The sequence below is a fragment of the Streptomyces sp. NPDC041940 genome, assembly GCF_055589465.1.
Window position 1 is genome coordinate 245,910 of record NZ_JBVJBP010000003.1, and the last position, 57,671, is coordinate 303,580.

General features: G+C 71.9%; 45 protein-coding genes and 2 pseudogenes. 20 read left to right on the top strand and 27 right to left on the bottom strand.

Annotation, left to right across the window (positions count from 1 at the left end; all coding sequences use genetic code 11):
• Window positions 1-519 precede the first annotated feature (519 nt).
• The 3 genes from ACZ6I3_RS08435 to ACZ6I3_RS08445 all read right to left on the bottom strand — a co-directional run bounded on the left by ACZ6I3_RS08435 (window position 520) and on the right by ACZ6I3_RS08445 (window position 1,988).
• Complete coding sequence (locus tag ACZ6I3_RS08435; protein ID WP_469412839.1) at window positions 520-1,299, bottom strand: alpha/beta hydrolase; 780 nt, start codon at window positions 1,297-1,299, stop codon at window positions 520-522.
• A gap of 242 nt (window positions 1,300-1,541) precedes the next feature.
• Window positions 1,542-1,820, bottom strand: a complete 279-nt coding sequence (locus tag ACZ6I3_RS08440) for an aldo/keto reductase (RefSeq protein ID WP_469412840.1) — start codon at window positions 1,818-1,820, stop codon at window positions 1,542-1,544.
• Window positions 1,821-1,841: 21 nt separating this feature from the next.
• A complete protein-coding gene (locus tag ACZ6I3_RS08445) occupies window positions 1,842-1,988 on the bottom strand; it encodes a hypothetical protein (protein ID WP_469412841.1) in 147 nt (48 codons plus the stop codon).
• A 128-nt stretch (window positions 1,989-2,116) separates the two neighbouring features.
• On the opposite strand from ACZ6I3_RS08445, the gene ACZ6I3_RS08450 reads away from it, so the two are divergent.
• From ACZ6I3_RS08450 to ACZ6I3_RS08475, 6 genes are all read left to right on the top strand, one after another.
• Window positions 2,117-2,995 carry a helix-turn-helix transcriptional regulator gene (locus ACZ6I3_RS08450; protein WP_469412843.1) on the top strand — a complete coding sequence of 293 codons (879 nt, stop codon included), beginning with the start codon at window positions 2,117-2,119 and terminating at the stop codon, window positions 2,993-2,995.
• Between the two features lie 419 nt (window positions 2,996-3,414).
• Window positions 3,415-4,602, top strand: coding sequence for an MFS transporter (locus tag ACZ6I3_RS08455; protein WP_469412844.1), 1,188 nt, complete (start codon window positions 3,415-3,417; stop codon window positions 4,600-4,602).
• Window positions 4,603-4,827: 225 nt separating this feature from the next.
• On the top strand, window positions 4,828-5,709 hold the full coding sequence (locus ACZ6I3_RS08460; RefSeq protein ID WP_469412845.1) for an aldo/keto reductase: 882 nt from the start codon (window positions 4,828-4,830) through the stop codon (window positions 5,707-5,709).
• Window positions 5,710-5,792: 83 nt separating this feature from the next.
• Window positions 5,793-6,800 (top strand): SMP-30/gluconolactonase/LRE family protein, encoded by a 1,008-nt coding sequence (locus ACZ6I3_RS08465; RefSeq protein ID WP_469412846.1) that lies wholly within the window; start codon window positions 5,793-5,795, stop codon window positions 6,798-6,800.
• Window positions 6,801-7,572: 772 nt separating this feature from the next.
• A complete protein-coding gene (locus ACZ6I3_RS08470; protein ID WP_469412848.1) occupies window positions 7,573-8,685 on the top strand; it encodes a LacI family DNA-binding transcriptional regulator in 1,113 nt (370 codons plus the stop codon).
• A gap of 244 nt (window positions 8,686-8,929) precedes the next feature.
• On the top strand, window positions 8,930-10,795 hold the full coding sequence (locus ACZ6I3_RS08475) for an RICIN domain-containing protein (protein ID WP_469412850.1): 1,866 nt from the start codon (window positions 8,930-8,932) through the stop codon (window positions 10,793-10,795).
• A gap of 451 nt (window positions 10,796-11,246) precedes the next feature.
• Here the strand turns inward: ACZ6I3_RS08475 and ACZ6I3_RS08480 are convergent, their stop codons facing one another.
• Window positions 11,247-12,008, bottom strand: coding sequence for a DeoR/GlpR family DNA-binding transcription regulator (locus ACZ6I3_RS08480; protein ID WP_469412852.1), 762 nt, complete (start codon window positions 12,006-12,008; stop codon window positions 11,247-11,249).
• 90 nt (window positions 12,009-12,098) lie between these two features.
• On the opposite strand from ACZ6I3_RS08480, the gene ACZ6I3_RS08485 reads away from it, so the two are divergent.
• The 3 genes from ACZ6I3_RS08485 to ACZ6I3_RS08495 all read left to right on the top strand — a co-directional run bounded on the left by ACZ6I3_RS08485 (window position 12,099) and on the right by ACZ6I3_RS08495 (window position 15,065).
• Window positions 12,099-13,307 (top strand): MFS transporter, encoded by a 1,209-nt coding sequence (locus ACZ6I3_RS08485; RefSeq protein WP_469412854.1) that lies wholly within the window; start codon window positions 12,099-12,101, stop codon window positions 13,305-13,307.
• Between the two features lie 98 nt (window positions 13,308-13,405).
• On the top strand, window positions 13,406-14,398 hold the full coding sequence (locus ACZ6I3_RS08490) for an LLM class flavin-dependent oxidoreductase (protein WP_469412856.1): 993 nt from the start codon (window positions 13,406-13,408) through the stop codon (window positions 14,396-14,398).
• A 37-nt stretch (window positions 14,399-14,435) separates the two neighbouring features.
• The gene (locus ACZ6I3_RS08495; RefSeq protein WP_469412858.1) at window positions 14,436-15,065 is read left to right on the top strand and encodes an HAD family hydrolase; all 630 of its coding nucleotides are present in this window, start codon (window positions 14,436-14,438) and stop codon (window positions 15,063-15,065) included.
• Between the two features lie 216 nt (window positions 15,066-15,281).
• On the opposite strand, the gene ACZ6I3_RS08500 is transcribed toward ACZ6I3_RS08495, so the two are convergent.
• The 3 genes from ACZ6I3_RS08500 to ACZ6I3_RS08510 all read right to left on the bottom strand — a co-directional run bounded on the left by ACZ6I3_RS08500 (window position 15,282) and on the right by ACZ6I3_RS08510 (window position 19,451).
• Window positions 15,282-15,959: a response regulator gene (locus ACZ6I3_RS08500; RefSeq protein WP_469412859.1), complete on the bottom strand. Its 678-nt coding sequence runs from the start codon at window positions 15,957-15,959 to the stop codon at window positions 15,282-15,284.
• Between the two features lie 24 nt (window positions 15,960-15,983).
• On the bottom strand, window positions 15,984-17,165 hold the full coding sequence (locus ACZ6I3_RS08505; RefSeq protein WP_469412861.1) for a sensor histidine kinase: 1,182 nt from the start codon (window positions 17,163-17,165) through the stop codon (window positions 15,984-15,986).
• A 90-nt stretch (window positions 17,166-17,255) separates the two neighbouring features.
• Entirely contained in the window at window positions 17,256-19,451 is a 2,196-nt protein-coding gene (locus ACZ6I3_RS08510; protein ID WP_469412863.1) for an MMPL family transporter, read from the bottom strand.
• A 564-nt stretch (window positions 19,452-20,015) separates the two neighbouring features.
• On the opposite strand from ACZ6I3_RS08510, the gene ACZ6I3_RS08515 reads away from it, so the two are divergent.
• The 7 genes and pseudogenes from ACZ6I3_RS08515 to ACZ6I3_RS08545 all read left to right on the top strand — a co-directional run.
• The gene (locus tag ACZ6I3_RS08515; protein ID WP_469412865.1) at window positions 20,016-23,243 is read left to right on the top strand and encodes an ATP-binding SpoIIE family protein phosphatase; all 3,228 of its coding nucleotides are present in this window, start codon (window positions 20,016-20,018) and stop codon (window positions 23,241-23,243) included.
• Window positions 23,244-23,345: 102 nt separating this feature from the next.
• Window positions 23,346-24,911, top strand: a complete 1,566-nt coding sequence (locus tag ACZ6I3_RS08520) for a sugar ABC transporter ATP-binding protein (RefSeq protein WP_469412866.1) — start codon at window positions 23,346-23,348, stop codon at window positions 24,909-24,911.
• On the top strand, window positions 24,908-25,981 hold the full coding sequence (locus ACZ6I3_RS08525; protein WP_469412868.1) for an ABC transporter permease: 1,074 nt from the start codon (window positions 24,908-24,910) through the stop codon (window positions 25,979-25,981). The genes ACZ6I3_RS08520 and ACZ6I3_RS08525 overlap by 4 nt, the downstream gene beginning before the upstream one ends.
• Window positions 25,982-26,024: 43 nt before the next feature.
• On the top strand, window positions 26,025-27,188 hold the full coding sequence (locus ACZ6I3_RS08530; RefSeq protein WP_469412870.1) for a substrate-binding domain-containing protein: 1,164 nt from the start codon (window positions 26,025-26,027) through the stop codon (window positions 27,186-27,188).
• Between the two features lie 118 nt (window positions 27,189-27,306).
• Window positions 27,307-28,412 (top strand): annotated as a pseudogene (locus ACZ6I3_RS08535) (FAD-dependent oxidoreductase).
• 133 nt (window positions 28,413-28,545) lie between these two features.
• Entirely contained in the window at window positions 28,546-29,946 is a 1,401-nt protein-coding gene (locus ACZ6I3_RS08540) for a cytochrome P450 (protein ID WP_469412872.1), read from the top strand.
• Window positions 29,947-29,971: 25 nt separating this feature from the next.
• Window positions 29,972-30,151, top strand: a pseudogene (locus tag ACZ6I3_RS08545) (alpha-L-rhamnosidase C-terminal domain-containing protein); the annotation flags it as partial.
• Window positions 30,152-30,246: 95 nt separating this feature from the next.
• Here the strand turns inward: ACZ6I3_RS08545 and ACZ6I3_RS08550 are convergent.
• From ACZ6I3_RS08550 to ACZ6I3_RS08575, 6 genes are read right to left on the bottom strand one after another with little or no spacing between them, the layout of a single operon-like run.
• A complete protein-coding gene (locus ACZ6I3_RS08550) occupies window positions 30,247-31,065 on the bottom strand; it encodes an ABC transporter ATP-binding protein (protein WP_469412873.1) in 819 nt (272 codons plus the stop codon).
• Window positions 31,062-32,027 (bottom strand): ABC transporter ATP-binding protein, encoded by a 966-nt coding sequence (locus ACZ6I3_RS08555; protein WP_469412875.1) that lies wholly within the window; start codon window positions 32,025-32,027, stop codon window positions 31,062-31,064. The genes ACZ6I3_RS08550 and ACZ6I3_RS08555 overlap by 4 nt, the downstream gene beginning before the upstream one ends.
• Window positions 32,027-32,869, bottom strand: coding sequence for an ABC transporter permease (locus ACZ6I3_RS08560; RefSeq protein WP_469412877.1), 843 nt, complete (start codon window positions 32,867-32,869; stop codon window positions 32,027-32,029). Before ACZ6I3_RS08560 ends, ACZ6I3_RS08555 begins: the two co-directional genes overlap by 1 nt.
• Entirely contained in the window at window positions 32,866-33,819 is a 954-nt protein-coding gene (locus ACZ6I3_RS08565) for an ABC transporter permease (RefSeq protein ID WP_399015959.1), read from the bottom strand. The genes ACZ6I3_RS08560 and ACZ6I3_RS08565 overlap by 4 nt, the downstream gene beginning before the upstream one ends.
• A 5-nt stretch (window positions 33,820-33,824) precedes the next feature.
• Window positions 33,825-35,471, bottom strand: coding sequence for an ABC transporter substrate-binding protein (locus ACZ6I3_RS08570; protein ID WP_469412879.1), 1,647 nt, complete (start codon window positions 35,469-35,471; stop codon window positions 33,825-33,827).
• 13 nt (window positions 35,472-35,484) lie between these two features.
• Entirely contained in the window at window positions 35,485-36,678 is a 1,194-nt protein-coding gene (locus tag ACZ6I3_RS08575) for a C45 family autoproteolytic acyltransferase/hydolase (RefSeq protein ID WP_469412880.1), read from the bottom strand.
• Window positions 36,679-36,795: 117 nt separating this feature from the next.
• Here ACZ6I3_RS08575 and ACZ6I3_RS08580 point away from each other — a divergent pair, with 117 nt between their 5' ends.
• Both ACZ6I3_RS08580 and ACZ6I3_RS08585 read left to right on the top strand, forming a co-directional pair.
• Window positions 36,796-37,710: a MurR/RpiR family transcriptional regulator gene (locus tag ACZ6I3_RS08580; protein ID WP_469412881.1), complete on the top strand. Its 915-nt coding sequence runs from the start codon at window positions 36,796-36,798 to the stop codon at window positions 37,708-37,710.
• 127 nt (window positions 37,711-37,837) lie between these two features.
• Window positions 37,838-39,319, top strand: coding sequence for an MFS transporter (locus ACZ6I3_RS08585; RefSeq protein WP_469413124.1), 1,482 nt, complete (start codon window positions 37,838-37,840; stop codon window positions 39,317-39,319).
• A gap of 15 nt (window positions 39,320-39,334) precedes the next feature.
• Here ACZ6I3_RS08585 and ACZ6I3_RS08590 read toward each other — a convergent pair whose 3' ends face one another.
• The 5 genes from ACZ6I3_RS08590 to ACZ6I3_RS08610 form a co-directional block, all read right to left on the bottom strand.
• Window positions 39,335-42,244, bottom strand: a complete 2,910-nt coding sequence (locus ACZ6I3_RS08590; RefSeq protein WP_469412883.1) for an ATP-binding protein — start codon at window positions 42,242-42,244, stop codon at window positions 39,335-39,337.
• A gap of 207 nt (window positions 42,245-42,451) precedes the next feature.
• Window positions 42,452-43,459: a (-)-alpha-amorphene synthase gene (locus ACZ6I3_RS08595; protein ID WP_469412885.1), complete on the bottom strand. Its 1,008-nt coding sequence runs from the start codon at window positions 43,457-43,459 to the stop codon at window positions 42,452-42,454.
• Complete coding sequence (locus ACZ6I3_RS08600) at window positions 43,443-45,062, bottom strand: cytochrome P450 (protein ID WP_469412887.1); 1,620 nt, start codon at window positions 45,060-45,062, stop codon at window positions 43,443-43,445. Before ACZ6I3_RS08600 ends, ACZ6I3_RS08595 begins: the two co-directional genes overlap by 17 nt.
• Before the next feature lie 108 nt (window positions 45,063-45,170).
• On the bottom strand, window positions 45,171-45,644 hold the full coding sequence (locus tag ACZ6I3_RS08605; protein WP_469412889.1) for an SRPBCC domain-containing protein: 474 nt from the start codon (window positions 45,642-45,644) through the stop codon (window positions 45,171-45,173).
• A gap of 35 nt (window positions 45,645-45,679) precedes the next feature.
• Window positions 45,680-46,099, bottom strand: coding sequence for a DUF779 domain-containing protein (locus tag ACZ6I3_RS08610; protein ID WP_469412891.1), 420 nt, complete (start codon window positions 46,097-46,099; stop codon window positions 45,680-45,682).
• Window positions 46,100-46,201: 102 nt separating this feature from the next.
• Between ACZ6I3_RS08610 and ACZ6I3_RS08615 the strand changes: the two genes are divergently transcribed.
• The gene (locus tag ACZ6I3_RS08615; protein WP_469412893.1) at window positions 46,202-46,957 is read left to right on the top strand and encodes a thioesterase II family protein; all 756 of its coding nucleotides are present in this window, start codon (window positions 46,202-46,204) and stop codon (window positions 46,955-46,957) included.
• A 1-nt stretch (window position 46,958) separates the two neighbouring features.
• Here the strand turns inward: ACZ6I3_RS08615 and ACZ6I3_RS08620 are convergent, their stop codons facing one another.
• From ACZ6I3_RS08620 to ACZ6I3_RS08655, 8 genes are all read right to left on the bottom strand, one after another.
• The gene (locus ACZ6I3_RS08620) at window positions 46,959-47,603 is read right to left on the bottom strand and encodes a response regulator (RefSeq protein WP_469412894.1); all 645 of its coding nucleotides are present in this window, start codon (window positions 47,601-47,603) and stop codon (window positions 46,959-46,961) included.
• Window positions 47,591-48,793, bottom strand: coding sequence for a sensor histidine kinase (locus ACZ6I3_RS08625; RefSeq protein WP_469412896.1), 1,203 nt, complete (start codon window positions 48,791-48,793; stop codon window positions 47,591-47,593). The genes ACZ6I3_RS08620 and ACZ6I3_RS08625 overlap by 13 nt, the downstream gene beginning before the upstream one ends.
• Window positions 48,790-49,632, bottom strand: a complete 843-nt coding sequence (locus tag ACZ6I3_RS08630) for an SDR family oxidoreductase (protein ID WP_469412898.1) — start codon at window positions 49,630-49,632, stop codon at window positions 48,790-48,792. Before ACZ6I3_RS08630 ends, ACZ6I3_RS08625 begins: the two co-directional genes overlap by 4 nt.
• A 72-nt stretch (window positions 49,633-49,704) precedes the next feature.
• Complete coding sequence (locus ACZ6I3_RS08635) at window positions 49,705-50,892, bottom strand: NAD(P)/FAD-dependent oxidoreductase (RefSeq protein ID WP_469412899.1); 1,188 nt, start codon at window positions 50,890-50,892, stop codon at window positions 49,705-49,707.
• On the bottom strand, window positions 50,889-51,086 hold the full coding sequence (locus tag ACZ6I3_RS08640) for a ferredoxin (protein WP_184599145.1): 198 nt from the start codon (window positions 51,084-51,086) through the stop codon (window positions 50,889-50,891). Before ACZ6I3_RS08640 ends, ACZ6I3_RS08635 begins: the two co-directional genes overlap by 4 nt.
• Before the next feature lie 41 nt (window positions 51,087-51,127).
• Window positions 51,128-52,369 (bottom strand): cytochrome P450, encoded by a 1,242-nt coding sequence (locus tag ACZ6I3_RS08645; RefSeq protein WP_469412900.1) that lies wholly within the window; start codon window positions 52,367-52,369, stop codon window positions 51,128-51,130.
• A gap of 141 nt (window positions 52,370-52,510) precedes the next feature.
• Window positions 52,511-52,888, bottom strand: coding sequence for a hypothetical protein (locus tag ACZ6I3_RS08650; protein WP_469412902.1), 378 nt, complete (start codon window positions 52,886-52,888; stop codon window positions 52,511-52,513).
• A gap of 173 nt (window positions 52,889-53,061) precedes the next feature.
• Window positions 53,062-54,546, bottom strand: a complete 1,485-nt coding sequence (locus ACZ6I3_RS08655; protein WP_469412903.1) for an MFS transporter — start codon at window positions 54,544-54,546, stop codon at window positions 53,062-53,064.
• Between the two features lie 118 nt (window positions 54,547-54,664).
• On the opposite strand from ACZ6I3_RS08655, the gene ACZ6I3_RS08660 reads away from it, so the two are divergent.
• Window positions 54,665-55,192 (top strand): MarR family winged helix-turn-helix transcriptional regulator, encoded by a 528-nt coding sequence (locus ACZ6I3_RS08660; protein WP_469412905.1) that lies wholly within the window; start codon window positions 54,665-54,667, stop codon window positions 55,190-55,192.
• Between the two features lie 34 nt (window positions 55,193-55,226).
• On the opposite strand, the gene ACZ6I3_RS08665 is transcribed toward ACZ6I3_RS08660, so the two are convergent.
• Window positions 55,227-57,635, bottom strand: a complete 2,409-nt coding sequence (locus ACZ6I3_RS08665; RefSeq protein WP_469412907.1) for a SpoIIE family protein phosphatase — start codon at window positions 57,633-57,635, stop codon at window positions 55,227-55,229.
• Window positions 57,636-57,671 lie beyond the last annotated feature (36 nt).

Genomic DNA, 57,671 nt, shown 5'->3' on the forward strand with positions numbered 1-57,671 from the left:
GCGCCCGATACCGACCCTCTGCCGCGCGTGATCACCATTGACTCCTGGACTGCTTCAAGCTCCGCCAACTGGCGGGGACTTCGTGTCCAGATCTACGGGTGGGGCGAGCACGTTGATGAAGGATCGAACGCCTCGTCAGGCTCTCGTAAGAAATCGCGGTACAGGGCTCTTGCCCTCGCCTCTGCTGCTGGCTGGAGGCGCGCGTCGGTGATTCCCAACCGTGCTCCGGAGCGGGAACGTTCTGGCAGCGCTTCTGTACGCCGGACTTGCCAGGGATGGACGGGTGCACCTGCCACTGCCTCCCACCGCCTACCCGGCGCTGTCCGGAGCTGTCCCGCGACCGCGGTTCGAACTGCGGTACGCAGCCGGTTGCCGAGAACCTGCCGCTGAAAGCCGCTGAGATGCCCTGGCTACCTGCCGTCCATGTGAACGGTCTTGCCCGGACGCAGACCTTCGGGGCTTGCTTGGATGGCAACCGGCGCAGAGCGCGGCGCACCGGGTGTGCAAGCTGACCGGCTTCTACCAGGTTTGGCTGTCGAGCCAGGTGTCGATGCGCTGAGCCGTCTCGAGCCAGCCGGGTTCGAGGAGCACGTTGTGGGTCTTACCGGGAAGGAACAGGTAGTCGGAGCCGAAGTGGGCAGCGCTTCGGCGGACCGCTTCCGCGGGCACGACGACGTCGTGTTCTGCCGCGATCACCAGTGACGGTCCGCTGATGCGTGTGCGGTCCACGCTGAGGGAGCTGGAGATGGTTTCCTCGATAGCGACAGCTGATTCCCTCGACAGCAGGGAGTGATAGCGGCGGGCGTCATCTTCTGAACAGCCCTCGAATACCCGAGGCCATTCGGTTTCGAAAGAGGCAGGTTCGACCGGCGTCGAGAGATCGATCTCGGTCTTGGGATGGAGGCCCACCTCGGCACAGATGGCGGGGGTGATGTGTACCTGCGCGACAACGGGGTGCTTCTCGGCGTACCTCTGCCCAACCAGTGACCCCATGCTGTGGGTCACCAGTACCGGTACCTGCCCGATGTGATTGACCACGGTCTCCAGCTCTTCCACGGTGTCGGCCATAGAACGTGCCGCGAACTGATCGTCCGGCAACTCACGGGACCCGTGGTGGTTGAACCAGCTGAACGCATAGCAGTCCCGGCCGGTCGCAGCGAAGTAGGGGAGGTAGTTCTCCCATGCCCAGCTGCCCTGCAGACCGCCGTGAACGAAGACGATGGGCGGACCGGAGGGACTGCCTTCTGACGGCGTGTGCTCGATGAAGACACCATCAACCGTCTTGCGTTCGACCTTCACAGTGATTCCTTTCCTAGGGACGTGAGGGCGGTGAGGAGGGCCAGAACCCCCGGCCGCCTTCCGGGGCGGGCAGGGCGTTCAGCGCGTCTAGGTCGGCCTCGCTCAGCCGGATGCCGGTGGCACCGGCGTTGTCGCGCAGATACTTCGGAGTCTTGGTGCCGGGGATCGGGATGACGTACTCGCCCCGGGCCAGGGCGAGGTGAACGGGTGTACCGACCGGGCGCGCCTGATCTGCTCGACGGTCACCTCGGACAGGCCGATGGCGCGGGCCTTGCCCGCCACAACCGCTGGGCCAGCGTGCCGACACTCTCCTCGATCGGCACGTGGTCGGTGCCCAGGCGCCGCAGGTTCTCGTCGATCGAGCGGCGGATGTGCTCCGGACGGCCGTTCTCGGCACGGATCGGGTGGCCCTCGGCATCCCGGGACAGTGCGCCGACCTTCGTGGCCAGAACCGCCTGGTCGCGGTAGCCGCCGGACAGCGACCGACCGACCAGTTCCTCGTTGGTGAACGGTCCGTACACATCCGCAGTGTCGATCAGGGTCTACCCAGATCCAGGGCCCTGCGGATCACCGAGAGCGCCGTCCTCATCGCGAGCCGCCGCCATGTCGTAGGCGTAGCTCATGCCCATGCGCCCCAGGCCGAGCACGCCCACCTCGGGACCGTCGAGCCTCAAGGTCGTCGTACGCATGCGATTCCTTTCTGAGTGAGGCAGCACAGCGTCAGGCAACCGGCTCTGGCCCGGTCGAGGGAGTCTGTGCTGTGAGGGGTAATGACAGGGACCCCCAGCGGCGGCGGGGTCTTTCCTACGCTGGAGCCATGGACAATCGGGCCGAAGTCAGTGCATTCCTCAAGTCCCGCCGTGGCAAGATCACGCCTGAGCAGGCGGGTCTGCCGGTGTACGGGCAGCGGCGGGTGCCCGGGCTGCGCCGAAACGAGGTCGCGATGCTCGCCGGGGTGAGCGTCGAGTACTACACGCGCCTGGAGCGCGGCAACCTCGGCGGGGTCTCCGACAGCGTCCTGGACGCCCTCGCCCAGGCCCTGCGGCTCAGCGACATCGAGCGTGATCACCTGTACGCGCTGGCACGCGCGGCAGGCACCAGCCCGGCCCGCGTCCGGCGCCGCCCGAAGAAGGCTGTGGTGCGGCCGAGTGTGCTGCGCCTTATCGAGGGCCTGCACGATCAGCCGGCGTATCTGCGTAACAACCGCATGGACATCCTGGCGGCCAATCCGCTCGCCCGCGCCCTGCACTGTGAGGTGTTCCAGGTGGAGCCGGTCAACACGATGCGGTTCGCCTTCCTCGACCCGCGGGCCACCCGGCTGTATCCCGACTGGGAACGCGTGGCCCACGACGGAGTGGGCGCGCTGCGGGTCGAGGTCGCCAAGAACCCCTACGACCGAGACCTGCAAAACCTGATCGGTGAGCTGTCAGCCCGCAGTGACGCCTTCCGCACCATGTGGGGCGCGCGCGACGTACACGTCTACACCGACGGAACGAAGCGGTTCCACCATCCGGCGGTGGGCGAGCTCGAACTGGTCCACGAGATGCTGGACCTGCCCGGTGAGGACGGGCTGTCCATCACCGTCTACAGCGCAGATCCCGGCACACCGGCCGCGGACGCCCTGAAGCTCCTGGCCGCCTGGGCAGCCACCCAGCACCAGGACCAGGCCGCCGCGCAGGCCGACGGCGAGCGCTGAGGCCGGCTCCGGCTGACTCCACGCGCGCCGGTCAGCCTGCCGACGCCCTCTCTGTGACCGCGTTTGCGGCACGCTCCTGCCCGCCGCCGTACGTCTTCGTGCGGCGGCGGGCTTCCGTCTTCCCCGCTGTCGACCCCGCACACTCGGCTTCCCGGGCACGAGGGGGTCCCTGCCATTACCCCTCACGAGCGTGACTGTTTGCCGTCGGCGGCGGCTGGTTTCGTGGATCGCGTCGGAGTCCGAACGGCTCCGCTCGCACGTCCCCTCGGCGCGTTCCCCATCCCCCGGCTGACCGTCGTCTCCGGGCAGCCGTGGCATGCGCCGCACGCTCGAAAGGACCTTTGGTGAATCCCCCCGCCTCCCCGTCATCCACCCAACCGGATACCTCGGTCACCGGATCGCCCGGGCGACACCGCGGTATGGCCGGTGCCGCCGGGAAGACCAAGCTGCCACCGGTGGTGTGGCTGCTGGGCGCCGTCGCGTTCATCATGGGCACCAGTGAGCTGATCGTCGCCGGTCTGCTGCCGGAGATCTCCGGTGCCCTGAACGTGAGCGTGTCCAGCGCGGGGCTGCTGATCACCGTCTTCGCCATCGGCATGATGGTCGGCGCGCCCGCGATGTCCATCGCGACCCTGCGCCTGCCGCGCCGCTCGGCGATGATCGCCGCGCTGATCGTCTTCGCCGCCGGCCACGTCATCGGCGCGCTCAGCTCCGACCTGGCCCTTGCGCTCGTCGGCCGGTTCGCCGCGGCGCTGGGCAACGGCACGTTCTGGGCCGTTGGCGCGGCGGTGGCGACCGCCGCTGCCGGGCCGGCCGCCAGCACCCGCGCCATGGGTGTGATGGTCGGCGGCGTGACCGTCGCCAACATCGTCGGCGTCCCCCTCGGTACGGCAGCCGGGCAACTGTCCGGCTGGCAAGGCCCCTTCTGGGTGCTCGCCGTGCTCGCCCTGGCCGCCGCCGCGGTGATCGCCCGCCGGCTGCCCGCCGACACCGGCGGCGGCGACAGCTCCCTGCGCGGCGAGTTGGGCGCGCTCAAGCAGCCCCGCCTGTGGCTCGTCTATCTGGCCATCGCTCTGGTGCAGGCCGGCATGCTGGCGGTATACAGCTACGTCGCCCCGTTGCTGACCGAGCGGGCCCACCTCGCCGAGGCCGTCGTCCCGCTGGTGCTGCTCGGCTACGGCGTCGGCGCTCTGGCCGGAACCACGGTCGGCGGGCGTCTCGGTGACCGCAGGCCCTATGCCACCCTCATCCCGGCCACCGCCCTCATGGCCGTGATCCTGGCCGCCATCACCCTGTGGGCGACCAACAGCGTCGTGGCCGTGGCCCTCGTGGTGCTGCTCGGCGCGGCCGGCTTCTCCACCAACCCGATCGTGGTCGGCCAGGTCGTCCGCATCGCCGGAGCCGGGCGGTCCCTGCCCATGGCCTTCGCCAACTCCGCGTTCCAGGTCGGGATCGCCGCGGGCTCCTGGCTCGGCGGCATGGCCATCATCTCCAGCCCGGGTCTGAAGGGCCCGTCGCTGACCGGCCTGGCGTTCGCCCTGGCAGCCCTGCTGCCCCTCGGCCTCCTGGCCGCCTCAGAGCGCACGGCCGCATCAGCGCAGAACTGAGCCGCACCGTGTCCAGCTCCGCAGCGCGGGGACTTTTGCGATCACGACACGTCCCGCGCCCAGCCACTGCGCGACGGGAGATGGCTGGGGCCCTGCTGGTACCCCTCACCGCGAAGACTCCCACGTCGGACGCGCTTTCGTTTGCATCGATGAGTGCCCCGACGCGGGGGCGGCCGGGTGCCGCTGCCCGGCATCGAACGGTCTCCTGAAATGAAAGGACCACCAATGACTGGCAAGAGCCCGATGATCACGCTGAACAACGGCATCGACATGCCCGCGCTCGGCCTCGGCGTCTTCCAGAGCACGCCCGAGGAGACCACCCCCGCGGTGGTGAGCGCGTTGCGGCAGGGTTACCGCCTGATCGACACCGCTGCCGCCTACGGTAACGAGAGGGAAGTCGGCGAGGGCATCGCCGCTTCCGGCATCGCGCGCAGCGAGGTCTTCGTCACCACCAAGCTGTGGCTGGACGACTACGGATACGACTCCGCGCTGCGCGCCTTCGACACCAGCCTGGGCAAGCTCGGTCTGGACTACCTGGACCTGTATCTCCTGCACTGGCCGGTTCCCTCCGCATTCGATGCCACGGTCGCCTCCTACAAGGCCGTCGAGAAGCTCCTGACAGAGGGTCGCGTGCGGGCCATCGGCGTGTGCAACCACGCCCCCGCCCACCTGCGCAGCCTGATCGAGCGCACGGACGCGGCACCGTCGGTGAACCAGGTGGAGCTGCACCCGTACTTCATTCAGCGCGAGGTGCGGGCGGCCGATGCCGAACACGGCGTTGTCACCCAGTCCTGGTCGCCGCTCGGCGGGGTGAACGTCTACTGGGAAGGCGGCCGGAACAAGGCCAGGAACCCCCTCGAGCACCCGGCCATCACCGAGCTCGCCGCCCGGCACGGCAAGACTCCGGCCCAGGTCATCCTGCGCTGGCACCTCGAACACGGCCTGTCCGCCATCCCGAAGTCCGTCAAGGCGCACCGCATCGCGGAGAACTTCGACGTCTTCGACTTCCAGCTATCGGCCGACGAGGTCACCGCGATCGACGCAATCGACAGCGGGGAACGCGGCGGTCCCGACCCCGACTTCCGCCTCAGCGGCTCGGACAGCTGAGCGCAGACCCCCGCCTGCTCCCGAGCCGGACCGACACCTACGACTTGGCACCCGGCAAAAGCCCCTGACCAGGAGTTACTTCCATGAACAAGCGGTTCACCACCTATGCCGTAGCGGTCGCCGTGACGGCGGCCACCCTCATTTCGGTCCCGTCCGCATCCGCCACCACCGGCCACGCACCGACACAGCCGGTCGTCACCCATGTGAAGACGGTGTCCGCGTTCGACTACGCCTCCGGCGACGCGCCCGAGAACATCACCGCCAACCCGGACAACACCGTGACGCTCTCCATGCTGGGATCCGTGGCAAACAAGGCGCCGACCCTGGTGAAGCTCACGCCGTCCGGACACCGCACCACGCTCGCCACCGGCCATGCAGGCGATCGCATCACCGGCAACACACGCGGCAGCGACGGCACCGCCTACTACAACGTGCAGTCCGAGAACGCCTCCCGCTCCGGCGTGTGGAGGCTTCCCGCGGGCGGCAGCCCCCAGCGACTGGCCGCACTGCCCACTGACGGGCTCCCCAACGGCCTGGCCCTCGACGCGGCCGGCCGGACCCTGTACGCCGCCGACAGCCTCAGCAAGACCATCTGGGCCGTGCCCGCCTCCGGCGGCCGGGCCACCGTGTGGCTGAACGACCCGGCCCTCGACTCCGACGCGGACGCCACCCTCAAGCTGGGCGTGAACGGCGTGCGCTTCCACAACGGCGCGGTCTGGGTCACCAACTTCAACAAGGCAACGCTGTTGAGGATCCCGGTCACCGCCGACGGCACCCCCGGCCGGATCCACACCATGACTCACGCTCTCGCCAACGTCGACGACTTCAGCTTCCTCAACGAGCACTCCGACGTGGTATTCGCCGCGCAGAACGACCCGGCAGACAAGATCACCGTGGTCTACCCCAACGGCACCACCAAGACCGTTCTGACCGTCTCGAACGGCCTGGCCTCGCCCACCTCCACCGCGGTGCGCGGGAAGCAGCTCTACGTCACCAACGCCGGCCTCAACCCGCCCCACGATGCGAAGCTCCAGCGCGCGACGATCAACCTGGGCCGCCTGCTTACGCATCAGACTCCTGGGCACTGCTGATCCGCAACCACCTGCATGATGGTTGGCCTGGCTTCGATGCACAGCGCCTGCTGGCTCGCCCGGCGCGCGAACCAGGTCACCACCGGGCGTGCAGTACGCCGTCGCTGTCCGGGAGGGCAGCACAGAGCAGCGGGTGGCGTTCGGCGAGGGACCGGGGCACCATGCGCCGAAGCGTCCGCTCGCTGATCGACTCCAGCCCCAGCTGCTTCGCCTCCTTCGGACCCAGCTCTCGAAGCTCCCGGACCTTCGCCAGGGCGCCGCTCGGTCAACGTGGTCTGCGTGGGATCGAACGCGGTACGCGGCTCGTCCGGCCGGGCCCAGAACGGGCTTCCGCTCCGGTAGCCGGTCTTCACCTCCTTGATCGACCATCGCCTGGAGCGCATGCGGCGGTTCTGGGACCCGGACAAGCACGTCGGACGGCGCGCGCGATCGGTATCGGCCGTCCCTTCCGCGTTGGTCGCCCAGAGTGCAGTTCCAGCTCAATCCCCATGACCCTCCTCCGGCCTCGGACACCGTGCAAGATCGTCCTGAGCGTGGCTGCTGATTCTCCCTACCTTGCGTGTTGTCTGACGCCCAAACCGCCCAGCGGTCTGCTGCACTCCACTGCCTCCATGGGGCGCGAAGAAGCCGGCCTCGCGCGAAGTCTTGACGCGGTGCGCTCGACTGCGTAGATATGTCTGCGCAGTCATGACAGCGCAGTCACCCGGCGAACCGGCGGGCGACCGAGGCCGTCCCCACGATCCGATCCGTCCACCGCACACCGGGAGACGCCATGACGCGAGCAAGGGGGCGGGACGGCGGTCCCGCCGCGCCGCGAGGCGTCGACGTGGCCAGAGCTGCGGGCGTCTCCCAGAAGACGGTGTCACGGGTCCTCAACGGCGAGCGATACGTCTCGGTGGACGTGCAACGCCGTGTGCTGGAGGCGGCCGACCGTCTCGGCTACCGGCTGAACAACGCGGCGCGGGCCCTCGCCTCGGGGCGGTCCCGGACCATCGGCGTGGTGGCGTTGGGAACCGCCCTGTACGGTCCCGCCTCGTTGCTCCTCGGTGTCGAGCGGGCGGCGCGGGACGCCGGATACGCGTTGAGCGTGGTCAATACCCTCGAAGGTGATCAGGGCGGCGTCGGTGGCGCCGTGCAGTCACTCTTGGAGCGAGGTGTGGACGGCATCGTCGTGTCGGAGCCCATCGACGAGGGTGCCGAGCCGCTCGCGTCGGAGGTTCCGCTGCTCGTCCTCGGGGCGCCGGCCGGTGCCCGCACGGGGGAGCGGACCATCGCCGCGGGGGTCGACTCCGAGGCGCTGGCCAGAGCCGCCACCGATCACTTGCTGGACCTGGGACACCAGACGGTCCATCACCTCGCGGGCCCCGAGCGGTGGTTCGCCGCCCGGGACCGGCTGGCGGGCTGGCGGCAGGCGCTCGCGGCGCGTGGCCGTGAGCAGCCCCCGGTGGCCAAGGGCGACTGGTCCGCCGCGTCCGGGTACGCGGCGGGACGTGGACTGGCAGCCAGGGACTACCTCACTGCGGTTTTCGCCGCCAATGACGACATGGCCGTCGGCCTGATCAGCGCCCTCACCGAGGCCGGATTGCGGGTGCCCCAGGACGTCAGCGTGGTGGGCTTCGACGACATCCCGCTGGCCGCCTACGTCCGACCGCCCCTGACGACGGTGCGCCAGCCGTTCGACGCGGTGGCCGACGAGGGCCTGCGGCTGCTCGTCCACGCCATCGAGAATCCGGAGGCGGCGCTGCCGATGGCACAAGGGCAACCCGTCGACCTCGTCGTCCGTTCCTCCACCGCGCCGCCACCGGCCCGGGCCGGGTCGGGCCCGGCGGTGCACCATACCGAGCACCCCCCGACCGGCGAGGCGCACGCCCCTCCGGCTGCCTGAGGGCGAGGCCACGCGCCCGTTTCCCGGCTCGGTCACCCTGACGTCCGCGGTCACCGGTCCCCACGCTTCGTTCTGTTCGCGTTTCCCCCGGCATGCCGCTGCCGGCCTCTGCCTCCCCTCGTCCTTCGCCTGGGCGGGAGTCCAGCAGGTCCAGAACCTTCCCGGCCGGTGCGTCCGTTCAACTCGGCGCGTGGGACGTGCGCGTCTTCGTCGCAGCAACCGATGAGAAGGAGGCACACCACCGATGAACCGAGCCGCACCGTGGTCGTCCCCGAAAGGGGTCACCAGAAGAACCAGGACGGCCAGAGCCCTGGGGACCTTCGCCGCGGCCTCCGCGCTGTTGGCGATACCCGCCGGAAGCGCGCAGGCGTACAACCCGACGGGCGGGACCCTTTACCAGCTCGGCAGCGAGCCGTGCCTGAAGAGCCGGGGCAACTGCGCGGTCTACCCGAAGACGGCACAGCTGCCCGGCGGGCGTCTGGTCGCCTCGTTCGAGAAATCCACCGTGGTGCCCGAGTCGGGGAGCGCGGACGGCCAGACCCTGCCCGTCTACAAGAGCGACGACCACGGTACGAGCTGGCAGACGCTGTCCGAGGTCAAGGCACCCGCGTACCTGTCGAAGGACCCCAAGTACGCCAAGTACACGAGCAACTGGACGAACCCGTACCTCTACGCGCTTCCGCAGAAGGTCGGAAAGCTCAAGTCGGGCACCCTGCTCCTGGCGAGCGTCGTGTCAGGAGATGACGCCTACTACACGGAGCACAAGGCGGCCGACCCCGGCTGGGCGCCGAACAACGACGGTGACCGCAGTGACATGGCGATCGCCCTGTACTCCAGCACCGACGAGGGCAGGACCTGGAAGGTCCTCAACATCGTCGCGACGGGCGGCTGGCAGGGCGGCAGCGCGGGTGCCATCGGCCGGAACATCGCCGACGCGAACAAGGCCAAGCAGGTCGATCCTCTTTGGGAGCCGTACCTGATGCTCCACAAGGGCAAGCTGGTCTGCTACTACTCCGACGAGAACGACTACGTCGGCTTCAACCGGAACACCGGCGTCCCGAAGCCGGACCCCGCGAACGGCACCGCCACCGACTCGCACGGCCAGATCCTCGCGCACCGCACGTGGGACGGCAGCGCCGCGAAGTGGAGCGACGCCGTCGTCGACGTCGCCGGATCGGTCCAGGACATGGGAGACGGCAAGACGGAGATCGGCGGCGGCCGGCCCGGCATGACCAACGTCGTCCGCACGACCGACGGCAAGTGGATGCTCACGTTCGAGTACTGGGGCGGCGGGGCCAACACCAGGTACGTGATCGCCGACGACCCGCTGAAGTTCTTCCGCGGCACCCAGACCGGCATGTCCGTCGGCTCACTGCCCGTCACGGCCGGTTCCCGTCCGCTCTCGGGCGGCGGCAGCCCGGTCCTCATCCGACTGCCCGACGGACGCCTGGTCTACAACGCGGCGAACAGCGGCAACGTCTGGGTCAACGAGAGCGGACGCAGCGACGGCGTGTGGACGGAGTACCAGACGACCTCGCAGCCCGGCTACAGCCGCAACCTCCAGTACGTCGAGGGCACCGGCCGCGTCGCGATCCTCAACAACCATGGCACGTCCCAGATCGCCTACGCCGAGGTCGACCGCGGCGACTCGGACGGCGCCTACTACCGGCTGGTGAACCGCAAGTCCGGCCAGGTGATCGGCACCGGCAACAGGACCAACGACGCGAACATCGGCAACGGGAACGTCCCCGACGTGGTCCTGGAGGACACCGGCGCCGCGGCGAACCCGGACACCCAGTACTGGCACGTGGTGACCGAGCCGAAGGGCGGTACGACGCTGATCAACAAGTCGGGCGGACGCGCGGCGGCCATCTGGACGGGCAGCGCCACCGCCGGCCAGCGGATCGGTCAGTGGGTCGACGACAGCCCCACGGGCAGCTGGAACCTCGTCAAGAACGCCGACGGCTCCTACAAGCTCCAGTCGGTCAAGAACACCGGTCTGTATCTCACCGGCGCGACCGCGGGAGGGCCGCTGACCCTCCAGAGCGCGGCCGGAGACGGCTCGCAGGACTGGCGACTCGTCCGGGACACCCCGCACCGCGGCTCGTGATGCCTGCCCCAGCGGCTCGTTGACACGCTCGGACGCGGCGCCTACGTCCCGCCGGGGCACCGCGTCCCTGCTGTCGAGCAAGTTGGCGTGCGGTCTCCAGCCCGTGCACACAGCCGCACCGAGCCGCGGCTCGCGGGCCGTGCGACGTAAGGACGAACGACATTCCGGGCTCGAGCGGCGCGGCCAGACCCTCGTCACGGACGATGCCCAGTGCGGCATGGACCTGGATGTCCGGGGCGGGGACGTCATCGCTGGAGCTGAAGAAGCTGATGAAGCACCCGGTGTGGTCCTGCATGTTCCTGCCGAGGTCCGGCAGGTCGTGCAAGGGGGTGACCCCTCCCGCGGTCAGTTCGTCGGTCGGTCCGACGCCGGACTGGAGGAGCAGGTGGGGTGAGCTTCCCGATCCCCGCGTACATCACGGACGAGCGAGAGGACGAGTACCACCGGTCTGTCAGACGGTCTGGACGATGGTGCCGCCGTCTTGGAGTGCGGTGACTTCCCCGGCGGCGGCGGTGATATCCGTGACCAGGGTGTGCAGGAGGGCGGCGGGGCCGACGTAGGCGTAGGCGGTGTGGCCGAGTTTGCTTCCGTCGGCGGCGGCGATGACGCGGCGGGCGGAGGCGATGCCCGCCTTCTTCACCGCGGCGTCGTCGAGGTCGTAGGCGGTCAGCCCGTCGGCCGCGGTCAGCCCGCAGCAGCCGATGACGGCGGTGTCGAAGCGCAGGGCGGCCAGGGAGGCGAGGGTGAGGGGGCCGGTGAGGGCTCCTTCGGCGGCGCGGGGCTGTCCGCCGGGCACGACCAGGGTGGCCGGGCCGGGAGTCTCGCCGAGCAGACGGACGGCCTGCAGCGACAGGGGCATCACGGTGACGGGCCGCTCGCGCAGGAGGCGGGCTACCTCCAGGCACGTGGTGCCGCTGTCCAGCAGGACGCACTCGCCGTCGGTGATGAGTGCGGAGATCGCGGCGGCGATCCGGCGTTTGGCGTCGACACCCTCACGGGCGCGCAGCGCGAAGGGGGGCTCCTCACCCCGCAGCAGCAGGGTGCGTGCCCCTCCGCGGACGCGTTCGAGGACGCCCTGGGCGGCGAGGGTGTCGAGGTCGCGCCGGATGGTCATCTCCGAGGCGCCGGTCAGTTCCGCGAGTTCCTGGACCGTGGCACCTCCGGAGTCCCTGACGGCCTTCGCGATCAGCCCGTGCCGGTCTGCGTTGCTCATACCGCGATTGAACACCACCGGAAAATGAACAGCAAAGCTGTCCGTTATCCCGGTTTTCGAACATGAAAAATGTTCGTTAGGCTGGTCGGCATGGACCATCCCCTGCGATCCGCCCGTGTGGCGACCTATGTCTACTTCATCCTGTACGGCACCTTGCTGGGCACCTGGGTGGTGCACATCCCCGCGATCCAGGAACGCGTGGGCATCAGCCACGCCGCGCTCGGCGGCCTGCTGGTGGTGCTCGGGCTCGGGGCCTTCACAGGCATGCGGGTAGCGGGGCCTCTGACCGACCGCCTCGGCACCCGAGTCGTGGTACCCGTCGGCGGAGTACTCTGCGGCGCCACGCTGTTCCTGCCCGGTCTCGCACACGATCCGTGGACGCTGGCCGGCGCGCTGCTGGTCTTCGGGCTCTGCAACGGCTGCCTGGACGTGAGCATGAACGCCCACGCCGTGCATGTGGAGAAGGCGTACGGCCGGCCCGTCATGTCCGGCTTCCACGCCACGTTCTCCGTGGGCGGTGTCCTCGCCGCGCTCGCCGGAGCGGGCGCGGCGAGCGTCGGGCTGAACCCGGCGGCGGCCATGGCCGCGATGGGTGCCGTGGGCGTCGTGATCGCCCTGGCCTCGGCGCGTGCCCTGCTGCCTGCCGCTCCCGCCGTCGAGAGCCCGGGCTCCGCGCCGGAGACCGGGACGTCATCGGCCGTCGAGCCCGGCGACACCACGGGCCGGGTCTGGCTGCTGGCCGTCCTGGCGCTGATGGCCATGCTGTGCGAAGGCGCCGCCCACGACTGGAGCGTCCTGCACATGAAGGACGTCCTGGGTGCGCCCGCCGGCACGGCGGTCTTCGCGTACGGCACCTTCGCCGCGACCATGACCATCGGCCGGCTGCTCGCCGACCGCTGCGTCACCCGGTTCGGTTCCCTGGCGATCCTGCGCTACGGCGCGGCCATGGCCGCCGTCGGCATCACACTCGTGGCCCTCGGCCCGTGGATGTGGGCCGCGTTCACCGGCTGGGCACTGTTCGGCCTGGGCCTGTCCGGCTGCGTCCCGCAGCTGTTCAGTGCGGCCGGGCACGTGGACCCCTCCGCTGCCGGCGCCAACGTCTCCCGCGTCGCAGGACTCGGCTACGTCGGCATGCTCGCCGGCCCCGCCGTGATCGGCTGGCTGACCCGACTCGTCGCCCTCAACCACGCCTTCGTGCTGTTGACCCTGCTGTGCGTGACGACCGCCGTGGGCGCCCGCGTCCTGCGCACGGAATCCGATCGCGCCCGCCGGCGCGAGATGGCTGCCGGCGTTCACTGACCGCTTGTGCGGCACGGTCCCTGACAACCGTGCCGCACAAGCTCCTTGCTCCCCGGTCGTCATGGCCGGGGGCCCTCAGCCGACCGAAGGAGCCCCCGATGTCCGAGTCCCACACGCACCCCGCCCGCGGCCGTGTCGGTGTCATGCTGCCCCGCGATCTCTCCGTCCGCGAGGTGCTGCCCTTTGCCCGGCGGGCCGAGGAGTTGGGGTTCGACCAGGTCTGGGTGGTGGAGGACCTCGGCTGGCGCGGTGGTGTCGCCCAGGCTGCCACCGTCCTGGCCTCCACCACGAACCTCACCGTCGGGATCGGCATCATGCCCGCCGGCGCCCGCAACGTTGGTTTCGCCGCGATGGAACTGGCCACCCTCGCCCAGCTCCACCCCGGCCGACTCATCGCGGGCATCGGCCACGGCATGCCGGGCTGGATGCGCCAGGCCGGATCCTGGCCCGCCAGCCCTCTGACGCTGATCAAGGAGTACGCGACCGCGCTGCGCCTGCTCATCGCCGGTGAGCCCGGCCCCGAGAACGGCCGGTACGTGCGCTGCGAAGGCGTCGTCCTCACCGAGACCCCTGACACCGTGCCCCCGGTCGTCCTCGGTGTCCGCGGCCCCAAGTCGCAGGAAGCCGCGGGCGAGGTCGCCGACGGACTCCTCCTGGCCGAGCCCGCCGCGCCCGCCTACATCACCGCTTCCCTGCGCAACCTGGGCCCCGCCGCCTCCGCGAACCCCCGGGAGATCGTCGTCTACGATGCCGCCGCCGTGGACGACGACGAGGAAGCCGCCCTCGCCCGCGTCCGCGCCGCCCTGGAGTCGGTCGGCGAGCCGGAATGGGCCGCGCACATCGTTCCCCTGTCCTTCGTCGACGAACTGCGCGCACACCGTGACGCCAGCTCCGACGCCCGGCAGTTCGCCAGGACGATGCCCGCCGAGTGGGTCCGTGAGCTGACCGTCGCCGGTACCCCGGCCCAGGCTCGCGCGGCGATCGACGCCCGCCACGCGGCGGGCGCGACCAGCGTCGTCCTCGCCCCGGCGGGTCCCGACGCCCTGGCCGCACTCGACTCACTCGCCCGCGCCCTGCCCCACCGGCACTGAACCGAACGCCCTCGAGACCCCCAGGGATCCGCCCCTCATGTCCACCGACAGCCGCCGCATCGTGCTCTTCGACCTCTTCGGGGTCATCGCCCGCCACCAACGCCCGGGCGCCCTGGAGAAGATGGCCGCTCGCTGCCATACCTCCCTCGACGCCTTCACCACGGCCTATTGGACCCATCGCCCGCCCTACGACGCCGGCCGGCACACCGCGTCCGCGTACTGGACCGACGTACTGCAAGCGCTGTCCCACTCCGCCGACGCCGACACGATCGAAGAGCTACGGCTCACCGACATCGACAGCTGGTCCCGCGTCGACGAACGCATGGTCACCTACGTGCAGAACCTGCGAGACCGCGCCCGGGTCGCCCTGCTGTCCAACATCCCCGCGGACCACGCGGACGTCTTCCTCGCCGCCCAGTCCTGGCTGCACGACCTCGACCATGTCGCCTTCTCCGGCAAGATCGGTGCGGCCAAGCCCGACCCGGCCGCCTTCCGACGCTGCGTCACCGCCCTGCACGCCGAACCCGCCGACTTCCTCTTCATCGACGACCGCGAGGAGAACGTCCGCGCGGCGCAAGCCGTCGGCATGAACGGGCACATCTTCAACGGCCAAGAGGAACTCGCGGGCGTCATCGACGTGTGGCTGCCCGGGTTCGCCGGCGAATGACTCGGTTGCCTGTCGACGGACGGCACGTCTCACGAGCACTCTGGTCCATGATCTTCCTGATGGATCGATGCCAAGCCTCACTCGCGCGGAGCGCTTGCGCTGGTGAGTCGGGGCGGGGTTGTCCTTGCGGAGGTTGGCGGACACCGATAAGGACAATCCCAACCGTCAGGTTCGACTGAGTTTCCTGGGCTGAGCAAGATCGTCCTGGGCGGTGCCTCAGCTGTGCCGTTCCCCCGTGCGCACCAGGCCGGTCTCGTAGGCGATGACGACCAGCTGGGCCCGGTCGCGGGCGCCGAGTTTGGCCATGGCGCGGTTGGCGTGGGTCTTGACGGTGACGGGCGTGACGAAGAGGCGTTCGGCGATCTCGTCGTTGGCGAGGCCGGAGCCCACCAGTGTCAGCACCTCCCGTTCCCGGGGGGTCAGGGTGGCCAGCCGCGTGGCGTCGACGAGGTCGCCGGGGGAGGGCTGGGCGAGGACACGGGAGATGAGGCCCTTGGTGGCCGTCGGGGAGAGCAGCGCCTCTCCGGCGGCCACCAGGCGGACGGCGTCGAGCAGTTGTGCCGGTTCGACTCCCTTGCCCAGGAATCCGCTCGCCCCGGCCCGCAGGGCCTCGATGACGAGGTCGTCCTCCTCGAAGGTGGTCAGGACGAGGACCTTGACCCCGGCCAGGTCCTCGTCCTGGGCGATCAGCCGGGTCGCCTCGATGCCGTCGACCTCGGGCATCCGGATGTCCATCACCACGACGTCGGCGCGCTCGGACCGGGCCAGCCGGGCCGCCTCCCGCCCGTTGGAGGCCTCCGCGACGACGTCCATGTCGGGCTGTGCGTCGATGAGCAGCCGGAAGGTGCCGCGGAGCAGGGCCTGGTCGTCGGCGAGCAGGATGCGAACGGTCATGTGCGGTGGTTCCTCACGGGGGTGTCAGGCGGTTGCGGGGGAGAGCGAGAGCGGCAGCTCGGCGATGACCTGGAAGCCGCCTCGGGGACGCGGGCCGGCGGTGACGGTACCGCCGATGGCGACGGCCCGTTCGCGCATACCGATCAGACCGTGGCCGGTGCCCGCGCCCTTGGTGGCGCCGGGGCGTCCGTCGTCCGTCACGGTGACCCGGAGCGCGTGCGCGCCGTAGTCGAGGACGACTTCGGTCCGGGTCGCCGAGGCGTGCTTGTGGGTGTTGGTGAGCGCTTCCTGGATGATCCGGTAGGCGGTCAGCTCGGTGGCCGGCGCCAGTGCGCAGGGATCTCCGGTCCGCGTCACGCACACGGAAAGCCCGCTCGCCTCGAACCCGCCGACGAGGGCGTCGAGATCGACCAGGCGCGGAATGGGGGCCCGCGAGCCCGGCGCGTCATCAGGCTGACGCAACAGGCCGACGGTGGCGCGCAGTTCGTCGAGCGCGGCGCGGCTGTTGTCCTTGATGTGGGCCAGCGCCTCGTACGCCTGCTCGGGGTTGGCGCGCATCAGATGGTGCGCCACGCCGGCCTGGGCGTTGACGAGGGTGATGTGGTGGGCGACGACGTCGTGCAGATCGCGCGCGATGCGCACGCGTTCCTCGGTGACCCGGCGCCTGGCCTCCACTTCCTGCATGCGCTCGGCGCGCTCCACGCGTGCCCTGGCCGCCGTGAGGTTCTCACGGCGGCTGCGCACGGCACGGCCCAGCGTGGTGGCCGCGATCGCGAAGTCCAGCCGCAGCAGACTGGCCCCCGCCACCACGGACTCCGCGTGAGTGGCGGCGTAGACACCGGTGATGGCCACGGCCGCAGCCACCCCGACAGTCCACGCGGTGCGTCGGCTGCCGAGGAGGGCGAGGGTGTACAGGGCGATCAGGCTCGCCGCCGGGGTCGGCGCGATGTGCGAGGCGACGGCCATCAGCGTGAGGTCGCCCGCCACCGTGAACAGGGCGATCCCCAGTGGCCAGCGGCTCCGGAACGCCAGCGGAACACAGGACAGCGCCGTCCACACCACTTCGTCCCAACGCGGCTCGTGCCAGGAGGACTTGCCGACAGCGGTGGCCGCCGCGGCGATCACGACCAGAGGCACCGCGGGCAGCGCGTCTCGGATCCGGTCATGACGGGCCAGCCACTGTTGCCACACCATGGGCAGTTCCATCCCCTCACTCTAAGCAGCGGCGGCCGGTGGAAGGCGAGGTCACCCGCCTTCCACCGGCCCGCGTGCGATGTCGGTCCGTCGTGCTGACGGTCAGCGGGCCAGGCCGGAGGTCTCCGGCTCCCGCACGGTGTGCGGCGGGGGCACGGGCTCGTCGGCGGGGCCTTCCACGGACACGTTGGGCAGCGCCCGGTCCAGGCGGCGGGGCAGCCACCAGTTGGCGCGCCCGCACAGGTGCATCAGCGCCGGCACCACGACCATGCGGATCAGCAGGGCGTCCACGGCGACGGCGACGGCGAGGCTGACGCCGAACTCGGAGATGACCCGCATGCCGCCGAACACGAAGGAACCGAAGACACAGACCATGATGGTGGCGGCGACGACGATCACCTTGCCCGTCTCGGCCTGCCCGACCCGGACCGCGCGGTGGCTGTCGCCGGTGTGCGCCCACTCCTCGCGCATCCGGCTGACCAGGAAGACCTGGTAGTCCATGGACAGGCCGAACATGATGCCGACGACCAGGATCGGCACGAACGACTCGATCGGTCCGGCTGCGCCGAGCCCGAGCAGTCCGGCGCCGAAGCCGTACTGGAAGACGACGACGATCGCGCCGAAGGCCACGCCGATGCTGAGGATGTTCAGCAGCGCGCCGACCGCCGGGATGAGCAGACTGCGGAAGGCGACGGTCAGCAGCAGGAATCCGAGGGCGGCGATCACCAGCACGAAGATCGGGAGCTTGCCCATCAGGACCGAGGCGAAGTCGTCGTTGCTCGCGGTGACACCACCCACGTAGACCTTCATCGACGTGCTCTGTACCGCTGCGGGGATCACGTCGTCACGCAGGTGGTGGATCAGGTCGGAGGTGGCCTCCGACTGCGGCGAGGTGGTCGGGACGACCTGGATCACACCGACGGTCTGCCCCTCCTTCATGGGCGCGGCTCCGGCACTGGCGACGCCGTCGACCTGCTGGAGAGCGGTGACCAGTTTCGCCTCGGCGGCCTTGTCGGCGGCGGTGGGCGCCTGGACGGCGAGGACGAGGGGGCCGTTGAAGCCGGGTCCGAACCCGTCCGCGATCATGTCGTAGGCCTGGCGGTTCGTCGAGGTCGTCGGCAGGTTGCCGTCGTCGGACGCGCCCAGACGCAGCGACAGCGTCGGCAGCGCGAGCGCCGCGAGCACGGCCAGCGCGATGACACCCACGGTCTTGGGCCGAGCCTGGACGCGCTCGGCCCACCGGGGCCACAGCCCCGTATGCCCGGAGGACGGGCGGCGCGCCTGCCCGGTCATGTCGTGGCGCTCCTTCTTGCTGAGGACGCGCGGGCCGATCATGCCCAGCAGCGCGGGCAGCAGGGTGATGGCGGCCAGCACGGTCAGGACGACGGTGACGGCCGCGCCGATCGCCATGCCGTTGATGATGCCGACGTTCAGGGTGAGCATGCCCAGCAGCGCGACCACGACGGTCAGTCCGGCGAACACCACGGCCCGGCCCGAGGTGTTGAGGGCCTTCGCGACCGACTCGGTGACACCCATGCCCGCCATGAGGTTGGCGCGGTGCCGGTTGACGATGAACAGGGCGTAGTCGATGCCCACGCCCAGACCGATCAGCGAACCCAGTGTCAGCGTGGTGTCGGAGAGCGTGATGACGTGGCTGAGCAGCATCACCGCGACCGCGGAGGTGCCGACGCCGACGATGGCCGTGATGATGGGCAGCGCCGCCACCCAGACCGCCCGGAAGACGAACAGCAGCACGATGAAGGCGAGCACGATGCCCATGGCGTCGGCGACCGCGTTCGGCTCCGGGTTGACGGTGAAGGCCTGCCCGTTCAGTGCGATGTGCAGGGCCTCCGACTCCGGGTCGGTGGCGAGTTCCTTCACGTGGTCGACCTGGGCGTCCTCCACATCCTGGTCGAACGCGACCGAGGCGTAGGCCGTCCGGCCGTCCTTGCTGATCTGCCCCTTGCCGACCGGCGTGTAGGGGCTGGTCACCGCGGCGACACCCGGTGCCCCGGCTATCTGCCTCAATGTCTGGGTCATCGCCTGCTCGGCGGCGGGCTCGGTGACCTCACCGCCGTTCACCTGCCAGACCACCCGGCCGCTCTTGCCCGCCGCACTGTCGGAGGCCTGCTGGAGCAGTGCCGTCGCCTTGGCCGAGTCGGTGTCCTGCGAGATCGGGCTGTTGCCGAAGGCGCTGCCGGCCGCACCGACTCCGGCGCCGAGAGCGAGCAACAGGCCCACCCAGACCAGGATGACGGCGAGCCGGTGCCGGTGGCACCAGCGGGCGAGAGGGGACATCGACGAGCCTTTCGAGGGGACTGCCATGTGCGTGTGGGCCGACGATCTCGGCCCACACGAACGCTCGCAGTCCTCCCGTCTCTCGTCGTTGGCCGTACGCAGACTCTTTCGTCTACTGCGATCGCAGCAGACAGGGCGGCGACGGCCTGTCGCACAAGGACCGCACCGGCCGTATGAGGCCCCCCGGCGGCGCGAGACAGCGCGAGTGAGCACCGGCTTGCCGAGCTGCGTCGCCAAGAGATCCGCGAACAGGCGGGAACCTTGAACTCCATAACGACTGGGGGGAAGGGCGGGTCATTCTGGAGGCCCCCACCTTGACGGGGTACTTCAGCGTCGCCCCTGGTGCCCTGGGGGAACCACTCTGTTCCCGCCGCTGACCGGCACCCCCGCCGCTCCCGCAGGAAGGAAGCCCGCGAGATCCTGGACTGCCGACTTCCTGGGCCAGGTGCCGCCCGCCCTGACGGGCCAAGCGAATCGTGACTCATGCCCGCAATGCCCGTATCCTCATCAATGCACGATTCTTTCCGATGAGCGGATTCATCGCAGGCGCAGGTGAGGCGAAGCGTGGTTCGGTCCGGCGAGGAACCCAAGCCGGCGGGGCGTGCGACTGACGGCACGGGGCCCGCCCGCCCTCGCGAGCGGTTTCTCCAGGGCGAGTCCGTCGAGGCGGGCGTACGGACGTCCATCCTGAACTCGTGGCAGCGCTGCCGGTCCCTGGGCCTGTCGCCGGACGAGTCCGACCTCCCCTACCGGGAGGACTTCGACCTGGGGGGCCGTATCGTCCGCGCGGCCGTTCCCGTGCTGGACCGGCTGCAGTCCGTCTTCTCCGGCAGCAAGGTCAACATCTCGGTCGCGGATGGGAACGGGACGGTTCTGCTGCGCCGCTTCGGGGATCCGGCGATGGCCAGGGACCTGCCGGCGATCCAGCGGGTGCCCGGGTTCGTGTTCGCCGAGCAGGTCGCCGGCACGAACGGCATCGGTCTGGCCCTCGCGGAGCGGCAGCTCATCCGCGTCCATGGCGCCGAGCACTTCGCGGAACGCGCCCAGCAGAGCGCCTGCGTCGCGCTGCCCGTCCGCGATCCGCTCAGCGGGCGCATCGAGGGCGTCCTGTGCTTCGGCTACCCGCGCGGTTTCGACCGCCCCGCGCTGGCCGCGGCGATCCGCCGGGCGGCCGAGATCATCGAGCGGCGGCTGCTGGGGCAGAGCTCCGCGCACGAGCGCGCGCTGCTGCGGGCGTATCTGGCGACCGGGGCCGGGGCCGGGGCCGGGGCCGGAGCGGGAGCTGGAGCCGGGGCCGTCGGCCTGCGCGGCGGCCCCGTGACGAGTGCGCCGGTGCGCGACTTCCACCCCCGTGACCAGGAGGTCCTGCGGGAGAAGGCCGCCGAGCTGATCTCCCGTGCGCAGCGGGCCGCCGTAGACGTGACCCTGCCCGACGGCCGGCGGGTGACGCTCGTGAGCCGCCCGATGACGAGTGCGTCCGGGGTGCAGGGCGTCGCCATCGAGGCAGTGCCGCACGACTCCTCGGCGAGCGGGTCCCTCCTGCTCCCGCAGCGGGTCGACGAGCTGCCGGGCCTTGCCGCCCTCCCGGCCGCCCCGCTGCCCGCCCGGCCCTCGATCACCCTCCCGTCCGGCCACCCCGCCGCCGTGCCCGGCCCGGTTCTCGCGGCCGACGGCGGCCGGGGAGCCGGGAAGCCCGGCGGGGGTGTCACTGCCGACGGTGATCGGGGCGCCGCCGCCCGGTTCGAGGAGACCGGCATGGCCGGGCCTGGCGAGGCCGTCGCGGGCGGGCTGGGCGATGCTGGGGTGGCTGACGGTGGTCGGGGCGCCGCGGGGCTCGGGGAGACCGGTACGGCTGGAGCTGGCGAGGCCGTCGCGGGCGGGCTGGGCGATGCTGCGGTGGCTGACGGTGATCGGGGCGCCGCGGGGCTCGGGGAGACCGGTATGGCCGAACCCGGCAGGACCGGCACTGGCGAGCCGGGCGACGCCGTCGCGGCCGACGGGGACCGCAACGCCAGGGCTGACGGCGGCCGCGACGCCGGCGTCGACTGGCACCGCGACGCCGGGGACGATCGCGCCGAAGCACCCTTCCCGGCCCGAGGGCTCGTGATGCTGGGGGAGCCGCATGTCGGGGCCTATGCCCTGGCGGCGCGTCGGCGGCTGGAGCTGTTGTCCGAGGCCAGTGCCCGCATCGGCACGACCCTGGACGTGCGCCGCACGGCCGAGGAACTGGCCGAGACGGCGGTCCCGCGACTGGCCGACTTCGTCACCATCGACCTGCCCGACGCCGTCCTGCGCGGCGAGGAGTCCGCCGACCCCCTCACCGACCTGCGCCGCACGGTGCTCCACGGCGTACGCGAGGGCCTGCCCTTCACCCCGCCCGGCAAGCGCGTCGACTTCGGCCCGACCTCGCCCCAGCTGCGCTGCCTGAACAGCGGCGAGGCGGTGCTGGAACCGGACCTGAAGGCCGCCGCGGGCTGGCTCGCCCAGGACCCCGAGCACACCGCGCGCCTGCTGGCCCACGTCCACTCCCTCATCGCGGTGCCGCTGCTCGCCCGCGGTGTCCTCCTGGGCATCGCCAGTTTCTACCGCGCCGGGAATTCCTTCGGCGACGACGACTGTTCGCTGGCCCAGGAGCTCGCCACCCGCGCCGCCCTGTCCATCGACAACGCTCGCCGCTACACCCATGAACGCACCATGGTCCTGGCCCTCCAGCGCCGCCTCCTCCCGCACGGTCTGCCCGACCAGGACGCCGTCGAGGTCGCCCACCGCTATCTGCCCGCCGAGTCCGACGTGGGCGGGGACTGGTACGACGTCATCCCCCTCTCCGGTGCCCGCGTGGGGCTCCTCGTCGGCGACGTCGTCGGCCACGGCATGCTCTCCGCGGCCACCATGGGCCGGCTGCGCACCGCCGCGCGCAGCTTCGCCGAGCTGGACTTCCCCCCGGACGAGGTCCTCGTCCACCTCGACAACCTCGTGGGGCGCCTGGACCGGGAGGACCCCGACGGCAAGGGCGCCGGCGTCATCGGCGCGACCTGCCTCTACGCCGTCTACGACCCCACCTCGCAGCGGTGCCTGATGGCCCGCGCCGGGCACCCGCCGCCCGCGCTCGTCCACCCCGACGGCACCGTGTCCTACCCCGACCTCCCGGCCGGGCCCCCACTCGGACTCGGCGGCCTGCCCTTCGACGCGGTCGAGGTCGACCTCCCCGCGGGCAGTCAGCTGGTCCTCTACACCGACGGCCTCATCGAGGACCGCAACCGTGACGTCGACGTGGTCCTGGAGCAGCTGCGCACCGCCCTGGCCCACCCGGAGCGCGCACCCGAGGACACCTGCCAGGCGGTCCTCGACACCGTGGCGCCCGCGCACCCGCACGACGACATCGCCCTGCTCGTGGCCCGCGTCCACGCACTGGACGCCGACCGGATCGCCACCTGGGAGCTGCCCGCCGACCCGGCACTCGTCGGGGAGGTGCGCGCGGACGCGACGCGACGGCTGACCGAGTGGGGGCTCGAGGAGACCGCGTTCGCCGCGGAGCTGATCCTCAGCGAGCTGATCACCAATGCCATCCGGCACGGCGCCGGGCCCATCCGGGTACGGCTGCTGTACGGCCACGCCCTGATCTGCGAGGTCTCCGACGCCAGCAACACCGCTCCGCATCTGCGCCGGGCGGCCGGCACCGACGAGGGCGGACGCGGACTGTTCCTCGTCGCGCAGCTCTCGCAGAGCTGGGGTACGCGCTACCTTCCGGAGGGCAAGGTCATCTGGGCCGAATGCGGGCTCGACGCCGCGTGACGCGTCCGCGGCCCCTTGAGCCGCAGAGCCCCGTCGGAGCCCCAGCACCCCGTCGGAGCCCCAGCACCTCGTGAAATGCCCGAAATGCTGTAATTTGATCGAGTGCGCGACGCTCCCGACAGGCCGGCGAAGGCGGCTTCGCCCTTCGGACCGGAGCCCTTGGTCCGTATCCGCGGGCTCAGCAAGAGGTTCGGCGGGACCGTCGCGCTGGCCGGGGTCGACCTCGATGTGTACGCGGGCAGTGTGCTCGCCTTCCTCGGTCCCAACGGGGCCGGAAAGTCCACGCTCATCAAGGTGCTCGCCGGAGTCCATCACGCCGACGCGGGGCAGATCACGGTGGACGGGCAGCCCCTCGGCAGTCCCACCGCCTCCCGCGACATGTCCTTCATCCATCAGGATCTCGGTCTCGTGGAGTGGATGACGGTCGCCGAGAACATCGCCCTGACCACCGGGTACGGCCGCCGGACCGGGCTGATCTCCTGGCGCCGCACCCGTGCGCGCTGCGTCGACGCCCTGCGCGTCGTCGCAGCCCACCTCGACCCCGACGCCCCGGTCTCCGGGCTCGCGCCCGCCGACCGCTCGCTGGTCGCCATCGCCAGGGCGCTGGCGGCCCGCGCGAAGCTCATCGTCCTCGACGAGCCCACCGCCCGCCTGCCCGCCACGGACAGCGCCCGGCTCTTCCGCGTCCTGCACGACCTGCGCGACCGCGGCCACGCCGTCCTCTACGTCAGCCACCGCCTGGACGAGGTCCACCAGGTCGCCGACACCTTCGCCGTCCTGCGCGACGGCCACCTGGTCAGCCACGGCAGCCTGACGGACCACAGTCCGGCCCGCCTGGTCCAGGACATCGTCGGCGAGGAGAAACCCCTCGCCGCCCGCCCCGCCGGACCTCCGGCCCCGCCCCCGGCGGCAGGCGCACCCCCCGTCCTGACCCTCGACTCGGTACGCACCCCGCTGGCCGGACCCGTCAGTCTGGAACTCGCGGGCGGGGAGGTGCTCGGGCTGGTCGGGCTCTCCGACGCCGGGCACACGGACCTGGGCCGAGCCCTCGCCGGCGCCCGGCCGATCCTGGACGGGCGGGCCGTGCTGTACGGGCGGTCGTATCGCCCCCGTACCGTCGCCGAGGCCGTCGGTCTCGGTGTGGGGTTCGTGCCGGGGGACCGGCTGCGGGAGAGCTGCCTCGCCGAGTTGACCGTGCGGGAGAACCTCCTGGCCAACCCCCGCGCGGGCGGCGTGCCGGCGCCGCGCTGGATCGGCCCCCGGCGCGAACGCGCCACGGCCGCCGCTCTGATCGAACGGTTCTCGGTCCGTCCCCAGGACAGCGAGACCCCCGTCGCCACCCTCTCCGGCGGCAACCAGCAGAAGGTCGTGATCGGCCGCTGGCTGCGCACCGACCTGCGGCTGCTGATCCTGGAGGAGCCGACCGCGAGCGTGGACATCGGCGCCAAGGCCGCGATCCACCGCCTGCTCGACGAGGCCCTGGAGGCAGGTCTGGCGGTCCTGCTCCTGTCCACCGACTTCGAGGAGGTCGCCAGCGTGTGCCGGCGCACCCTGGTCTTCGTCCGCGGGGCGGTGACGGCCGAACTCGGCGGCAGGGCGCTCACCGTCGCCGGGCTCACCCGGGCCGCCTCGGCCATGCCCCCGTCCACCACCGCGACGAACCCATGAAGAGCCCCCGGACCCGACCGCGCAGGCCGGGCGGGCACCACATCGGCGCCTACGGGCTGCTCGCCCTCACCGCCGTGCTCTACCTGGTCTTCTCCCTCGCCCTGCCGAGCACCTTCCCCACGCTGGACACCCTCGACTCCATCCTCTCCAACCAGTCGATCCCCGCCGTCATGGCGCTCGCCGCCATGGTCCCCATCGTCACCGGCGCGTTCGACCTCTCCATCGGCTACGGCCTCGGCCTGGCCCACGTGATGGTGCTGCAGCTCATCGTCAACGAGTCCTGGCCCTGGCCGCTGGCCTGCCTCACGGTGACCGCCGGAGGCCTGGTCGTGGGCGTCCTCAACGGCGTCATCGTCGAGTTCGGCCGCATCGACTCCTTCATCGCCACCCTCGGCACCGGCAGCATGCTGTACGCCGTGACCGGCTGGATCACCGACGGCAGCCGGATCGTCCCCGGCCCGCAGGGCCTCCCGCCCGCGTTCACCGACCTCTACGACTCCACGTTCCTCGGCCTCCCGGTGCCGGCCTTCTACGTACTCGCCCTCGCGGGGGTCCTCTGGCTGGTGCTGGAACGGCTGCCGCTCGGCCGGTACCTGTACGTCGTCGGGTCGAACCCGCGCGCGGCCGACCTGGTCGGCATCCCGACCCGCAAGTACACCGTCTACGCGTTCGCCGCCTCGGGGCTGATCGTCGGCTTCGCCGGTGTGCTGCTCGCGTCCCAGCAGCAGATCGGCAACCCGAGCGTCGGCCTCGACTACCTGCTGCCCGCCTTCGTCGGCGCCCTCCTCGGCTCCACGGCGATCAAGCCGGGCCGGCCCAACGCCCTCGGCACGGTCGTCGCCGTCGCCGTCCTCGCCGTCGGACTCACCGGCATCGCCCAGCTCGGCGCCGACTTCTGGACCGTCCCGCTGTTCCACGGCGGCACCCTGCTCATCGCCGTGGGCCTGGCCGGATACGCCGCCCGGCGCCGGCTGCGCGGCGGGGCCGCGGCCCGCGACTCGCCCGCGGCGCCGCCCCCGCCGCCGTCCTCCCCGACGCCCGAGGCCGGAACGGCGGGCACACCCCCCTGACCCCGGCCCGTCCCGACGCGTCGATCCCCTCACAGGAGTTTCCGTGCACCGCAAGCCCAAGACCGCCGCCGCGGCCCGCACCGCGCGGCTCGCCTCCTGCGCCCTGCTGGCGACGGCGGCCGCCCTCGTCGGCTGCGAACGCGGTTCGTCGGACGGCGCGGACGAGACCGCGACGGGCCCGAGCGGCTGCCCCGCCGTCCAGGCCAGGGCCGAGGAGGCCGTCGACCGTGCCGAGCGGAGCGACACCCCCTGGGGCGGGCCCACCGACGGCCCCTCGGCGGTGTCCGGCAGGACGATCGTCTACGTCGCCCAGACCATGACCAATCCCGGCGTCGCGGGCGCCGCGAAGGGCGTGCGGGAAGCCGCGCGGGTCATCGGATGGGACGTCCGGGTGATCGACGGCGGCGGCACCCCGGCCGGTATCCAGGCGGCCATGAGCGAGGCCGTGGCCCTGCGGCCCGCGGGCATCGTCATCGGCGGGTTCGACCCCGACTCCACGGCACAGCAGGCCGCGCGGGCCAACGCCCAGGGCATCCCGCTCATCGGCTGGCACGCGGTCCCCGAGCCCGGCCCGAGCCGCCGGCCCGACCTCTTCACCAACGTCACCACCCGGGTCCAGGACGTGGCCCGCATCAGCGCGCAGTGGATCATCTCCGACTCGGACGGCCGCGCCGGGGTCGTGGTCATCACCGACGCCTCGATCCCCTTCGCCAGGAACAAGTCCGACCTGATCCGGAAGGAACTCGCCGCCTGCTCCGGCGTGCGGCTGCTCTCGGTCGAGAACATCCCGATCCCCGACGCGAGCAGCCGCACCCCGCGGGAGATCTCCTCCCTGCTCTCCCGGTTCCAGGACCGCTGGACCCACTCCGTCGCCATCAACGACCTGTACTTCGCCGACGCCGCTCCCGCCTTCCGCGCGGCCGGCGAGAAGGGCTCGGGACCGCCCTTCAACATCGGCGCCGGCGACGGCGACCCGTCCGCCTTCCAGCGCATCAACAGCGAGCAGTACCAGGCCGCCACCGTGCCCGAGCCGCTCACCCTCCAGGGCTGGCAGATCGTCGACGAGTTCAACCGCGCCTTCGCGGACCGCCCGGCCAGCGGGTACACGGCTCCCGTCCACATCGCCACAGCCGGCAACAGCGAGGGCGCCTCGACCTGGGACCCGTCGGGCTACCAGGAGGCGTACCGGAAGATCTGGGGGAAGTGACGGCCCCTCAGGGTGCCGATCCCTTCACGGAACATGCACGGAACCTCGGAATCCCTTTAATTTTCAAGGGCTAGTCTCACCCTGACTCGCACCCCCCACCAGGCACAGGAGACTCGGTGTGTACGACGGCGACGTAGTGGTGATCGGAGGGGCTACGCCGGAGTCCGGCTGGCGAAGCGGCTGGACGGCCTCGCCCGGGTCACGCTGGTGGACCGCAAGGAGGTCTTCTTCCACCGTGTCGCCTCCCTGCGCGCCGGCATCCGCCCCGAGTGGACCCACACCCCCTTCATCCCGTACGACCGGCTGCTCGGCAACGGCCGGGTGGTCGCGGGCAAGTGCGTCCGCGTCGACACCGCCGAGCGGCAGGTCGTCCTCGCCACCGGCGAGCGGCTGCCCTACGACGTGGCCGTGATCGCCACCGGCGCCGACTACCCCGAGCCGGCCCGCTTCTCGGGCACCACCACCGAGGAGGCGGCCAAGTCCTTCGCCGAGCACCAGCGCAACGTCGCCACGGCCGAACACGTCCTCGTCGTCGGCGGCGGCCCCGGAGGCGTCGAACTCAGCGCCGAGATCCGCCTGGCCCGCCCCGACGCCCGGGTCACGCTCGCCCACTCCGGGCCGGCGCTGCTCGACTCCACGGGCAGCACCCGGCCCGGACGCAAGGCCCTGGCATGGCTGGAGTCCCACGATGTCGAGGTACGGCTCGACGCCTTCATGTCCCCCGGCAACGACTTCGGCACCTACCGCGACGCCCGCGGCGACATCATCGAGGCCGACCTGTCCTTCTGGGCGACCGGCACCACCCCCAACACCCTCTGGCTCCGCCTGGCCGGACACGGCGACTGGCTCAACCGGGACGGACACGTCAAGGTCGACCGGACACTGCGTGTCGACGGGAAGCTCGACGTGTTCGCCGTCGGCGACGTGAACGACGTCAGCGAACTCAAGATCACCCCAGCCGCCCTCGCCCAGGCGGACATCGCCGCCCACAACATCCGCGCCTACCTGCAGAGTTCCGGCAAGCACCGCAAGGAGCCGCGCTTCTACCGGCCGATCCAGCGCACCCCCCTCATCGTGCCGTTCGGCCCGGCCGACGGACTGACCGTGCTGCCCGTACCCGGCGGCGAGTCCGCCGTCCTCGGCAGCCGCACCACCACCCTGGCCAAGGCGAAGACCCTGATGACGCCGTACATGAGGCGCCAACTCGGCTACACCGCCGCCTGATACACGTCCGGGTCACTCCCTCACCCCACCCCCGTCGCTACCCACGAGTTCGCACTGGGGTAGGGTCCCCACGGTTTCCGGCTACCGGCTGATGGTGTGCCGGTACGGGGCGTGTCGGAGGGGTGGCAAGACGATGGAATCCCAGTGGGGTGACGGCGGATCCGTGGACCTGGACGACACGCGGCTGGAGTCCCTGAGTCCCGAACCGCTGCTGACCCGGGACTACGAGACACGTCCCTCGCTCGTCTACGAGCGGCTGCGGCACGAGCACGGCCCGGTCGCGCCGGTCGATCTGCTGGGGGTACCCGCCTGGCTGGTCCTGGGCTACCGCGAGTCCCTCCAGGTGCTCCAGGACAACGACGGCTTCCCGAAGGGGCTGGAGAACTGGCGGGCCCGCTCCGAGGGCAGGGTGCCGGCCGACTGGCCGCTCGGCCCGTCCCTGGAGGTCAACCACATCCTGATCCAGGGCGGCCCCGGCTACCGGCCGCTGCGGTCCGCGTGGGACGTGGCCCTCAAGCCCTTCCAGGACCCGCGCCACCCGCAGGCCAAGCGCCTGAAGTCCGCCGTCACCGCCTACGCCGACGAGCTGATCACCCTGGTGGGGCAGGGCGGCAGGACCGGCGTGGCGGACCTGTCCGCGCAGTTCTCCCGGCCGCTGCCGCTGATGGTGGCGAGCCATCTGCTCGGCTTCCCCGGCTCGCAGGGCGACGACGCGCTGATGGACATGTGGCGCGTGCTCGACGCGGGCCCGGACGCCGAGGCCGCGCTGGAGCGCCTGCTCGCGACCCTGGCGGAACTGGCCGCTGGGAAGCTGCAGAAGCCGGGCGACGACTTCCCCTCGTACCTGCTGGCCGCGCACCCGGACCTCTCGCTCGACCATCTCGCCCGCGAACTGTTCATGCTGCTGGGCATGACCTCCGACCACGTCGGCATCCTCATCTCCAACACCGTCGTCGAGGTCATCTCGGGGGAGAGCAGCGTGCGCGCCAGCCTGTCCGCCGGGATGGTCAGGGAGTCCATGAACCGGGTGGTCATGCGTAAGCCGCCCCTCGTGAACTTCGTCCCGCGCTTCGCGGCCCAGGACACCCCGCTCGGCAACTACACGATCCGGGCCGGCGACCCGGTGTGGGTCTCCCCGGGCGCCGCGCACGCCGACCCGCTCTTCGCCGACCACGTCGCCTCCGGCTCCACCATCAGCACCCGGGCGCATCTGTCCTGGGGGGCCGGGCCGCGCCAGTGCCCGGCCCGGGAACTCGCCTCGGCGGTCGCCGCGGCCGGTGTGGGGCGCCTGTTCGAGCGGTTCGACCACCTCGACCTCGCGCTGCCCGCCGACCAACTGCCCTGGCGCTCCTCCCCGTTCATGCGGGGCCTGCGCTCGCTGCCCGTGCGGTACGAACTCGCCTCGGCGCCCGTGCGGCCCGCGGCGGACGACCCCGCGCCGGGGGTGGCGGAGGAGGTCCTGCCGGACCCGTCCGCCCGGCAGCGCTCCTCGCTGTGGCGCTACCTGACCGGCCTGATCCGCGGCGGCCGCTGACCGCGAGGCGGGTCGGCGCCCCGCCCTGGGATGCCGGACCCGGCCGCGTGTCGCACCGGCGCCCGGCCGCACGCCGACCCGCGCGCGTGCCGCGCACCTCACGCCGTACGGGCGCGCCGGGGCCGGGTGGGAGCGGCAGGGCGACACCGCCACGGTCATGGCGGCCGTCCCGCCCGGCACCACCGCCCTGGTCGAACTCCCCGGCGGCGAGCCGCCGTTCGAGGCCGGGTCGGCCCGCCACGCCTTCGCCGTGGCGGGCCGCACGCCGCTCGGCCGCACGCCGCTGACGCGGCGTACGCCTCAGGAGCCCAGCGCGGCGGCCCGGGCCTCGACCGCCGTGGCCGGGTCCCAGCCCTCGCCGGGGACGGCCGCGAGCAGCAGCTTGGTGTACGGGTGGGCCGGATCGGTGAGCACCTGCCGGGTCAAGCCCTGTTCGACGATCCGGCCCTGGCGCATCACCAGCACGTCGTCGGTGATGTGCTGCACCACCGCCAGGTCGTGCCCGACGAAGACGAGCGCGACCCCGGTGTCCCGGCGGATCTCGTCGAGCAGCCGCAGGATCTGGGCCTGGATCGACACGTCCAGGGCGGCCACGGCCTCGTCCAGGACCAGCACCCGCGGGCCGGGGGCGAGCGCGCGGGCGATCGCGAGGCGCTGGCGCTGGCCGCCAGAGAGCTGCCGGGGCCGGGCCGCTGCCTCCCGTTCGCCGAGGCCGACCCGGTCGAGGAGGTCCTTGGCCAGGTCCTCGTCCCGGCCGTGCAGGCGCAGCGCGGTGCGCAGGCACCGGTCGGCCGTCAGCCGCGGGTCGAGTGAGACGTACGGGTCCTGGAAGACCATCTGGATCTCCCGGGCGCGGGCCAGCCGGGCCGCCTTGCGCCGGGGCGTGCGCGCCTCCCGCGGGCGTCCGTCGACGCTGACGGTGCCGGCGTCGGGCCGCACCAGACCGACCAGCATCCGCGCCACCGTCGTCTTGCCGGACCCGGACTCCCCGACGATCCCGAGCGAGCCGCCCCGGGGCACCTCGAACGACACCTCCTCGGCGGCGGTGATCCGGCCGCGGCCGGGGAGGGAGTAGGACTTGCGCAGGCCGTCGGCGACCAGCAGAGGACCGTCGGTCATGGCGTGCTCCTTTCGGCCGAGGCCGCCGCGGTGGCCACCGCGGCCGGTATCCGGCGGCAGGCTGCCGTTCCGCCGTCCGGGAGTTCCGCCGCCGTAGGCCGCCAGGTGTCGCACTCCGGCTCGGCGTCGGGACAGCGGGCGGCGAACGGGCAGCCGGGGAAGGCGTCGGACAGGGACGGCGGGCGGCCCGGGATGGGCAGCAGGGTGTGGGAGGTGTCGCCCAGAGTGGGCGAGCAGGAGAGCAGCCCGCGGGTGTAGGGATGCGCGGGGTCGGCGAACAGCGCCTCGGCGGTGCGCTCCTCGACGACCCGGCCGGCGTACATGACGTACACGCGGTCGCAGTACGCGGCGGCCAGGTGCAGGTCGTGCGTGATGAACAGCATCCCGGCCCCCTGCTCCGCGCGCAGGGTGCGCAGCAGGGCGAGGATCTCCGCCTGGGTGGTGACGTCGAGCGCGCTGGTGGCCTCGTCGGCGAGCAGCAGCCGGGGCCCTACGGCCAGGGCACCCGCGATGACGACCCGCTGGAGCATGCCGCCGGACAGCTCGTGCGGGCGCTGCCGCAGCCGGCGTTCCGGGTCGGAGAGGCCGACGGCGGCGAGGAGTTCCACGGCCCGGGCACGGTCGGCGCCGCGCTCGCGGAGGAAGTCCCCGATGCGGCGCACGGGGTTGAGGGCGGCGCGCGGATCCTGGTGGATCATGGCGACCGTACGGGCCCGGTGGCGGCGCAGGTCCTCGCCGGTGAGGGCGAGGACGTCCGCGTCGCCGGCCCGGACGGAGCCGGAGGCCGTGGCCCCGTCCGGCAGCAGGCCGAGGGCGGCCTTGGCCGTGGTCGACTTGCCCGAGCCGGACTCGCCGACCAGGCCGACGACCTCGCCCGGGGCCACGCGCAAGGACACCTCGTCGAGGAGCGGCCGGGCCGCGCCCGGGAGCTGGACCGTGAGGTGGTCGAGGGTGAGCAGCATCAGTTCCGCCCTCCGAGCCGGTCGGCCGCCCAGACACCGACGACGTTGAACGAGACGACGACCAGGGCGATAGCCGTGCCGGGCACGAGGGCGGGCAGCAGCGCGCCCTGGACGACGGCGGCCTGGCCCTCCTGCACCATCAGACCCCAGTCGGAGCTGGGCGGCTGGGCGCCGAAGCCGAGGTAGGACAGGGTGGCGAGCGACATGAGCGCCTCACCGAACAGCACCACCAAGTAACCGGCGACCGACCGGCCCAGGTTCGGCACCAGGTACCCCGCGCAGATCCGGGCGCCGCCCATGCCCTGGACGCGGTAGGCGTCGACGTACGGCTTGCGGCACTCGGAAAGGGCCAGTGAGCGCGTGTACTTGGCGACCGTCGGCGTGTAGGCGAGACCGAGGGCCAGGACGGACGTGGTCATGCCGGTGCCGAAGACCGCGATGATCAGGACGGTGAACAGCAGCCCGGGGAAGGCGTACATCACATCCGTCAGCCGGGAGACGAAGGCGTCGACCCAGCCGCCCCGCCAGGCCGCCAGCACCCCGAGGGTGACGCCGAGCAGTGCGGCCACCGCGAGGAGCAGCAGCGGGGCGATGAGGCTGGTGCGGGCGCCGTACAGCACGCGGGAGAGGAGGTCCTGTCCCGAGGAGTCGGTGCCCAGGAGGTGGTCGGGGCTCGTGCCGGCGAGCGAGGCGGACAGGTCGATGGCGTCGGGGGCGTAGGGCGCCAGCAGCGGGGCGAGCACGGCGGCCAGGACCACCAGGCCCAGGAAACCGCCGGCCACCAGCACACCCACCGGGCGGCGGGGGCGTACGCGGACAGGGGCGAGGGTGAGCGCGGTCATGCGGTGCGGGCCTCCTCGCGGACGCGCGGGTCGAGCAGCGGATGGACCAGGTCGACGACGGTGGTGACGACGACGTAGCCGGTGACCATGAGCAGCAGCACGGCCTGGGCCACCGGGAAGTCGTGGGTGTTGATCGCGCCGACCAGCAGCGAGCCGATGCCGCTGATGCCGAAGGCGGTCTCGACGACGACCGTCCCGGCGAGCATCCCGGCCATGACCAGGCCGCACATGGTGACGATCGGGCCGAGCGCGTTGCGCAGCACATGACGGCGGACGATGTCCCGTTCCGGGATGCCGGAGGCCCGGGCCGCCTCGACGTGGTCGGAGGCGGCGGCGTCCGCCATGGCCTGCCGGGTGACCCGGCTGATGAGCGCGAGCGCGCCGAGCGCCAGCGACAGCGCGGGCAGCGTCAGATGGTGCAGGGTCCCGGCGAAGCCGCTGCCGGCGCCCGTCACCGGGAACCAGCCCAGTTGCACGCCGAACAGCGACACGAGGGCGATCGCCGCGACGAACGACGGCACGGACGCGGCGAGCGTCGTCCCGCCGACCACCGCGGAGTCGACCCAGGTGGACTGCCGGATCGCGGCGAGGATGCCGGAGCCCACGCCGAGGACGACGAACAGCACGGTGGCGTAGGCGACCAGTTCGACGGTGGTGGGCAGCCGGGCCGCGATCAGGTCGGCCACCTGGTCGCCGTACTTGAAGGAGCGGCCGAGGTCGAGGTGGACGCAGTCGGCGAGCCAGCGCCCGTACTGCACGACCAGGGGCTCGTCGAGGTGGTACTGGGCGCGGACGGCCGCGAGCCGCTCGGGGGTGAGCTCGTCGCGGCCGCCGGCCAGGAAGACGGCGGGGTCGCCGGGGGCCGCGTAGACGGCCGCGAAGATGACGAAGGAGGCGGCGAGGAGCGTGGCCAGGAAACCGGCCAGGCGCCGTACGATCCGGGCGGCCATGCGCCTCAGCCCTTCCGAGCGCCGAGGCCGGCCGCCCACGGGTAGTACAGATAGGCCTGGGAGGCGGGCGCCCCGGTCAGTTCGCCGTTCATCACCAGCACCGAGGGCACCTGGGCGACGGGGATCCAGACCGCCGCGTCGGTGAACCGCTTCTGCACGTCGATCGCGAGGGCGGCACGCTTCGCGTCGTCCAGCGTGGACAGCGCCTGGTGCACCTTCTTGTCGTAGGTGGCGTCCTTGAACCCGATCCAGTTGTTGGAGGAGTCGGACAGGCCGTTGTCGTAGAAGCCCATCGGGTCCGACTTGGAGATGTACCAGTCGCCCACCAGGACGTCGATGCCGGCGCGGGCCTGCGGGTCGCTGTAGAACTCCTCGAACTGGGTGGTCGGCACCGTCTTGATCTCGCCCTTGAGCCCGATGCGCTGGAGGGCGGCGCGCAGGGCGTTGGCGACGACGGTGCGGCCCTGGCTGGCGTCGGTGCCGATGACGACCGGGGCCGACGGCGCTCCGGCCTCCTTCACGAGCTTCTTGGCCTCGGCGATGTCGTCGGCGTCGGGTGCGGCGGGCGCGCCCGCCGCCAGCTGCTTCTGCGCGGCGGCGAACTCCGGCTTCGCGTAGCCCCAGGCGCCGGAACCGACCGGGCTCGCCCACGGCTCGACCAGGCCGCCGTAGCCGGACTTGGCGATGCCGGCGCGGTCCAGGGCGAGGGAGACGGCGCGCCGGACGCGCGGGTCCTTCAGGCCGCCGCGTTCGGTGGGGATGAGGTCGAGGGTGGCCGTGGAGGGGCCGTAGTGCTGGCTGAGGCCCTTGACGTCGCGCAGCGCGGAGGCGGTGTTGGGCGACTCGGCGTAGGTGCCGTCGGCGGCGCCGGTCTTCAGCGCGTTGACCAGGGCGCTGTCGGAGGCCCAGCGGAAGACGACCTCCTTGGTCAGCGGCTGCTCGCCCCAGTAGCCGTCGAAGGCGCGGATGGTGATCGAGTCACCGGACTTCCAGCCCGTCAGCTGGTACGGGCCCGAGCAGGCGTCGCCCTGGCCCGGGGTGCCGAACTCCTTGCCCGCCTTCTCCACCTGCTCCTTGTTCCAGACGATGCCGGCGTCGCCCGCGAGGGACTTGGTGAACAGGGCGTCGGGCTGCTCGAAGCGGACGGTGATCTCGTCGGGGCCCGTCTTCGTCATGGCGGAGACGTTGGTGAACTCGTCGCTCTGTTCCATGTCCGGGTCGGCGTGCCGCTTCAGGCTCCACAGGACGTCGTCGGCGGTGAGCTTCGAGCCGTCGTGGAAGGTGACGCCGGAGCGGATCTTCAGGACCAGGGTCCTGTCGTCGGGCGTCGTCGCCTTCTCGGCGAGGAACGGCTTGACGGTCATGTCGGGCTGGAGCTGGTAGAGCCGCTCGCAGACGTTGGTGAGGACGACCCGGCCGGCGCTGGAACCCTGGCTGTCGAGGTCGAGGGAGTCGGGCTCGTCCTCCAGCAGCCAGTTCACCTTGTCGACCGGGCCCTGGGCGGCGGGGGTGGTCGGGGTGAGCTTCAGCCGCGCGGCGTCGACCGGGCTGCCGCCGGTCGTGGCGGTGTCGGCGCCGCTGCATCCGACGGCGGCGAGGAGACCGGTGACGACCAGGCCGCAGGTCACCGTCCCGCGTGAGTTTCTGTTCATCGGCGTTTCTCTTTCAGCTGGTGCGGCGGGCCGGGGAGCCGTCGGGGCCGTCGTAGAGGTTCCAGGGAAGGTGCTGGTAGTCGCGGTCGCAAGGGGTGCCGGCTGTGACGTGGTAGTCGCCGGTGGTCAGGTCCACGCAGGAGGAGACGAGCGTGGCCCAGTGCTCCACGGCGGGCCTGCGGGTGTCGGGGTGTGTGCACAGCGACTCGGGCAGCCCGAGGTGGTCGGAGAGGGCCTGCTTGATCAGCTTGCGGGACTCGTCGGGGCCGGTGGAGCCGCGCAGCGCCCGCAGGCCCTCCTCGGCGCGGGGGACGCGGACCAGCGAGTCCGGGGAGAGCGGGCGGTAGTCGGCGGCGATGGCCGCGGGGACGCCCGCCTGGTAGTGGTTGCCGTGCACCAGCAGACCGTCGGTCGGATACATCCAGCCGTAGCCCGCGGGGGTCGTCTCCAGGTCGACGGCGAAGCCCTCGCGGCAGGTGAGCAGTGCGTTGGAGGCGATATGGGCCCGGGTGCGGCACAGCACGTCGAGGGCGTCGGTGATCGCGTGCTGGTCGAGGACGCTGCGGCGGACCACGGTCTGCGGCAGGCCGACCGCGTCGTCGAAGCGACCGCCGAGCCCGTTGGCGTTGAGGGCGATCCCGGCGGAGTTCGCGCCCTGGCGGCCGATCTGCCCCGCCTCGACCTGCATGATCAGGGTCGGCGCGGGCGGCTGCACGATCCGCAGCATGACGACGGTGCCGGCGGCCGCGGCCCGCCAGTCCCAGTTCTGGCCCGCCCAGACGTGCCCGTCGCCGCTGGCGGGGCCGTAGGCGGCGAAGGAGGTGCAGCCCTCGGCGGGCTCCTCCTCGACGACAGCGGCTTCGGGGCCCGGGTCCGCCTCCATGGTCGCGAACGACTGGTCGTAGAGCACCTCGCCGCGTGCGTTGAGGGCGAGCACGTCGAGCAGCGAGACCCCGGCGCCCTCGGCGGTGCCGCGCATCTCCTCCAGCAGGTGCGGGGCGTAGGAGGCGACCGGCTCCTGCCAGCGGGCGGCGCGGGCGGTGACCTGCTCCCAGGTCAGGCCGGCGGAGTGGCCGAAGGCCTCCTCGTAGTAGGCGAGCGCACTGTGCAGCCGGTCGCGGACGGCCTCGCCGTACTGGCGTCCGCGTTCGAGGGGAGTGCCGGAGATCTCGACGAGAGGGAGGGACGGGGATGCAGGGGGTGCCATTGTTCTCCTCGCAGTGGAGGGCTGTCCGCCGCACCGACGTGCTGTAACGTCGATTACGAAAACCGCTCCTCTTGGAATGCGTTGTCCAGGAGAGTAACGGCCGACACGAGGAAGTCAATGCCTGTAACGGAGATTTCAGAGCCCGGGGATCTGGGAGAGGGCGTGGCCCGCCTCCGCGCGGCCGTCCGCGACCACTGGGAGGCCCTGTCGGCCTCCGAGCGCGCGGTCGCCCAGTACCTGGCGAGCGCCCCGGTGGAACAACTGCTGTTCGCCAGCGCCCAGGAACTGGGCACGGCCAGCGGCACCAGCAACGCCACCGTCGTCCGCGCCCTGCAGCGCCTCGGGTACGGGGGACTCCCCGCCCTCAAGCGTGAGCTGGCCACCGGCTTCACCTCGGCGGTCGCCCCCGAGGTGCGGCTGAAGCAGCGCATCGCCCACGTCGGGCGGGACCTGGACGGCATCTGGGGCGATGTGCTCGACGAGGCCCAGGAGCGGATCGAGCAGACCCGGCGGCTGACCGACCAGGAGTCGCTGCGGGCGGCCGTGGCGGCGCTGGCGGACGCCGGGGAGGTCCACTGCTTCGGCATCGCCGCCTCCGAGGCGGCCGCCCGGTACCTGGCCCTCGCGCTCGGCCGCATCGGCCGCCGCTCCCGGTTCCTCGACGCGACCGGCTTCGCCCTCGCCGACCATCTGCTCGGCCTGCGCCAGGGCGACGCCGTGGTGATCTTCCAGCCCGGACGCGCCCTCACCGAGCTGACCGTGCTCGTCGAGCGGGCCCGCGCGGTCGGGGCACGCGTCGTGCTCGTCACGGACGAGTTGGGCGAGGAGTTCGGCGACCGCGTCGACGCCGTCCTCACCGCCCCTCACACCCCGACCGGCATCACCTCGGAGGCGCTCACCGCGCTGGTCGTGGCCGATGTCCTGCTGCTGGCCCTGACCACCCTGGACGAGGAACGGGCGGTGGACACGTCGCACCAACTGACCGTCCTGCGCGAGCAACTGCTGTCACCGAAGGGCCCCCGCAAGGGCTGACGGTGATCGAGTGGTGAGGTCCAGGGGGCGGGCGTACCGTCGAACGGTGGACACCGCAGGCAGCGGCCCGCAGCCGGCTTCACCACAGGCGACCACCACCAAGGACACCGGTGGTGGCGGAAACGCGATGGCGCTGCTCGTCATCGCCTCCTGCCAGCTGATGGTGGTCCTCGACATCACCATCGTGAACATCGCGCTGCCGCACATCCAGAGCTCGCTGGACTTCTCCACCACCAGCCTGTCGTGGGTGGTCAACGCCTACACCCTCACCTTCGGCGGCCTGCTGCTGCTCGGCGGCCGGGCCGGCGACATCCTGGGCCGGCGGCGCGTCTTCGTCTTCGGCGTGCTGCTCTTCGTGCTCGCCTCCCTGCTCGGCGGGTTCGCCCAGAACTCCGGCCAACTCCTCGGCGCACGCGCCCTCCAGGGCGTCGGCGGCGCCATCGCCTCCCCGACGTCCCTCGCCCTGATCAGCACCACCTTCCGCGAAGGTCCCGAACGCAACCGCGCCTTCGGCGTCTTCGCCGCGGTCTCCGCCGGCGGCGGCGCGATCGGCCTCCTCGCCGGCGGCATGCTGGTGGAGTGGCTGAACTGGCGGTGGGTGCTGTTCGTCAACGTGCCCATCGGCCTGCTCATCGTGCTCGCCACGCCCCGTTACATCAGGGAGTCCGAGCGCCACCCCGGGCGCTTCGACGTCGCCGGCGCGCTCACCTCCACCGCGGGCATGGTGCTGCTCGTCTACGGGTTCATCAGAGCCGCGCAGGACGGCTGGCGGGATCCGCTCACGGTGGCCTCGTTCGTCGGGGCGGTCGTCGTCCTGGCGGCCTTCATCCTGATCGAGCGGCGCTCCAGACAGCCCATCACGCCCCTGCACATGTTCGCCGACCGCAACCGCGCGGGCACCTACGGCATCATGCTGTGCCTCGCCGCCGCGATCTTCGGCATGTTCTTCTTCCTGACGCTCTTCGTGCAGAACGTGCTGGGCTTCAGCCCGCTCGCGGCCGGACTGGCCTTCCTGCCGGTCAGCGCGGTCATCGCCGTCGGTGCCGGACTGGCGTCGCGGTTCCTGCCCGTCTACGGGCCCAAACCGTTCATGGTGGTGGGCGCGATCCTGGCCGCCGCGGGCCTCGCCTGGCTCACTCTGACCGACGTGCACTCCACCTACGCGGGCAGTGTCCTCGGCCCGATGCTCGTCTTCAGCCTCGGCATGGGCATGGAGTTCGTGTCGCTGACCCTCATGGCGCTGTCCAACGTGGCCACGCCGGAGACCGGCGCGGCGTCCGGACTCCTCAACGCCACCCAGCAGGTCGGCGGCTCGCTCGGACTGTCCATCCTGGTCACGATGTACGGCACGGCCAGCACCAACGAGGCGGAGAAACAGATCCCGGACTTCCTCCGGCAGGCGACCCCCAGCGAGCGCCTGCGGTTCGAACAGACCGGGCAGCTGCCGAAACCCTGGTCCGACGAGATCCTCACCGCCGGCGTCTCGGCCGCCTTCATCATGGCGGCGATCTTCACCGCCGTCGCCGCGCTGATCGCCCTCGTCGTCATCCAGGTCCGCCCCTCCGACCTGGAACGTCTCAAGGGCGGGACGGGCCCCGGCCCGATGTGAGGCCCGCCCGGCCCGCTACCGCCCCGGCCGGTGACAGTTCTCCAGGGCGTCGGCGAGGCCCGCCGTGTCCGTGCCGAGCTTGCGGTACACGGAGGACAGCAGATGCCGCACGCCCTGCTCGGTGATCCGCAGGTCCTGCGCGACCGCCGGCGCCGGGTGGCCCTGGGCCGTCTTCTCGGCGGCCCGGCGTTCCGGGCCGGTCAGCATGTCCGTCTGCGCGTAGCGCAGGGGCAGCGGGCGCAGTCCCGCGGCGGAGAGTTCCCGCCTGGCCCGGTCGGCCAGACCCTCGGCGCCGCAGTGCACCGCCCCCTCCAGCCCCTGGTAGAGCCGGTCGGCGGCGTCGTGCAGGCGGCCGTTGCGGACCAGCGCGGCGCCATGGCCCACCAGGGCGCGGGCCAGTTCGTACGCCGCGGGCGACCGCTCCAGATGATCGACGGCCTGCGTGTGCAGATCGAGCGCCGCCTGCCCGCCCGTCACCTCTGCCTGGACCCGCAGCGCCTGGCCGATCGCCGACGCCGCACCGAAGTCCCGGGCTCGCTTGGCGGCGTCCTGGGCGTGCAGCACCGCCTGGTCGGGAGCGGTGCGGGCGAGTGCCGAGGCCAGTCCCAGCTGCCAGGGGCACCACGAGGGGTTGTGCCAGTCCCGTGAATCCAGCCAGTCCCCGACCCTGGACAACAGACGTGCCGCCTCGGCGAGTCGCCCCTCCGCCAGGAGCAGTTCGGCGTACACCGTGCGGGGGTCGGGGAAGATGACGGCGTTGGGGACCACATCGCCGTAGTCGTAGGTGTCGGCGAGCCGCCGCGCGTCGGTGGTGCGCCCGCGGGCCAGCAGGATCTGGATGAGAATGCCGATGGCGAACCACTGGGCGGGCACCGCCCCTTCGACGCGCTCGGCGGTGTGCAGCCCGGCCCGGACGAGTTCCTCGGCCTCGGGCAGGCAGCCCCGGCGGTAGCGGATGTAGCCCAGGAGCGTCTGGCCCTGCGCCAGATGGGAGCCGCGCCACCCCCGGTGCTCGCACTCGGCCATCCCGTCGGCGAACAGCTCCTCGGCCCGACGCGGCTGGTCGCAGTACATGAACAGCAGGGCGACCGCGGCGGGCACCTCGAAGCCGCGGTTCTCGTCGGTCCAGCTCATCCCTCCGCTCAGGGCCTCCTCGGCATACCCGAGGGCGCTCCGCCGAGGCTCGCCGCGCACCAGGGCGTCCCACGCCCGCAGACCGAGGATGTAGCGCTCCTCCAGACCCCGGCCGGTCAGCTTCCCGGCCAGCTTCGCCAGCCGGCGCGAGCGCGCGGACGAGTCCGGCTCGTCGGCGCGGAAGGCGCTCCACACGAAGTGATCCGCCTGCATGCGCAGTCGGACGCGCGGATTGGTGGCGCGCCGCGCCTCGTCGGCGGCCACGGTCGCGGCCTCGGTCAGCCGGTCGGTGTGGGCCAGCGCCTGGGTCAGCCGGTAGACGATGGAGGCGCGCAGGTCGGGGTCGATTCCGGGTTCCTTCAGCGCCTCCTGGAGGTGGCTCACCGTGGCCGTGGGCTCGAGGAGGAACGTCGAGCCGGCCAGCTCGTGGAGCAGGGCGGCGCGGTCCTCGGCGGGAGGCGGTTCCCGCAACGCCCGGGTCAGCACGCGCCGGGCGGCCTCCGGGGCCCCGGCACGGAGGTACTCACGCGCGGCGGCGCGCAGGCACGCGACCGTCTCGGGCCGGCCGTCGCAGGGCACCTCCAGCAGGTGACGGGCGGCGGCGGTGGGGTCGGACTCGACCGTCTGGGCGGCGTTGGCGGCAGCGTCGTGCATGCCGACGCGCAGGCCCGAGGGGATGTCGCGGTAGACCGTCGTGGCGATCAGCGGATGGACGAAATCCAGGGCGCCCGCGGCCTCGTCGGCGTTCGTGAGGATGCGGCAGGCGCGCAGTTTCTCGGTCGCCTCGACGGCCTCCTCGCTGCCGACCACCGCGAGGTCGGCTGCGGCCTCCGGTGAGAAGGGCCCGCCCAGGACGGCGCCGGCCCACGCGAAGCGGACCGTGCTCGGGCCGAGCCGCTTGAGGCGCTCGATCAGGCCGGGGCCCTTGACCGCGGCGGCGAGGTCCCGCATCACGGGCACCTCGTCCCGCGTTCCCCTCAGCCGCCGCTGGCGGAGTCTGATGGCCAGTTCGACGGCCTCGAAGGGGATTCCGTTGGTGGCCGTCCAGCACGCGCCGCAGAACTCGTCCTCGGCTTCCTCGCCCACTTCCTCCCTGATGATCCGCGCCACACCGGCCTCGCCGAGCGGGGACAGGACGTGCGGGCGCTCCTCGTGGCGTTCGACGAGCGTGCGGAAGGAGGTCGCGTCGGACGGGAGTTCGTCCGGCCGGTAGCCGACGGTGATCAGGAGCGGGAGGTCCGCCACCCGGGGCGCGAAGGAGGCGAGCCACTCGAGGGATTCGGTATCGGCCCAGTGCAGGTCGTCCAGGAGCAGAACGACAGGGGCGTTCAGCATCGTCAGACGCGTCATGACCCAGTCGAGGCCGTCGCGCACTCCGGTCGGGTCCGGCACCCGGGCGGGGTCCGTCGCCTCGAGGCCGAGCGCGGCGCCGACGATGTCGTACCAACTGCCCAGGAAATCCCGGCGCTCCGTCCCGCTCATGCCGGCCAGCACGGGCTGCATGACCTGGCGGACGACGCGGAACGCCAGCCCCTGCTCGTTCTCGCCGCCCTTGCCCGAGAACACCGTGAAGCCCTGCGCGGCGGCGCGGGCGCGCACCGTCGCGATCAGGGTCGTCTTGCCCAGCCCGGCCTCACCCGTGAAGGCGAGCAGCCCGCCGCGCGGGACCCGGGGCACGCCGTCGGCGGTGTCCCGCAGCCCCGCCAGCGCGCGGTCGATGGCCCGGAGTTCCTCGTCGCGTTCGAGCAGAGGCCGGTGTTCGGTGATCGGTTGCCGCAGCCCGTGGGCCATGTGGTCTACCGCTTCCTGTCGTTGCTCCCCGCCGGACCGGGCGAGCGTACGCCCAGAAACAGGTCGTTTGGCCCGGACGTCACAGGAGGTAGACAGGGTGAGTGAATTTCTCGCAGGAGCGCTTTGCGTGCCCGCCTTTCGGGGTAGCGTGGTCCGTTTCCGCCCCTTTCGGGAGCCCGGCGGGGAGACGGCCGGTCGGCCGGCCGGTCAGAGCCCCGCTGGTGCCGCCATCGTGTCGGCGTACCGCGGCACGGTACGGGACCAGAAGTAGCATCCGCGGATCCAGCCGGCCATGCCCTCCACGTAGCCGACGCCGGACGGGCTCAGCTCCGGCCTGATCTCACCGAAGAGCTCCTCGAACTCGCGGATCGTGCGGTTGATGTGCCGTACGGCCAGGGTCACGGCCACCGGCAGGGAGCACCGGTGTGTCCGCCGGTAGGCGAGGGCCAGGTTGATCAGGCCGCCCGCGCGCTGTTCCTTCACCGCGGAGAAGAGGTCGGGTATCCACACCGCCGCGTCGGCCGACAGCCGGCTCAGGCGTCGCATGGCGGGGTGATGGATCTCCTCTGGGGTCAGTTCGCACCGCTGCGCGGCCTCGCACAGCGGATAGAACGGCTCGACGCCGGCGATGAGGGACCGTACGGACCGGCACAGCCCGCTGTTCACCGGGTCGGAATCACCCTGTGCCACCGCCTCGTACAGGAGGCCGTGCACGTACTCACGGCTGTTCCAGGCCCATCGGGCGGCCTGATCGGGTGTGCACCGCTCCCGGACCTGTCGATGGAGGTCGGCCAGGGCCGCGCCGAGCGGGGTGGCGGGCGGCTGGCCGTCCCGCAGGATGGCGACGCTCTCGCACAGCATGGGCAGCAGCCGTCCCGGGGAGCGCCGGCCGACGTCCTCCGCCCGGTCGTCGAAGACGAACTGGTAGGCGATCTGGTTGGCCACGATCTGGAGGAGCCCGGAATCCATGGACGGACTGTTGCAGGCCGCGAGTTCGGCGGGGCGGGTATAGGAGATCATGGCCGCCACCGCCGGGTCGTCGGTCAGCCCCCACGTACTCAGCCAGGTGTCGACGCCGGCCGATGCCTCGGACGCGTGGGGATTGCGCTCGTACGGGAACGGCATGTAGAGGCTCGCGTCGATCAGGTCCCGCAGATTGACCGCCGGTATCGCGTCCTGCGCGGCGAGCGCGATTTCCTCATGCGTCGTGGACATCGTTGCCACCTGCCGTTCGGGAGTTGTGGGCGACGGGCACGACAGCCGCGCCCGCCGGCCTCCTGACGCGCTGTTCGCAGGTCATGACCAGTCCCCGCGGCCCCAGCGACGCCGCCGGACGCAGCCGTTCCTCGTCGCCGGGCAGCTGACGCAGCCGCCAGTGGCGGGTGATGTACGAGACGGCGACCACGGCCTCCGTCAGGGCGAGTGCCTCTCCGATGCATTTCCGGCGGCCGGCCCCGAACGGGATCATCGCTCCGGGGCGGACGACGTCCTGCCCGGGCAGCCAGCGGCCGGGGAGGAAGCGGTCGGGGTCGGGGAACAGGGTGGGGTCGTGGTGCAGGAGGTACGGGCTGAACACGACCGTGGCGCCTTGCGGGAGACGGTGCCCGGCGAGTTCCGTCTCCTTGGTGGCGACGCGGGTGAAGAGCCAGCCGGGCGGGCGATGGCGAAGCGTCTCGGTGAGGACGGACCGTGTGTGGACGAGGCGCGGCAGTTCGTCGGGGCCGGGCGGCCGCCCTGAGGCGAGCACGGCGTCGACCTCGGAGTGCAGACGGCGTTCCTCCTCGGGATGCCGCCCCACGAGGTCCAGGGCCGAGGAGAGACACAGGGCGGTGCTCTCGGCGCCGGCGAACATCAGCGTGATCACCTGGCCGTGGACTTCCCTGTCGGTGATCGCCGACTCCACGCCGTCACCCCGTGCCGCCGCCAGCAGGGTCCCCAGCAGATCGTCCCGGTCGTCGCGGCCGGCGCCTCGCCGGCGTTCGGCGACAGCCGCGTCGACGATCGCACGCAGGCGCTCGGACGCGTGCCGGTAGCGCCGGTTCGCCGGAGTGGGAACACGGAACAGGGCGTCGACGGGCATCACCGTCCGGACGAACATGCCCCGGACCACGGTGGCCAGGCACCCGCGCAGCTCGTCGGCCGTGGCGGCGTCGAGCGAGTCGGAGAAGAGGACGCGGCTGATCACGCGGGTCGACAGGTCCATCATGGCCGCGCTGATGTCGACCGTCTGCCCGCTCCGCCATGTGCGGCAGACCGACTCCACTTCCTCGCCCATCAGTTGCACCTGGCCGGCGACGCGGGCCTTGCGGAAGCCGGGCTGGAGCAGCCTGCGCTGGCGGCGGTGATCCGCGTGCCGGCAGGTGCCGACGCCGTCCCCCAGCAGTATCCGCAGCCGGTCGTAGAGCGGGCCGCCCTTGTCGAACGTCTCCGGGTCCCCGAGTACCTGGTGGACGAGATCCGGGTGACAGGCCATCCAGGCACGCTGCGGACCCAGGCGTATTTCGACCAGATCCCCGTGCGCGGGCAGAGATTCCAGAAATGCCAGCGGGCGACGGACCAAGTCGATACCGTGGCCCAGGAATGGGAATATGCCTGGAGCAGTGCCCACTGTCCAATTTCGGGCCGGTCCGGGAACGGAGCCGCTCATCGAAAACCACCTGCCTCGGTCGGCACACGGGATTGTGGTGCGATCGCCTCGATTTGACGCTCGCCTCAGTCCTGCCCAGTGAAATCTGCCGACGGCTCGCCGAATCCTTTCTCCATAGGGGCGCACAGAAGCACGAAGGGGCGTCGAACACGCCACGATTGCTGCATGCATTCAGTTGGTCAATGTGTTTCTGTGCACGGAGAAATCCGTGTTCCGTCTGTGCTCCTGAAGGGCACGGCAGCCGAGTTGCGCGCCTGGCATGAACATGGAGACCGTGCCTCAGGCGACGTCCGGGCCGGTCTCGACGAACCGGGCCAGATTCGCCAGGGCCATGCGGGTGCCCGTCTCGTTGTCCGCGGCGGGTACCACGTCGGGGATGCCCTCGTGGGTCACCAGGACGTCGGTGCCGCCGCCCTCCGCGTCGGTGAGCGTCGTCGTCATGGTCATCGTGCCGGCCAGCGCCGGGTCGGCGGTCTCGAACGCGAGTACCTCGACCACCTGCTCGTCGGGCACGAGCCGCGCGAAGTGGCCGTGGTACGTGTCGGTGCGCGCGGCCGACTTCCCGGCGGCGTCCGGTGCGTCGTACGTCAGCGAGACACGGAACCGGCCGCCCTCGCGGGCGTCGAACTCGTGCACCTCGCCGCGCATGTCGTCCGGCACCCGCCAGCGCGCGATCGCCTCCGCGCTCACCAGCGCCCGGTAGACGGCCGGACGCGGCGCGTCGACATGGCCGGAGACCCGCGTCGTGTACATGCGCCCACCCTACGGCGACGCGCGCACCGAGCCGTTCAGGCCCGGCCGGGCTCGTCCGCCCCGGTCGGCAGCGGTGGCTCCGCCTCGATGTGCCGCAGCTCCTCGTCGGTGAGCAGCCGGGAGCGGATCAGGAAACGGACGCCCTCCGGGGCCTCCAGGGAGAAGCCGCTGCCCCGGCCGGGGACGACGTCCACGGTGAGATGGGTGTGCGACCAGTACCGGTGCTGGTCCGCGCTCATCCAGAACGGGGTGTCCCCGGCCACCTGCCCCAGCAGCACGTCCGAGGCGCCGACCCGGAACTCACCGCGCGGGTAGCACATCGGGGCGCTGCCGTCACAGCAGCCGCCGGACTGGTGGAACATCACCGGCCCGTGCGTCCCGCTCAGCCGCCGCAGCAGTTCCTCGGCGGCCGGCGTCAGTTCGACACGTTCCGTGCGGGTGGGGTGGTTCGTCATGCGATCCCTCCTGGCCGGTCGGTCCGTCTATCTTGGCAATCGGCACGAGCATGTCGTTCCGAGCATGAGAAGTCGTTCCGAGCATGAGAACAGGAAGGCCCCATGACCGCCACCGATCCGTGGATACGACGCTTCTTCCCGAGCCCCGACGCCCCCGTACAACTGGTCTGTCTGCCCCACGCGGGCGGTTCGGCGTCCTTCTTCCGGCCGGTGGCCCAGGCGTTGAACCCCGGCGTCGAGGTGCTCTCCGTCCAGTACCCGGGCCGCCAGGACCGGCACAACGAGCCCATGATCGACACCATCGACGGTCTCGCGGACCATGTCAGCCGGGCCGTGACGCGCACGGTGGACCGCCCCTTCGCCCTGTTCGGGCACAGCATGGGAGCGACCCTGGCCTTCGAGGTCGCCGTACGGCTGGAGCGGGCCGGGCGATTCGCCGAGCGGGTCTTCGTCTCGGGACGCCGCGCACCGTCGTGCCACCGCGACGAGCGGGTGCACCGGCGTGACGACGCCGGGATCATCGCCGAACTGCGCGGGCTCAGCGGCACCGACCAGCGCGTCTTCGGGGACGAGGAACTGATGCGCATGATCCTGCCGGCCCTGCGCAACGACTACCGCGCGGTGGAGACCTATGTGTGGGCGTCGGATCACCGGCTCCACAGCCCCCTCACCGCCCTGACCGGAGACGACGACCCCAAGGCGAGCCACGACGAGGTACGCGCCTGGAGCGCCCACACCACGGGCGACTTCGAGATGAAGCGCTACCCCGGCGGGCACTTCTTCCTCATCGACCACGCGCCGGACGTGATCGGCGTCATCGGCGAGCGTCTGGCCCGGCCGGCCGCGACCCCGCGCTGACTCACCGGCCGTTCAGACAGGCCAGTACCGCCAGCACCCTGCGGTGGCCGCTGTCGCTGGGCGGGAGGCCGAGCTTCAGGAACACGTTGCCGATGTGCTTGCTGACGGCGCGTTCGGTGACGACGAGGGTCTGCGCGATGGTGGTGTTGTCATGGCCCTCCGCCATCAGCTTCAGCACCTCGCGCTCGCGCGGCGTCAGCGAGTCCAGGGGAGAGTCGCGGCGCCGGGTGAGCAACTCCGTGACCACCTCCGGGTCCAGGGCCGTACCACCGCCCGCGACCCGGTCGAGCGCCTCCAGGAACTCGTCCACCCGGCCCACCCGGTCCTTGAGCAGATAGCCGACCCCGCTCGCCCCGCCGCCCAGCAACTCGGCGGCGTACGACTCCTCCACGTACTGCGAGAGCACCAGCACGGGCAGCCCGGGAATCCTCTCGCGAGCCTCCAGGGCGGCGCGCAGGCCCTCGTCCCGGAAGCCCGGCGGCATCCGGACGTCGAGCACGGCCACGTCCGGACGGTGTTCCAGCAGCGCCGGGAGGACCTCGGGGCCGGTGCCGGCGACGGCCGCCACCTCATGCCCGGCCGAGGTCAGCAGCAGCACGAGCCCTTCTCTGAGCAGGGCGTTGTCCTCGGCTATCACCACACGCACGGCAGCTCCACTTCGATCACGGTCGGCCCCCCGACGGGGCTGGTCACGGTCACGGTCCCGTCCAGGGCGGCGACGCGGCGGCGGATGCCCAGCAGCCCGGAACCGTCACCGGACTCGTCCGCGCCGCCCACGCCCTCGTCCCGGACGACGGCGCGCAGCCCGGTGCGCAGGCGTTCCAGGACGACCGACGCCCGGTCGGCGCTGCTGTACTTGGCGGCGTTGGTGAGCGCCTCCGCCACGGCGAAGTAGGTGGCCGCCTCGACCGCGGCCGGGGCCCGGACCCCCTCGCCCTCCAGGCCGTCCACCCGCACGGTCACCTCGAGCCCGCTGACCGCGGCCAGCGCCCGCACCGCACCGGCCAGGCCCCGGTCGGTGAGGACCGGCGGATGGATGCCGCGGACCACGTGCCGCAGCTCGGTCAGCGCCTCCTCGGCCTGGTCCTGCGCGCCCGCCAGCAGCCGGTGCGCGGCCCCCGGGTCACGGTCGTAGGCGCGTACCGCCAGCCCGATCCGCATGGACAGCGCCACCAGCCGGGCCTGCGCCCCGTCGTGCAGATCCCGCTCGATGCGGCGCAGTTCGGCCCCGTGCGCCGCGATCGCGTCCGTCCGGGTGGCGGCCAGCTCCTCGACCCGGGCGGCCAGTCGCGCCCTGGGCGAGGGCTTGAGCAGGGTCTCCGACCAGCCCGCCTCCACATCGGCGAGGCGGGTGATCAACGGCAGGACGAGCGCCGCACGGCGCCACAGCCCGCACCGCACGCCGTCGACGAGCAGTCCCAGCGGCCACAGGGGCAGCGCCAGGGCGAGCATGGCTCCGTAGACGTAGGAGGCCGCCATCCAGCGCAGGTCGGTCAGGGTGCCGGGGTCCCGGACCGCGATCCGCAGCCGCTCCCGCAGCGGGCCGGTGACCGGCTCGTACGCCTCGGGGATCTCCCGGCCCGTCCGGGCCGCCACCAGGCTGCGCTTCGCCCCGGCGATCCGGCGGATCAGCAGCACCGTCTCGGGCAGCAGCCACGCCCCCACGACGGAGACCGTGGCGATCGCCGTGATCAGCAGCACGGTGATGAACAGGTACAGGCCGAAGGCCAGCAGCGCGGCAACGAACAGGTGGAGCGTGGCCCGCCCGGCCTGCCGCAACTCCCCGCCCAGGTGGGGAGGGCCGGCGACCGGGCGGGCCGGTGGGGCCACCGTCATCCGGGGCGTCGCATGTGGCGGCGGATCCAGGCCGCCTGCCCGCCGTCGACGAGCAGATCGGTGCCGGTGACATACCGCGCCTCGGGGCCGGTGAGGAAGGCCACGGCGTCGGCGATCTCGCCCGGTGTGCCCGGGCGGCCCGCGCCGCACGCGTCGAGCATCCCGAGCATGTGCCCGTCGGCGTCCGAGTCGGCCTCCGCCTTCGCCATGGCGGTGGCGATGACTCCGGGGCTGAGGGTGTTGACGCGGGCGCCGAGCCGGTTCCAGGCGAGGGCGGCGGCCTGCACACGGACGTGGTTGGCGTGCTTGGCGAGGATGTAGGCGGCGGTCGCGTCGTCGCCGAGGGCCGTGACCGCGTCGAGCCCGAGCAGTTCCTCGGCGGGAGCCGTCGCCAGGGCGGCCTCGTCCTCGGCGCCGATCGAGGCCATGTGCCCGGCCAGACTGGCGACACAGACGAGCGAGGTGCCTCTGACGGCCACCTTCTCGAACGCCTCGATCACGTACACCGTGCCGAGCAGGTCCACATCGAGGATCCTGCGGACCGAGGCGGTCGCGGCGGCCACTCCGGCGGTGTGCACCACGGCGCTGATCCGCCCCTGCTCCGCCGCGACTCTCGCGAGTTCCTCGACCGAGGCACGGTCGGAGACGTCGGTCGGCACGCCCCGCACCGCGTATCCCTCGGCGCTCAGCTCCGCCACGACCTGATCGAGCCGTTCGCGCGAGTGGTCGGCGAGGATCAGCGTCCGCCCGCTGCCCAGACGGCGCGCTACCGCCGTTCCCATCCCGCCCGCTCCGGTGACGACGACCACGTCGCGCGGGTCGTCCGTACGGTTCTGCATTGCGCTCTCCTTCACTTGAAAGGGCGGGGGCGACAACGGGGCCGCCCCCGCCGGGAGTCGGGACACCTGGGGTCAGGCCGCCTCGGTGCCGGCGGCCGGAACGGCGTCGCTCCAGGCCGTCCCGCCCGCGATGGCCTGCCGCCAGCCGCGGACGGCCTTGGGCGGCATGCCGACCGCCAGGGCGCCGGTCAGCCGCTCGCCCGTGCGATAGGCGGCCACGAACCTGCGCTCGGCCAAGTCCCCGTCCACGACGGCGACTTCGTCGTGCCCGCGCAGATGGCCGTACGCCTGGATCCTCATGTCGTACTGGTCGGACCAGAAGTACGGCACCGGTGCGAACGGCCTGCGCGCATCCGGTGCGGCGAGCAGGTTGCGGGCGGCGGCCATGCCCTGCTCGGCGGCGTTCGTACGGTGCTCGATCCGCATCGACGTCCCGAACAGCGGGTTGTCCCAGCGGGCCACGTCACCGGCCGCGTACACCCCCGGCGCGGCCGCGCAGTACGCGTCGCAGAGCACCCCGTCGCCGACCGGGAGCCCGCTGCCCGCCAGCCACTCGGTGTTGGGCAGCGAGCCGATGGCGACCAGCACCTCGTCGGCCTCGACGAGTTCGCCGTCCGCGAGCCGTACGCCCCCGTCGGTCACCTCGGTCACGGTGACGCCGGTGCGCAGCCGCACGCCGTGGTCGAGGTGGGCCTGCGAGAGCACCTGGCCGACCTCGGTCCCGACGGCGTGCGCCAGCGGCACGGGAGCCGGTTCCAGCAGGGTCACCCGGGCGCCGAGACCCCAGGCCACCGCGGCGGCCTCGGCGCCGAGGAACCCGGCGCCCACCACGACCAGCCGGCAGCCCGGCCTCAGCCGCTCGCGCAGCGCGAGGGCGTCGTCCAGGGTGCGCAGCACATGGGCGCCGCCGGCACCGGGCAGCCGCCGGGGACGCACCCCGGTGGCCACGATCAGCCCGTCGTACGGCACGTGCTCCCCGTCGGCCAGACACACCGTACGGTCCGTCATGTCCAGCCCGGTCGCCGCCGCTCCCAGCCGCAGGTCGAGGCCGAGGGCGTCGAGGTCGGCCTGCGGGCGCAGCGGCAGCCGCTCGGTGCTCCAGTCGCCGGAGAGGATCTGCTTGGACAGCGGGGGACGGTCGTAGGGGGCCCGCGGCTCGTCACCGACGAGGGTGAGCGTGCCGTCGTAGCCCGACCGGCGCAGGGTCTCCGCCGCCGCGAGCCCGGCCGCGGAGGCGCCGACGACCACGACGCGCCTCACGACTCCACCAGCCGGATCGCGGCGGCCGGGCAGATCGCCACGGCCTCCTCCACCTCGCCGCGCAGTTCCTCGCCGGGCCGCTCCTCCAGCAGGATCGCGACACCGTCGTCGTCCCGCTGGTCGAAGACGTCAGGGGCGGCCATCACGCACTGCCCCGACGCCACGCACTTCGGTACGTCCAGTTCCACACGCATGCTTGTCATCTCTTGTTCCTTCAGTGGGGGAGGGAGGGGTGTCACCAGGCCACGGGCAGGCTGTGCACGCCGTAGGTGGTCCCGGTGTGGTCGAACTCCAGGTCCTCGACGGCCGCGTCCAGCCGCAGGGTCGGGACGCGGCGGTAGAGGGTGCCGTAGACGACCTGCAGCTCCAGGCGGGCCAGGTTCTGGCCCAGGCACTGGTGGGGGCCGTAGCCGAACGCCTGGTGGATACGGGCGGGGCGGGTGATGTCGAGGCGCCCGGCCTCGGGGAAGACCTGCGGGTCCCAGTTCGCGGCGTGCAGGTCGAAGATGATGCCGTCGCCCTTGCGGATGACGACGTCACCGATCTCGATGTCGTCCTTGGCGACCCTGCGTACGCCGGTCTGGACGATGGACAGATAGCGCAGCACCTCGTCCACCGCGTTCGCGACCAGCTTCGGGTCGTCGGTCTCGCGCAGCAGGGCCAGTTGGTCGGGGTGCTGGAGCAGGGCGAGGGTGCCGAGGCTGATCATCGTCGCGGTGGTCTCGTGACCGGCGATCAGCATCGCGACGCCCATGTGCACGGCCTCGGTGTGCGTCATCTCGCCGGCCTGGACGCGGCCGGCCATCTCCGACAGCACGTCGTCGTCCGGGTCGGCCGTCTTCGCCTGGATGAGGTTGTCCAGGTAGGCGGCCAGTGCGCCACTGGCCTTCCTGGCCTCCTCCGGTGCCGCCGAACCGTCCAGGACCAGGCTGCTGCTGCGCTGGAAGAAGTCGTGGTCCTCGTACGGCACTCCGAGCAGTTCGGCGATGACCAGTGACGGCACCGGCAGCGCGATCGCCTTGAGCAGATCGACCGGGTTGGGGCCGGCGAGCATCCGGTCGATCAGGTCGTCGACGATCTTCTGGACCGGCTCCCGCATCTTCTCGATCCGCTTGACCACGAACGGCCCGTTGACGGTCCGCCGCAGCCGTGTGTGCTCCGGGGCGTCCGTGTTGGTGATCAGCCGCGGTGTGATCGGCGCGATCTCCGCCCGGTGCGCGTTGACGTACGGGAAGCCGGGGTCGAGGTCGTCGTCGCTGACGCGGGAGTCGGGCAGCAGGGCCCGCTGGTCGGCGTGGCGGGTGACCAGCCACGGCGTGCTGCCGTTCCAGATCCGCACCTTGGTGATCGGCTTCTCGTCCCGCAGTTCCTGTGCGACCGGGGCCGGGGCCAGCGGGCACTGGGCCGCGCGCGGCAGCGGGTACTCGGGCAGCGGGCCGGTGGCGCCGGTGACGGGGCAGGACAGGGCATCGGACATGACGTCTCCTCAGTGGTGTGCAGTGGGGGAGGGGAAGAGATCGGGCATCGGTATGGAAGCGGAGCGGGCTGACAGCTTCCGGTCAGCTCCCTGATCTCAAGCTGACGTGACTCACGTCACTCGCCGGTGGGTCGCGGTGTCTCAGGCGTGGGCCGCGTTCCGGTAGCCGGCGACGATCCCGCCGGCCGCGCCGAGCGAGACCAGCCCCATGGCGGCAGCGGCGGCGATGCCCTTCACACCGTCCAGGGCGAAGTACATCGCCGCGGCCGCACCGCCGTTGAACAGGAACAGGAACCACAGCGTGCCGGGCCTGGACAGGAAGCCCTTGATCTTCGGCTTCTTCGCGAGCCGCAGACCGGTGACGAGCGCGACGGCGGACCCGGCGACGGTGGCCACGTCCTTCTGGGTGCCGTCGAGGACGGCGCCGGCACCCAGGGCGGCGCCGAGGCCGACGGTGAAGAAGCTCCAGAGGAGCAGGTCGGCGAGGAACGACTTGACGGTGGCGAGCAGCGAAGACATGGAGGTGCCTCTCGGGGTGGAATGCGGGGGAGGGAGGGGTGGGTTCGGTGTTTCCGGCCCGCTCACCACGATCCCGTCCGCCGTGTGCCGCGACGAGGGAGCGCGCTCCCGAACGGGGGGTGCAGCCTGCTGCACCACGGCCGTTCAGGGGCCGGCGCCGCAGCGGGCGCGCACTAGGAGCGCGCCCCGGAGATCTCCGTCGGTTCAGTGAGGGCTCCGGCCGGCTCGGCCGGTTCGTCGGCGGCCTGCCGGCGGGGGAGGAACGAGGCGAGGAAGAAGGCCAGAAGGGCGGCGCCGGCACCGATGGCCATGACCGTCTTGAAGCCGTTCTCGGAGGGCAGGGCGTGGCCCCCGAAGCCGGTGGTCATCTGCGCCAGGATGACGCCCGCGAGGGCACTGGCGAACGACGTTCCCATGGAGCGCATCAGGGTGTTGAGGCTGTTGGCCGCCGCCGTCTCGGAGGCCGGCACCGCGCCCATGATCAGGGCGGGCATGGCCCCGTAGGCGAAGCCGACACCGCCGCCGATGACACAGGCGACCAGGACGATGTGCCAGACCTCGGACATCAGCACCAGGCTCAGGCCGTAGCCGGCGGCCACGACGACCGCGCCGATCATCAGGGTGACCTTGGGGCCCTTGGCCTTGGTGAGACCGGCGGACACGGCGGACATGGCCATCATCACCAGCCCTTGCGGGGCCAGGATCAGACCGACGGCCAGCATGGACTTGCCCAGTCCGTAGCCGGTCTGCTCGGGCAGCTGGAGGACCTGCGGCAGGACGAGCGACATGGCGAACATCGAGAAGCCGAGCGCGACCGAGGCGAGGTTGGTGAACAGCACCTGGCGGCGGGCGGTGGTGCGAAGGTCCACCAGCGGCTGGGAGGTGCGCAGTTCGTACCGTCCCCACAGCAGGAAGACCAGCACCGCGGCGGCGAACAGACCCAGCGTCGTGCCGCTGGACCAGCCCCAGTCGCCGCCCTTGGAGACGGCCAGCAGCAGGGACACCAGCGCGGCGGACAGGCCGAGGGAGCCGAGCAGGTCGAAGCTGCCGCCGGTGCGGACCTTCGACTCGGGCACGATCAGCACCAGGAGCGCCAGGGCCACGACACCGAGCGCGGCGGAGATCCAGAACAGCATGTGCCAGTCGTAGCGGTCGGCGATGAAGGCTGCCGCGGGCAGGCCGAGGGCGCCGCCGACGCCCAGGGAGGCGCTCATCAGGGCGGTGGAGCCGGCGAGCCGCTCGGCGGGCAGGACGTCCCGCATGATGCTGATGCCGAGCGGGACGACGGCCGCCGCCAGGCCCTGGAGGGTCCGGCCGACGATCATCGGGACGAGCGAGTCGCTCAGGGCGCAGACGACCGAGCCGGACACCAGCAGCACGACGCTGACGAGCAGCATCCGGCGCTTGCCGAACATGTCACCGAGCCGGCCGACGACCGGAGTGGCGACGGCGGCGGCCAGCAGGGTGGCGGTGATCGCCCAGGCGGCGTTCGACGGCGAGGCGTTCAGGAATCTCGGCAGTTCGGGAACGATCGGGATGACCAGGGTCTGCATCAGCGAGACCACGATGCCGGCGAAGGCCAGTACCCCGACCATGGCGTTCGAGCTGGGCCGGGCGGACGATCCGCCCTTCGCGCGGCGGGCGAGGGGGTGGGACATGGAAGCCTCCGTGACGACGGGGAGTGAGGTTGCTTGACTTAGGCAAGCAGGTTTCCCTTGTCTAAGTCAAGCAACTTTTACATTGCTTAACTCAGGCAAATATGTCTACGCTGCGTGCATGCCCACAACGCGTCCAGTGGCGGAGCCCGCCTCGACGGCCCTGGCCGAGATCGAGCAAGCCCTCACCCGCATCACGTACCTGGCCGGCCGGACCCGGCAGCACGAGCGGCTGATGGCCGAGTCGGGACTGACCCTGGACCGGGCCGCCGCGACGATCCTGACGCACATCGCCGGGAGCGACCCGCCACGCCCCGGCGTGCTGGCCGCCCGGCTGTCGGTGGAGGCCTCCCACGTGACCCGGCAGCTGAGGCAGCTGGAGCGGGCCGGCTACGTCGTACGGATCCCCGACCCGGACGACCGGCGCGCCCAGCGCGTCCGGCTCACCGAGGCCGGCCTGGTCGCCGCCGAGCGCATGCGGGAGGTCCGCCGGCGGGGCATGGAGATGGCGCTGTCCGACTGGCCCGCCGGGGAGCTGAGGCAGCTCGCCGGGTTCCTCCGCCGGCTCCTCGACGACTTCGTCACGCACACCGAGAGCGCCCTCGACGCCGGAGCCCCGGCACACGACGCGGGGGAGCGGCGGACTTAGGGCTCCTTTCACTTAGGACACAGGACCGTCCGGGTCAGCCGGACATCTCGGCGGGCAGGGGCTGTTCCGCCCAGATCGTCTTGCCCGTGGGCGTCTGGCGGGTGCCCCAGCGGTCGGAGAGCTGGGCGACCAGGAGCAGTCCGCGTCCGCCCTCGTCGAAGACGCGGGCCCGGCGCAGGTGGGGTGCGGTGTTGCTGCCGTCGGACACCTCGCAGATGAGGGTCGAGTCGCGGATCAGCCGCAGCTCGATCGGGGCGCCGCCGTAGCGCAGGGCGTTGGTGACCAGTTCGCTGACGATCAGTTCCGTGGTGAACGCCGCCTCCGTCAGCCCCCAGGAGGCCAGCTGTCCGCCCGCCAGCTTGCGGGCCCGGGCCACGGCGGCGGGGTCCGGTGGCAGCTGCCAGGTGTGTACCTGCCCGGCGCCGAGCGCGGCGGTCCGGGCCAGCATCAGCACGATGTCGTCGGCGGAACGGCCCGCCAGCACGGTGTGCAGTACCTGGTCACAGGTCTCCTCCAGCGCCTCGGCGGGGCTGCTCAGCGCCTGGCGCAGCAGACCGAGCCCGACCTCGATGTCGTGGTCGGCGGCCTCGATCAGCCCGTCGGTGTAGAGGGCGAGCAGGCTGTTCTCCTCCAGTCGCACCTCGGCCGCCTCGAACGGCAGGCCGCCCAGGCCCAGTGGCGGCCCGGCCGGCAGGTCGAGGAAGCGCACCCGGCCGTCGGGCGTGACCAGCGCGGGCTGCGGATGCCCGGCGCGGGCCATGGCGCAGCGACGGGACACCGGGTCGTACACGGCGTACAGACAGGTCGCTCCGACCTGCCCCGACGCCTCCGCCGACCGCCCGCGCACCTCCGGTCCCTCTTCCCGGTCGAGCCTCAGGACGAGATCGTCCAGCTGGGTGAGCAGCTCGTCGGGGGCGAGATCGACATCCGCGAGCGTCCGTACGGCCGTCCGCAGCCGGCCCATCGTGGCCGAGGCGTGGATGCCGTGGCCCACCACGTCACCCACCACCAGGGCGACCCGGGCGCCGGACAGCGGGATCACGTCGAACCAGTCGCCGCCGATCTCCGCCCCGGAACCGGTCGGCAGATAGCGGTAGGCGACCTCCATCGCCGCCAGCTCCGGAGGCCGGTCGGGCAGCAGGCTGCGCTGGAGTGCCAGTGCCGTACGGCGTTCCCGGGTGTAGCGGCGGGCGTTGTCCACGCTCACCGCCGCCCTGGCGACGATCTCCTCCGCGAGCAGCAGGTCGTCCTCGCTGAACGGCTCCGGCGTCCGGTGCCGCAGGAAGTGCACCAGCCCCAGCGTCACCCCTCGGGCGCGCAGCGGGACCATCATCACCGAGTGGATCATGTGCTTGGCCACGGACTCCACGCGGGCGGGCGAGGACCTGATCCACTCCCGCATCCCCGGATCCCCCGGCCGGTGCCGGGTGCCCCGGCCGCCGACCAGCGTCCGCACCGGCAGCGTGCCCACGGGGTAGCGCATCGTCTCGCCGGAGGGGACCACCGACTCGGGGCAGCCCTCCAGCACCGAGCGCTGCGCGGTGCGCCGCACGGTGACCGGCGCGGCCGGCGGCAGCGGATCCGGCTCGTCGCCCAGGGCGACGGACTCCAGCAGGTCCACGGTGACGAAGTCCGCGAACCCGCTCACGGCCACCTCGGCCAGTTCGTCCGCCGTCCGGGCCACGTCCAGGGTGCTCCCGATGCGGAGACTGGCGTCGTTGAGCACCGCCAGCCGGCGGCGGGCCCAGGACTGCTCCGTGGTGTCGAACACGGTCGCGGACAGTCCCTGCACGGCGCCGGTCTCGTCCTTGAGCGGCGCCATGAACATCGACCAGGCATGCGTCCGGGTCTCCCCCGGGGCCCGGCCGTGCTCCTCGTGGAAGATCGTCTCGCCGGTGCGCAGGGCCTCCCGCTGGAGGCGGTCGTACTCGTCGAAGGGCCAGGCGGGCTGGATCTCCCACAGCGTCAGGCCCTTCATCTCCTCCTCGGTCCGGCCCATCACCTGCGCCATGGCCGCGTTGGCGGCCACCAGCCGGGCCTCGCGGTCGTAGACGGCCACCGGCACCGGGAGCTGGGAGAGCGTGAGGTCCCACAGGGGCACGGTCCCGTGCTCGCTCCGCCGCGCCGTGTGCGCCGGTGCGGCGCCGGTCACCAGCCAGAGCCGCCGGTGGCCGGCGTCCGTCAGGGGCGTGCCCTGCAGCCGGACCACGACACGGTCGCCGTCCCGGTGCCGGAGTGCCACCTCACCGGTCCACCGCTGCCCGTCGGCCACATGGCGCCGCGTGGATTCCGGGAGGTCGGCGGCGAGCAGTCCGCCGACGGCCCTGCCCACGACCTCGGCTGCGTCGTATCCGACCAGGCGGCGAGCGCCGTCGCTCCACACCATGATCGCCCCGCGGGCGTCGACGACGACCGCGAGATCCTCCGGTACGCGTCCCTCCACGGTGCCTCCGCAGGTGACCCCGACCTGATTCCTGCC

Coding starts and splice junctions, on each gene's coding strand:
- ACZ6I3_RS08650 (WP_469412902.1), bottom strand. CDS start 52,888: ATGTCTTCGCTGCTCGCCACCGTCAAGTCGTTCCTCGCCGACCTGCTC.
- ACZ6I3_RS08550 (WP_469412873.1), bottom strand. CDS start 31,065: ATGACCGACGGTCCTCTGCTGGTCGCCGACGGCCTGCGCAAGTCCTAC.
- ACZ6I3_RS08590 (WP_469412883.1), bottom strand. CDS start 42,244: ATGGCCCACGGGCTGCGGCAACCGATCACCGAACACCGGCCTCTGCTC.
- ACZ6I3_RS08525 (WP_469412868.1), top strand. CDS start 24,908: ATGAAGAGCCCCCGGACCCGACCGCGCAGGCCGGGCGGGCACCACATC.
- ACZ6I3_RS08600 (WP_469412887.1), bottom strand. CDS start 45,062: ATGCATGCAGCAATCGTGGCGTGTTCGACGCCCCTTCGTGCTTCTGTG.
- ACZ6I3_RS08500 (WP_469412859.1), bottom strand. CDS start 15,959: ATGACCGTTCGCATCCTGCTCGCCGACGACCAGGCCCTGCTCCGCGGC.
- ACZ6I3_RS08630 (WP_469412898.1), bottom strand. CDS start 49,632: ATGCAGAACCGTACGGACGACCCGCGCGACGTGGTCGTCGTCACCGGA.
- ACZ6I3_RS08640 (WP_184599145.1), bottom strand. CDS start 51,086: ATGCGTGTGGAACTGGACGTACCGAAGTGCGTGGCGTCGGGGCAGTGC.
- ACZ6I3_RS08495 (WP_469412858.1), top strand. CDS start 14,436: ATGTCCACCGACAGCCGCCGCATCGTGCTCTTCGACCTCTTCGGGGTC.
- ACZ6I3_RS08450 (WP_469412843.1), top strand. CDS start 2,117: ATGGACAATCGGGCCGAAGTCAGTGCATTCCTCAAGTCCCGCCGTGGC.
- ACZ6I3_RS08510 (WP_469412863.1), bottom strand. CDS start 19,451: ATGTCCCCTCTCGCCCGCTGGTGCCACCGGCACCGGCTCGCCGTCATC.
- ACZ6I3_RS08585 (WP_469413124.1), top strand. CDS start 37,838: ATGGCGCTGCTCGTCATCGCCTCCTGCCAGCTGATGGTGGTCCTCGAC.
- ACZ6I3_RS08470 (WP_469412848.1), top strand. CDS start 7,573: ATGACGCGAGCAAGGGGGCGGGACGGCGGTCCCGCCGCGCCGCGAGGC.
- ACZ6I3_RS08465 (WP_469412846.1), top strand. CDS start 5,793: ATGAACAAGCGGTTCACCACCTATGCCGTAGCGGTCGCCGTGACGGCG.
- ACZ6I3_RS08555 (WP_469412875.1), bottom strand. CDS start 32,027: ATGCTGCTCACCCTCGACCACCTCACGGTCCAGCTCCCGGGCGCGGCC.
- ACZ6I3_RS08490 (WP_469412856.1), top strand. CDS start 13,406: ATGTCCGAGTCCCACACGCACCCCGCCCGCGGCCGTGTCGGTGTCATG.
- ACZ6I3_RS08560 (WP_469412877.1), bottom strand. CDS start 32,869: ATGACCGCGCTCACCCTCGCCCCTGTCCGCGTACGCCCCCGCCGCCCG.
- ACZ6I3_RS08580 (WP_469412881.1), top strand. CDS start 36,796: ATGCCTGTAACGGAGATTTCAGAGCCCGGGGATCTGGGAGAGGGCGTG.
- ACZ6I3_RS08595 (WP_469412885.1), bottom strand. CDS start 43,459: ATGTCCACGACGCATGAGGAAATCGCGCTCGCCGCGCAGGACGCGATA.
- ACZ6I3_RS08625 (WP_469412896.1), bottom strand. CDS start 48,793: ATGACGGTGGCCCCACCGGCCCGCCCGGTCGCCGGCCCTCCCCACCTG.
- ACZ6I3_RS08480 (WP_469412852.1), bottom strand. CDS start 12,008: ATGAGCAACGCAGACCGGCACGGGCTGATCGCGAAGGCCGTCAGGGAC.
- ACZ6I3_RS08505 (WP_469412861.1), bottom strand. CDS start 17,165: ATGGAACTGCCCATGGTGTGGCAACAGTGGCTGGCCCGTCATGACCGG.
- ACZ6I3_RS08615 (WP_469412893.1), top strand. CDS start 46,202: ATGACCGCCACCGATCCGTGGATACGACGCTTCTTCCCGAGCCCCGAC.
- ACZ6I3_RS08605 (WP_469412889.1), bottom strand. CDS start 45,644: ATGTACACGACGCGGGTCTCCGGCCATGTCGACGCGCCGCGTCCGGCC.
- ACZ6I3_RS08660 (WP_469412905.1), top strand. CDS start 54,665: ATGCCCACAACGCGTCCAGTGGCGGAGCCCGCCTCGACGGCCCTGGCC.
- ACZ6I3_RS08575 (WP_469412880.1), bottom strand. CDS start 36,678: ATGGCACCCCCTGCATCCCCGTCCCTCCCTCTCGTCGAGATCTCCGGC.
- ACZ6I3_RS08655 (WP_469412903.1), bottom strand. CDS start 54,546: ATGTCCCACCCCCTCGCCCGCCGCGCGAAGGGCGGATCGTCCGCCCGG.
- ACZ6I3_RS08540 (WP_469412872.1), top strand. CDS start 28,546: ATGGAATCCCAGTGGGGTGACGGCGGATCCGTGGACCTGGACGACACG.
- ACZ6I3_RS08475 (WP_469412850.1), top strand. CDS start 8,930: ATGAACCGAGCCGCACCGTGGTCGTCCCCGAAAGGGGTCACCAGAAGA.
- ACZ6I3_RS08460 (WP_469412845.1), top strand. CDS start 4,828: ATGACTGGCAAGAGCCCGATGATCACGCTGAACAACGGCATCGACATG.
- ACZ6I3_RS08610 (WP_469412891.1), bottom strand. CDS start 46,099: ATGACGAACCACCCCACCCGCACGGAACGTGTCGAACTGACGCCGGCC.
- ACZ6I3_RS08485 (WP_469412854.1), top strand. CDS start 12,099: ATGGACCATCCCCTGCGATCCGCCCGTGTGGCGACCTATGTCTACTTC.
- ACZ6I3_RS08455 (WP_469412844.1), top strand. CDS start 3,415: ATGGCCGGTGCCGCCGGGAAGACCAAGCTGCCACCGGTGGTGTGGCTG.
- ACZ6I3_RS08445 (WP_469412841.1), bottom strand. CDS start 1,988: ATGCGTACGACGACCTTGAGGCTCGACGGTCCCGAGGTGGGCGTGCTC.
- ACZ6I3_RS08565 (WP_399015959.1), bottom strand. CDS start 33,819: ATGGCCGCCCGGATCGTACGGCGCCTGGCCGGTTTCCTGGCCACGCTC.
- ACZ6I3_RS08570 (WP_469412879.1), bottom strand. CDS start 35,471: ATGAACAGAAACTCACGCGGGACGGTGACCTGCGGCCTGGTCGTCACC.
- ACZ6I3_RS08645 (WP_469412900.1), bottom strand. CDS start 52,369: ATGTCCGATGCCCTGTCCTGCCCCGTCACCGGCGCCACCGGCCCGCTG.